The organism is Marinobacterium stanieri (assembly GCF_900155945.1).
In the GTDB taxonomy this organism is placed as follows: Bacteria; Pseudomonadota; Gammaproteobacteria; order Pseudomonadales; family Balneatricaceae; genus Marinobacterium; species Marinobacterium stanieri.
Genome location: NZ_FTMN01000001.1, coordinates 968,255 through 1,023,769, shown reverse-complemented (window position 1 = coordinate 1,023,769; position 55,515 = coordinate 968,255). Strand labels below are relative to the sequence as shown.

Here is a 55,515-nt window from a genome sequence, read left to right as displayed (position 1 = left end):
GACTCGGCCTGGTGGTATTCAGCAGGGGTGAGTAGTGTCAGTTGAGCAGTCATTAGATAGCCTCCATGCAGTCGGCCATGATCTTGGCCACGTTCACGAAGGAGCGGCGGGCGCGTTCGTCGCCGTTGCTGGGGGTGATGGTGGGAATGTACCCACGTTTGATCATGCCGTTCAGGGTGTCTTCGGAGACGCCGATCAGTTCAGCGAAGCGACCGCGATCCATAATCGGAACAAAGGGAAGTGAAGCGGGTATCAGGTTGTGTACGGGGGCGTTCATGGCGTTTTACCTTTATACTGACAATCAATGGCGTTTAATGACTAGCTTTATTAACTAGAACTATCTTCTAGGTCCAATGTTAGGATTGATAGGAGATATGTCAAGAGATAATTTCTAGAAAATGAACATAGACGATCGCATTCGCTGTGTGCTAAACACTTGCGGCAAGACCACAGAAGAGATCGCTGCAGAGACAGGGATCAAGTATTCAAGGTGGACAACAGTTAGGAAGACTGGAGGCAGGGCTAGGGCTGAAGAAGTCGAGGCTTTGTGTTCAGTATTCCCTGAATATGCGCTTTGGATCGCTTCGGGTAATACGTTACCGTCTGCCGGACAAGTGAGCCCTGAAATTGAAGAAATGAGAGAGGCTTACAACGGGTAGGGAAGGGATACGTACTGGCCGAAAGGATTCGCGGCGCCTGGTTCAGCAGTACAGGGAGTAAGCCCGGGCATGGCCATTGAGAAAGTCGCATCTGGCTGGTTGGTCGATATTCGTCCAGCCGGTCGAAACGGTAAACGTTACCGCAAAATCTGCAAAACCAAAGCCGAGGGGCTGCGTTGGGAAGCCTGGATGAAACACCAGCACACCCTGCAACCCGACTGGCAACCGCCGAAACAAGACCACCGCCGATTGTTTGAACTCATTCAAGAATGGTACCGCCTGCATGGGCAGCACCTGAAGGATGGGGAGCGGAGACGGTCCGTTCTGGAAAATATCTGCTCCATGATGGGCAACCCTGTGGCTGCAGAGATACGTGGTGTCGATTTCACGACCTACCGATCAGGCCGGTCCACTGAGGTTACCGCCAATACGCTCAACCATGAGTTGGCATACTTGCGTGCAGTGTTTAACGAACTGATCAGGCTGGATCATTGGGACAAGGAGAATCCGCTGAAGAACGTTCGCCCGCTAAAAGTGGATGAGCGAGAACTGACCTGGCTAAGCAAAGAAGAAATACAGCTACTCCTGGAACAGCTGGCCAATAGGCGTAACCCTGATGCCATCAAAGTGGCCAAGGTATGTTTAGCAACTGGTGCGCGGTGGTCGGAGGCTGAGGGGCTTACTGCAACTCAGGTTAAGAACAATCAAATCACTTACCACCGAACTAAAAGTGGCAAGAACCGAACAGTTCCAATTACAGAAAATCTTTATCGCGAGATCAAAACGAGAAGAAGTGGCCGGCTTTTCGGTAACTGTTACCAGTCGTTTACCAACGCATTGGCAGATTCAGGTATAGAGCTGCCGAAGGGGCAGAGAACCCACGTCCTCCGGCATACATTTGCTAGTCATTTTATGATGAATGGAGGTAACCTACTGACGCTGCAAAAAGTTCTTGGGCATGCCTCCATTCAAATGACAATGAGGTACGCGCATTTGGCACCAGAGCATTTCTTTGATGTTATAAAGCTTAACCCATTCAACCATTATTAACATCAACATCTGCTTTCTCATTAAAACCATCACTTTCAATAACAACTCTGCTGACAATCTCACTGCAAAGTTGATTATAATACTTATGGGCAGTCTCTTTATCTATCTTACCATCTTTTTCGCTTTCTTTTATAAAGTCAAATATTCTTTCTATAGATGGATCAACTTTATCTTTACTAAGGAAGGTTTTTATATTGAAGGAGAAAACGCTAAATGAAATATAATGCAAGTATGTCAATCGAGAGAAATCAAGATATAAGATTGTTTTAAGAGTTGGTGTAAATAGGCCTACTAAGCCCTGAAGTGCTATTCCTAATAGAACCCCGAGTCCTGTTCCAATAGGGTTTTTTACTAAAAGCACATCAAAGACTTTTCGTAATAACAATGTAAGATCGTAATTCAAACTAAGCCCTCCTACCTTCAATTTCATTGACTTTCTCAATAATTTCATCAGGTTCGGGTATTATTTTTTTTGCAACACCTCCATCATGAAAGTCATCTTTATCTGAATGGCTCAGTATAAAGTCTATTATTTCACGTGACTCAAATTCATTATTACCATAGATTCCTTTTTTTACTCTATAGTCGATCAATATGTGATCAAGTTGAATAATTAAAATCATGGAAAAAATAAAAAATGCAGCGTATATATTATAATCTGCAAGATTGAAATGTGATATAAGGCCTAGAAATAAAAATGAAAAAATTAATATCATCTGTAGCAGTCGGTGCTTTTTTATCTTCTCAATCACCATAAGTCCAATAATAGTATTACGATTTTCTTGATTGGATGACACCAGTAACCTTTTGGCAGTTAGATAAAGAAAAAGAGGAGAAGGAATAGGAAAAGGAATGAAACTAATGAATCTGAATATTTTCTCAATTAAACCTGATTTTTCTTTTTTAAGAATTACGTTTTTAAATAAGCTTTCATTAAAACGAAATTTAATTACATGAATTTTTGATTGATCTAAATTATAACTTTTGATTTTTTTTACAACATATTCATCATCTAATATTTTATTAGAATTAGCATGCTTAAAATGAATTCTAGTTTCTGATACTTTTAATTTAATATCATTATTTTTAATTTTCCTATTTTCTATTAAATAGTAAATATAAACGAATGAATAAAGTAATACTATTGCTAAAGAAAAAATCAAAAAAAACATATTAGTCTCCAAGCTAATTTGGACAATGGTAACTAACCATGACTTTGGCTTTTTCACTGCCAGTTGAACGAAGGTTATCCATCCAGAACTGACACTTAGGGTCTGAAAGTTTCTTCATGTACTCTGCACGATCTCGCTTGGCATCAAGCTTTACTTCCCTTGCAATGCGCTCCTGTTCCATTCTCAGGCGAGATTCTTCCAAACGCTGCTGACGGGCCTGGTTTTGTGCTTCGAGGGCTCTACGGCGCTCTACGGCCGCCTGACGGGATTGTTCATTCATTCTCTCCATGCTGCCATGCAAGGCATTGGTAGCTGCTTCAAGCGAACGGACGAATCGGTATTCCTGGTATTTCTGGTAACCAAACCACAGAAGAAAGAGAAGGATGCCACCGGCGGCAACGCCAAGTGCTATTTGAAGCCAGAGAGGAGGAGGATCGACAGGATCGGGAGCGCGTTCGAAAACGATTCGCTCATGAGGTGCTGGACACATAGTACCTCCGTGTTTTGTCCGGTCCGTGAAAAATGTGGACACTTTGTGGACACTTTCGGTACTACTCCATTACCCGAAAGTTCGTAACCCCTTGATTTTAATGGTGGGCCCAGCAGGACTTGAACCTGCGACCAATGGATTATGAGTCCACTGCTCTGACCAACTGAGCTATAGGCCCGGGGAGTGCGCGCCAATGATAGCATGTCCTATCATTGGCGCAATATGATGAAATTAAACGATTATTCGTCGATGAAGGTACGCAGGTGATCGGAGCGGCTCGGGTGACGCAGTTTGCGCAGCGCCTTGGCTTCGATCTGGCGGATACGTTCACGGGTAACATCGAACTGTTTACCCACTTCCTCAAGGGTGTGGTCAGTGTTCATGTCGATACCGAAACGCATGCGCAGTACCTTGGCTTCACGGGCAGTGAGGCCGGACAGGATTTCACGCGTAGACTCACGCAGGCCTTCGCCAGTGGCAGTATCCACCGGTGAGTGCAGGGTGGTGTCTTCGATAAAGTCGCCCAGGCTGGAATCTTCGTCGTCACCGATCGGGGTTTCCATGGAGATCGGCTCTTTGGCGATCTTCAGCACCTTGCGGATCTTGTCTTCCGGCATTTCCATACGCTCGGCCAGCTCTTCCGGAGTCGCTTCGCGGCCCATCTCCTGCAGCATCTGGCGGGAGATACGGTTGAGCTTGTTGATCGTTTCGATCATGTGTACCGGAATACGGATGGTACGGGCCTGGTCCGCAATGGAGCGGGTGATGGCCTGACGAATCCACCAGGTTGCGTAGGTGGAGAACTTGTAACCACGACGGTATTCAAACTTGTCCACAGCCTTCATCAGGCCGATGTTGCCTTCCTGGATCAGATCGAGGAACTGCAGACCGCGGTTGGTGTACTTCTTGGCGATAGAGATAACCAGACGCAGGTTGGCCTCAACCATCTCTTTCTTGGCACGACGAGCGCGTGCTTCACCAATGGACAGGTCGCGGTTGACCTCCTTGATATCAGCCAGGCGTAGGCCGATGTTTTCTTCTACCTGGCGCAGGCGGCGCTGGGCGCGCTGCAGGTCAGGCATGCTGCGTTTGATCGGGGCAGCAAAAGGCTTGTCGCTGTTAACCAGTTCGTCCAGCCATTCCTGGCTGGTTTCGTTGCCCGGGAAGGACTTGATGAACAGCGGGCGCGGCATTTTGGCGCGCTGGGTGCAGATGCGCATGATGGTGCGCTCCTGCTTGCGAATGCTGTCGATACAGTCACGCACACGCTGGACCAGCAGGTCGTAGTAGCGCGGGGACAGCTTGATCGGCGCAAAGGCATTGGCCAGAGACATGGCCGCAAATTCGACTTCGTCGGCAGAACCGCCACGTTCGATGGTCGCATTCAGGTTGTCCAGGGATTCCTGGATCAGACCAAAGCGCTGACGTGCTTCTTCAGGGTCGGGGCCACGCTCCTTCTCTTCGTTGGAGTCGTCGTCACCTTTTTCCTTGTCGTCATCATCGTCCTCGTCGTCTTCATCTTCTTCGATTTCGACGGGGGCTTCGGCTTCCGGTGCAGGGATGTCGGAATCAGGATCGATGTAGCCACTGAAGATATCGCTCAGGCGACCTTCTTCCTGAAGTACGCTGTTGTAAGCGTCCAGGATGATGTCAACGCTGCCCGGGAAGCGGGACAGTGCCATCATGACTTCACGGATGCCTTCTTCGATACGCTTGGCGATATCGATTTCGCCTTCGCGGGTCAGCAGTTCCACGGTACCCATTTCACGCATGTACATGCGGACGGGGTCGGTGGTGCGGCCGGCATCATTCTCGACGGCAGCCAGTGCAGCAACGGCTTCTTCGTCGGCTTCTTCTGCAGAATCGCCGCCGCTCAGCAGCAGATCTTCGGCATCCGGCGCTTCTTCAGAAACGCGAATACCCATGTCGTTGATCATGCGGATGATATCTTCGACCTGATCGGGATCGGCAATATCTTCCGGCAGATGATCGTTAACCTCGGCGTAAGTTAGATAGCCCTGTTCTTTACCTCGGGCGATCAGTTCCTTAAGTCGAGACTGCTGTTGGGATTTATCTGACATAGAGCCCCTGCAACGAATGAAAGCTGATGTGACTGGTGGCGGAAAAGCGAGCGCGACATTATACCGAAAAAGGCTGTCGGCAGCTACAACAATAAGCGCAGCACCTGCGTAAAAAAGTCTATAGCTAGGAGAATAGACCAGAAATCAGGTGCTTGCCGAAGATTTCCTGCATCAGTCAGTTACGCTGATTGATCAACAACTGCTGAAGTGTTTGTTTCTCTTCACTGGTAAGTGGGGACTGTCTGGATTTTTTCAAGAGCTGATCCAGTTGTGCGTCCTCACGGCGCGCCAGGATGCGCTTGAGCGTGTCCTGTAACAGGCTGGCGGCATTGGTGTTACCCAGGATCGGGTCCAGGTGCGAAATTTCGTTCAGCAGCATCAAGTCGGCACGGCGAGCGTCATCGTCCTGCCAGTCCACCAGCAGGGTGCCCAGGGAGCTGCCGGGCGTCTGCTGCAGGTATTCCAGCAGGTGGGTCAGCACGCTGATATTGGGCTCGTCGACCAGCACGAACTCCTCGGCCTTGGGTGCCTGTGTCGCCAGCGAGGGCTGGTGCAGCAGAATCGAAATGGCCTGGTTGACCAGGTGTCGTGACTGCTGACGTGTTGACTGCCGCTGTGGAGTTGGCTCGTAGCTCGGTGCTCTGGGTTCGTCATAGCGTGGCGCCGGTGACGGGGTGTACTGTTCCGGTGGCGGCTGCTCCTGGCTGGGCTGGGTGACCTGGTGCAGGTCGATTACGCTGCCCAGTTGCTCCAGTGACAGGCCGGTGATTTCGCAAATACGGTCCATCATCATCTGCTTCAGCAAGCCCGGCTGCATGGACTGGATAAGGGGCAGGGCGGTGTTGCTGAAGCGGGCACGGCCGTCCATGCTGCTGAGGTCGGCATCTTCGGTTAGTGACTTAAAGAAAAACTCGCTCAGCGGTAGTGCCTGGGTGACGCGTTCGCTGAAGGCGGCTTCACCTTCCTGACGCACCAGAGTATCCGGGTCTTCACCGTCGGGCAGGAACAGGAAGCGTGCTTCCTGGCCATCCTTGATCACTGGCAGCGTGGTGTGCAGTGCCCGCAGTGCGGCGGTGCGGCCAGCCTGGTCGCCGTCAAAGCAGAAGATCACTTCCGGGACTAGTTTGAACAGGCGCTCCAGGTGCTGGGCGGTGGTGGCGGTGCCCAGTGTGGCGACCGACCAGTGGATGCCGTGCTGGGCCAGGCTGACCACGTCCATGTAGCCTTCCACAATCAGCAGGCGGTCCAGGTGGTTGCTGTGCTGGCGGGCCTCGTAGAGGCCGTAGAGCTCGCGGCCCTTGTGGAAGGTCGGGGTTTCCGGCGAGTTCAGGTATTTGGGTTTGTCGTCGCCCAGTACGCGGCCACCAAAGCCGAGCACCCGGCCCCGTACATCGCGGATCGGAAACATGATGCGATCGCGGAAACGGTCGTAGTGACTGGCTTTTTCTTCGTTGTGGATCACCATGCCGGACTGTTCCAGCAGTTCGGTGGCGTTATCCACAGCCGAGAAGTGGTTCATCAGGTTATCCCAGCCGGGCGGGGCATAACCGATACCAAAGGCGGCGGCAATCTGGCCGCTGAGTCCACGCTGCTTGAGATAGTTGACCGCACGCTCGCGTTCCGGGGATTGGCGCAGCTGCTGCTGGAAAAAGGTGTTGGCCTGCTCCAGGGCTTCAAACTGGCGCTTGAGGCGCTGTTCGCGCTGATGGTCGACGGGTCTGCCTTCTTCGCGGGGAACGTCCATGCCGGCGAGCTTGGCCAGCTCTTCAACGGCTTCGGGGAAGTTAAGGCGGTCATATTCCATCAGGAAGCCGAGCGCGTTGCCACCGGCACCGCAACCGAAACAATAATAAAACTGCTTGTCGGGGCTAACCGAGAAGGAGGGGCTCTTTTCCTTGTGGAACGGGCAGAGGCCAGAGTAGTTCTTGCCTGCGCGTTTCAGCTTGACGCGACCATCAATGACATCAACGATGTTGATGCGGGCCAGAAGGTCGTCAATGAAGTGTTGGGGTATTCGACCTGCCATGTTCGCTCCGCGGACAGGTCAGCGTATGCGGACCCTTAGAGTTTCTGCTTCACCAGGCCGGAAATCTTGCCCATGTCGGCTCGACCCTGTACCTGGGGTTTGACGATTGCCATCACTTTGCCCATGTCCTGCATGGAGCTGGCGCCGGATTCGGCGATGGCGTCATCAATAATCTGAGTAATCTCAGCGTCGCTGAGTGGCTGCGGCAGGAAAGTTTTAATCACCTCCAGCTCCTGCTGCTCCTTCTCTGCCAGTTCGGGTCGCTCAGCCGCCTCGTACTGGGTAATGGAGTCTCTTCTCTGTTTGACCATCTTGTCCAGCACGGTCAGGACGCGGGCGTCATCGAGTTCGATACGCTCGTCCACCTCGATACGCTTCAATTCCGCCAGAATCAGGCGAATTGTGCCAAGACGTGCTTTGTCCTTGGCGCGCATGGCATCTTTCATCTGTTCTGTAATGGTTGCTTTCAGATCAGACATGGGATGCTCCTTCGAGTGTGCTTGGTTAGCTTAACAGAGTGTTAAATCAGTACAGACGTACGCGACGAGAAGTTTCACGCTGCAGTTTCTTGGCGTGACGCTTAACGGCAGCAGCTGCTTTACGCTTACGAACAGAAGTCGGCTTTTCGTAGTGCTCACGACGACGAACTTCAGCCAGGATGCCGGCTTTTTCGCAAGAACGCTTGAAACGACGCAGAGCTACGTCGAACGGCTCGTTATCTTTAACTTTAACCTGAGGCATTGAATGCTCCCTTTAGTGGTTGGGGTGAATGTACCTATCGCAATGATAGAGATTAAGGCGGCATATTCTAGTGAAGCCCCCCAGCCATGTAAAGTGATCGAGACTGTATTTTGCGGCCCACAGCAGGGATAATGGCAAGCTGTTCGATCTGCTTTAATTGACGAGGCCGCTATGCGAGTGCTGGGCATTGAAACTTCCTGTGATGAAACCGGTGTGGCGCTGTACGACAGCGAGCGCGGACTGCTGTCCGACGCCCTCTACAGCCAGGTAAAAATGCATGCCGAATACGGTGGTGTGGTGCCCGAGTTGGCCTCACGAGACCATGTGCGCAAACTGCTGCCGCTGATTCGGGAAGTGATGGCCAAGGCGGAGCTGGAACTCAAGGACCTGGACGCGGTGGCCTACACCTCTGGCCCGGGTCTGATCGGTGCCCTGATGGTCGGTGCATCTACCGGGCGCGCACTGGCTCTTGGTTTGGGCGTGCCGGCCATTGCGGTCCACCATATGGAAGGGCATCTGCTGGCGCCGATGCTGGAAGACAACCCGCCTGCTTTCCCGTTCGTGGCGTTGCTGGTATCCGGTGGGCATACCCAGCTGGTCAGTGTTAAGGGCATTGGCCAGTACGAGCTGATGGGCGAGTCACTGGATGATGCGGCCGGTGAAGCCTTCGACAAGGCAGCCAAAATGTTGGGGCTGGATTATCCCGGTGGCCCGCTGATCGCCAAGCTGGCCGAGCAGGGCACGCCGGGCCGCTATCGCTTCCCGCGTCCGATGACCGACCGTCCGGGTCTGGATTTCAGTTTTTCCGGCCTGAAAACCTTCACCCTGAATACCGCCAATGCCGAGCGTGACGAGAACGGTCAAATTGATGCGCAGACCATGGCCGATATCGCCTTTGCGTTTGAAGAAGCAGTGGTGGAAACCCTGGCTATAAAATGTCGCCGTGCCCTGCAGCAGACCGGCATGAAGCAGCTGGTGATTGCCGGCGGTGTCAGCGCCAACAAGCGACTGCGTGAGCGTCTGGATGAGGTGGTTCGCAAGGAGAAGTCGGGTCTGTTCTATGCACGCCCCGAGTTCTGTACCGATAACGGCGCCATGATTGCCTATGCCGGCTGTCAGCGTTTGTTGGCCGGTCAGCAGGCAGATCTGACCATAATAGCACGCCCGCGCTGGCCGATGGACACACTGGAGTCGATCTGATTCTGTGCAGGGATTAAAAGCGGTGCTCGCGCCCGGCCACCAGCTTGCGGATGTTGCTGCTGTGTCTGAGGATCAATATCGCTGAGGTCAGGCTGAAGGTCAGCGTCAATGCCGGTGTGGTCAGATAGCAGAACAGCGGGGTAATGATCGCGGTGGCGATGGACGCCAGTGACGAGATGCGACCAAGCAGGAAAATCAGCCCCCAGAATAACAGCTGACACAGGGCAAGAGGCCAGCTCAGCAGCAGTGTGCAGCCCAGCGTGGTGGCAACGCCCTTGCCGCCGCGCAGGCTGGAGAAGAACGGAAACAGGTGGCCGCACACGGCGGCCAGCATGGCCCAGCCGCGCAGGGTGATGTCGGCCCCGACCAGAATCGCCAGCAGGATGGCGGCCGCGCCCTTGCTGAGGTCGCCCGAAAGCGTAAGGATTGCGGCCTGGCGCCCGCCCAGGCGCATGACATTGGTGGCACCGGGGTTCTTGGATCCGGCCTGGCGCGGGTCCTCAAGGCCCATGGCTTTGCAGACAAGCACCGCACTGGGGATGGACCCCAGCAGGTAGGCAGTCAGCAGCAATATCCAGTCGGACCCTTCGGGCATATTGACGTCCAGTCGTGCGCCGGCCGTGGCTGGCGTGGTAGATTAACAGTCTTGAAACAAGCATATACAAGCTCGGACCGGGCCTCAATCGGTCCCCAGCGGAGGCAGGATGGATATCGTTTATATTCGCGAATTGGAAGTTGAGACCGTCATTGGCATCTATGACTGGGAGCGCGAAGTGCGCCAGACTGTCAGCCTGGATCTGGAAATGGGCACCGATATTCGGGCCGCTGCATCCACAGAAGATATTGAGCAGACGCTCAACTATAAATCCGTCTCCAAGCGCCTGATCAGTTTTATCAGTGAAAGCGAGTTCCTGCTGGTGGAAACCATGGCAGAAGAGATCTCCCAGATCGTCTTGAGTGAATTCGACGTGCCCTGGCTGCGCTTGCGCCTGAGCAAGCCCGGTGCCGTGCGCGGTGCCAAGGATGTGGGTGTTGTGATCGAGCGAGGAGAACGCAGCTGATGCCACATGTCTACCTGAGCCTTGGCAGCAATCGGGACAGGGAGCGCCACATTACGGCAGCACTGGATGCGCTGGCAGACCGGTTCGGCGAGATCGAAATTTCGTCGGTGTATGAAAGCGAAGCCGTGGGGTTTGCCGGCACCAACTTTTATAATCTGGTAGTAGGTATCGACTGCCCTCTGGGATTGGCCGAGCTGTCCGCCTGGTTGAAGCAGGTTGAAGACGATAACGGCCGGGACCGGTCCGGGCCGCGTTTCAGTGGTCGAACGCTGGATATCGATGTTCTGACCTATGGTGATCTGGACCACCCGCAAGAGGGGGTGCAGGTGCCGCGCGACGAGATTACCGAGAACGCGTTTGTGCTCTTGCCGCTGGCTGAGATTGCGCCTGAGCAAAAGCACCCGGTACTGCAGACCTGCTATGCCGAGCTCTGGCAGGCGTATGACCGTGCCCAGAAACTCTGGCCGATCGACTTCAACTGGCGTGGTCGCCAGATCTCACGGGCCTCAACTGAAGATTGAGCGCCCGCCATCGACCGCCAGAATCTGGCCGGTGATGTAGCCGGCCGAGGCCAGGAAGGCAACGGCTTCGGCAATGTCCTCGGGGCGTCCTGTGCGTTGCAGAGGCACCTTGTCGAGAATGGCCTGACGGGCAGCATCGTCCATTTCCGCATCCGCTTCGGGCCAGAGGATGGCACCGGGCGAGACGCCATTTACCCGCACCGCCGGCGCCAGTTCGCGCGCCAGACTCAGCGTCATCATCTTCACGCCAGCCTTGGCAATGGAGTAGATTGGGTAGCCGCCCAGTCCTTTCTCGGCATGTACATCGACCAGGTTCACGATGCTTCCCCCAGAGGCTTCCAGCAAGGTTGCCAGGGCGCTGCTGAGGAAGAAGGGGCCACGCAGGTTGCTGTTGATCAGCTGGTCCCAGTCTGACTGAGCTGCCTGCTGCAAGGGCGTGGGATAAAAGGTGGATGCGTTGTTGACCAGCAGGCTGAGTGGCCCCTGCTGCCGCACGGCTTGCGCCAATTGCTCCACCGCCTGCATATCGTTCAGGTCGGCCTGCAGGCAGATGCAGGAATCGGCTCTTTGTCGGTTCAATTCATCGCGCAGCTGCTCGGCATCAGTGCTGGATTGGCGATAGTGCAGAATCAGGTCGTAGCCCTGTTGGTGCAGGCGGCGTGCGATGCAGGCGCCAATACGGCGTGCAGCACCGGTGATCAGGGCGCGTGGTGCCGTACTCATGCGATCTCTCCATACAGTCGGCAGCAGTCCAGCTGGCGCTGCTGAATCGCCTCACCCAGGGCCTTGCCACTGAAGCCTTCGGCCTGCAGGGCACGGTTATCGATAGCGGCAATACTCTGAAGCAGTGCCTGCGTTTGCTGCGCCAGCCGGTCGATATCGACGTTGGGGTAGAGCCGTTCTATCAGAGGCAGCAGGCGGTTCAGGCGTTCCGGCTGACGCACAAGGCTAAAGCATTTGAGCAGTGCCAGGCGTTGTTCGGCAGTGATCTCTTCCATTCTGGCCAGTTCGTCCAGGCCGGTGCGGCTCTGCAGGGCCAGATCACGAAAGCGGTTGGGAATGCGCCAGTGGCGGCACAAGGCCCGGATGCTCTCCAGAGCGTTGTCCAGCGGCTGAGATTCGGTCAGGCTGAAAGCGAAGAGGGCAAAGCACTGCTCACTGTCGAAATTGGCAGCCTCGGTTAGCATCTGGAAACGGGTAGCGTTGTAACGTTCAGCCCCCGGCATCAGCTTATCCAGTGCGCCGATATGCTGCAGCAGGTTGAAAAAGCAGGCAGGGGATTGGGTACTCAAGGCACGTTCGCACTCCTGCCATACCCGTTCGGGGGTCAGGTGTTCCAGTTCATCACCGGCGCTGATCTCCCGCAGCAAGGTTTCCGTTTCCGGTGCCAGGGTGAAACCCAGGTGGGCAAAGCGGGCGTAAAAACGGGCAACACGCAATACCCTCAGCGGGTCTTCCACAAATGCGGGTGAAACATGGCGCAGCAGGCGTGCTTCCAGGTCGGCTTGTCCGCCGCAAGGATCATGCAGCTCACCGTTCAGGTCTTCGGCGATGGCGTTGATGGTCAGGTCGCGTCGCAGCAGGTCCTGTTCAAGCGTGACATCCGGGCTGGTATGAAAGGTGAAGCCGGTGTAGCCCTTGCCGCTTTTTCGCTCGGTGCGGGCGAGGGCATATTCTTCGGCGGTATCCGGGTGCAGGAATACCGGGAAATCACTGCCGACGGCCCTGTAGCCCAGCCGGCCCATTTCCTCCGGGGTGGCACCGACGACTACCCAGTCGCGGTCCTTGACCTCAAGCCCCAACAGGCGGTCACGCACGGCGCCGCCAACCAGATAGATTTGCATCAGCGTTCGCAACGGTCCGGGCACTGGGCACGCCAGGCCTCAAAACCACCGTCCAGACTGTACACCTCGTCAAAGCCCTGGTGTGCCAAATAGGCGGCTGCCGACTGACTGCTGATACCGTGGTAGCAGCAGACGATCAGCGGGGCATCCATGTCTGCCTCGGCCATATACTCGGGCATGTTGTGGTTGTTCAGGTTATAGGACTGGCTGATGTGCAGTTCCTTGTAGCTGCCCTCGTCGCGAATATCGACAATTTGGGCGCCCTGGTCGATCAGTTCGCAGGCCTGATCAATGTTAATGCAGCGATACTCGGACATGATTAGTCTCCCGCGGTCTTGGTGGGCTGGCAAGCTTGCGTGAAAACACAGGCGTCTTCAAGCCGATAAGCTGTAAGGGTATTGCCCCAGACGCAGCCGCTGTCCAGCGCAACCACTTGATGTTCACGATGAAATCCCAGTGCCGCCCAGTGCCCGAACAGCTGAATACGTTTCAGGGGGGCGCGGCGTGGCTGTCGATACCAGGGGGCAAAGCCTTCGGGTGCCGTCTCGGGCGCGCCGTTGCCCTTGAACTCCAGTCGCCCGGACTCGGTGATAAAACGCATGCGGGTGAAGTAGTTGGTAATGGCTCGCCAGCGGTCCATGCCGGATAGGTCATCTTGCCAGCAGTCGGGTTGATCGCCATACATCTGATGCAGGAAAGCATAGCAGTCAGGCCCTTGCAGTACCTGCTCCAGTTCCGCACTGAGTGCGCGTGCCTGTTTGAGTGACCAGATATGCGGAATGCCTGCATGGGTCATGACATGGCCCAGTGCCTTGTCGTCATGCAGCAGCGGCTGATGTCGAAGCCAATCCAGCAGCTCTTCACGGTCAGGTGCCTGCAGGATGGGCTCCAGGGTGGGGTGCGTTTTGCGATCAACACCGGCGGCCAATGCGAGCAGGTGCAGATCATGATTACCCAGCACCGTGACGGCCTGTTCTCCGAGGCTGTGGACAAATCTGAGGGTTTCCAGCGAGCGCGGGCCCCGGTTGACCAGGTCTCCGGTCAGCCAGAGCCGATCATTCTGATTGAAGCTGATCTGATCCAGTAATTGCAGCAGTTCATCGTAGCAACCCTGAAGGTCGCCAATGACATAGGTGGCCATAGGTTTTCCGAATTCTCAACACGCCACGCATGATAGCGGATTGCAGGTGTCGGTAAAAATCGCCATTTCGGTGAATGTCGAGATAAAAAAAGGCCCCGAGTGGGGCCTGAAGAATACAGGATACCTGCTGCTGTTGAGTATCCCTGATGTACTTTAAGCCATAACCGTGCCAAAACCTGTAAATGTATAAATATCAGTTAGTTATAAATTTAATGCAGCGGTTTTTTGGGGTTTTCTGTGCACTGTTTTGGTGCGGTCCGTGTGGTCTTGTGGTGCATTTTTGTCCCAGGCTTTGGGGTTACAAGTATTAACCAAAACTTAATTTATCACTGCATTAAGTAAGGTTATTGTCTGCGCCTGGCAACTGGAGTAATGTTTTTAAAAAAGCAGTACAAAAAGTGAACTATATGCCACTGGCAAGGGACTGTAATGAAAATCAATGAACCGGTGACACAACAAGAAAAAAACGTCTCGGAGCATGCCAACATACTGTCAACCACCGATCTGAAAGGAGCGGTTACCTACGTCAACCCGGACTTCGTTGCCATCAGCGGATTTGAAACTGAAGAGCTGTTGGGACGCAATCACAACATCGTCCGTCACCCGGATATGCCACCCGCCGCATTTGCCGGTTTGTGGGACAGGGTCAAGTCCGGCCATACCTGGATGGGAGTCGTCAAAAACCGCTGTAAAAATGGCGACCACTATTGGGTGGATGCCTTTGTGATGCCCATCAAGCGGGATGGGCAGACCTGCGAATATCAATCCGTCAGGCGTCGCCCGGAGCGTGACGCAGTGGCGCGGGCCGAGAAAGTCTATCCGCGGCTGATGTCAGGCCGTTCGCCCCTGCCTGCCAACCCCTTGGCCAAAATAGGCCTGACCGGCCGTCTGCTGACATCGGTGCTGGTGCCAGGCCTGGCCGGGCTGGCACTTAACCTGTTTTACCCTGAAGAGAGTCCCATGATCTGGGCTGCCGTGATGGCCTTGATGCTGTCAGGCATGTTGTTGGTGCTTTCACCCTGGCGTCGCCTGGTGGCAGAGTGTCAGCAACAGCTGAACGACCCGGTCGCACGTTATATCTATACCGGTCGACAGGATGATATCGGCCAGATGCGCCTGCTGCTTAAACAATTGAGTTCCGAATGCGATGGTCTGGTGGGGCGCATGGATGATTCGGCCCGGCAACTGAAAGACGATGCCGAAATGCTGAGCGAGGCTGTGAGTCAGTCGCAGACCGGTATGCAGCAGCAGTCGATCGAAATGGAGCAGTCCGCTGCCGCCATCAGCCAAATGTCGGCCTCGGTGCAGGAAGTGGCGACCAATGCTCAGCACAGCTCTCAGGCGGCGGAAGAAGCGGTCAGTGAAGTGGCACATAGCAGGCAAACGGTGGAGGCCACGGCATCAGCTGTACATGACCTGCAGGCACATATTGCCGAGGCCGAGGGGGTTATTGCTCAGGTAAACGGCCACAGTCGCAATATTGCCAATGTACTGGATGTCATCAACGATATTTCAGAACAAACCAATCTGCTCGCGTTGAACGCCGCCATTGAGGCTTCACGGGCAGGGGATGCGGGCCGCGGTTTTGCCGTCGTAGCGGATGAAGTACGTTCACTGTCGTTGAGAACACAAAACTCGACGGGTGAAGTGCGTGCCATGATTGAAGAGCTGCAAACCAGTGCCAGTGATGCCGTGGATACCATCAACCAGGGGCGTGAACGGGCTGACCGTTGCGTCGAGCTCAGTGATGAAACCGAGCATGCGCTGGATAATATTCTGGGCGCCATTCGTCGCATCAGTGATATGAGCGTCCAGACCGCATCGGCGGTCGAGCAGCAAAGTAGTGTTGCAAGTGAAATTGACCGTAGTATTGTCTCTATTCAGACACTTTCTGAACGGAATCTCGGAGCGGTTGAACAAAGCTCCCGGGCGGGGCAGCAAGTTTTGACGGTAGCGACGGAGTTGAATGCGCTGGCGCATCAGTTCTGGTGCCGCAAGTCGGCATAACACGGGTGCAACGGAAGCAGATGAACAGACAACGCCAGTTTCTGGATTTGACCGGTGACTTTATCGCCAGTCTGGATCGGGATTATCGAATCGAATTCATGAACCGCTCCGGGCGGCGCATGCTGGGAGTCGGAATGGACCATGACTTCCATGCCAACCCCATGTATGCGAAAGACTTTCATGATGATGACAACCTGCGCTTGTTGCAGGAAGAAGCCTTTCCGCAAGTGCTTTCCACTGGCTGTTGGAATGGCACTATCCTGTTTCGCTCACTGGATGGAAGCTCCATCCCTGTCAGCCTCCGTGTGCTGGCCCACCTGGATGAAAAGGGCCGTGTTACCGGCCTGACGGGGGTTGGTCAGGACCTGCGGCTGCAACAGGCGCTGCGTACGCAGGAAGCGATGGCAGACCGTATCCTCGACAGCACGATCGAAGGCATTATGGTGACCGATTCCGGTGCGCGTATTCAGCGTGTGAATCCGGCGTTTACTCAGATTACCGGCTACACCGCGGAAGAGGTTCAAGGGCTAACGCCACGCTTCTTGCGCTCCAATCATCATGAGCAGGACTTTTACGAGCAGATGAATGCCACGCTGAGCGAGCATGGGCGCTGGCAGGGTGAGGTCTGGAATCGGCGCAAGTCCGGTGAGGTTTACCTGCAGTGGATGTCGATCAGTGCTCTCAGGGGGCAGGAAGGCCAGGTAACGCACTATGTTTCAGTGCTGCATGACCTGACCGAGATGCGCGCGAAAGAAGCCGAAATTGAACAGCTTGCCTTCACGGACCCGTTAACCGGCGTTGGCAACCGGCATAAACTGATCCAGACCCTCAACCATGAACTGGGTGAAGAGGATACTAAGCCTCTGGCACTCATGTGTGTGGACCTGGGGCAGCTGTCACCCATCAATGATCGTTTTGGCATGCGCGGAGGCGATCAGCTGATCCGCTGCCTCAGTCAACGCTTGCGTGAATTGACCGGCTCGGCCTTGCAGTTGTTCCGTTTGACCGGCGATGAGTTTGTCATATTGCAGCTCAACTCCTCTGATCTAACGGATATCGCCCGTCAGGCCGTGCGCTGTATCCAGCTGCTACAGCAGCCGGTTACGCTGGATGGTGAAATTATTCGGCTGAGCCCGTCGGCCGGCATTGCCCTGGCACCCAAGGATGCCAGTGATGCCGATACGCTGCTGGCCTCGGCGCAGACGGCCATGACAGCCGCCAAGCAGTCCGGTCGTGACAGCTATCGTTTTTATGATGAAGCCATCAGCAGTGCCATGTGGCATCGGTTGATGCTGGAACAGCAGCTGATGCTGGCCACTCAGCCCGATGCAGACCTGGGGCTGAAGCTCTACTTGCAACCAAAAGTTTCCTTGCCTGATGGCCAGATAGCTGGCGCAGAAGTTCTGCTGCGCTGGGAGCATCCGGAAAAGGGCCTGATTTCACCGGCGGAGTTCATCCCGCTGGCCGAAGAAAGCCGGCTTATTGTGGCGCTGGATCGCTGGGTGTTTGCGCGCAGCTGTCGCCTGCTGCAGGAAAGTACAGCCGCCGGGTATCAGCTGCCACGCATCAGCATCAACCTGTCGGCCAAGCAGCTGCAGGAGCCCGACCTGGTTGAATGGTGTGCCAATACCGTTAAGCGCTTTGGTCTGGACCCCGGTTGCATAGAGCTGGAAATCACGGAAACTGCGTTCATCAACCTGGCCGATACCGTGCTTGAGCGGCTTCAGGCCTTGCGTAACACCGGTTTCAGCCTGGCGCTGGATGACTTTGGCACCGGGTATTCCAGTTTGACCTACCTGCGCCGCCTGCCACTGGACGTGGTTAAAATCGATCGCGATTTTGTGGCCGACCTGTGTCAGGACGAGCGTGCTGCTACTCTGCTGCAGGGGGTTATGCAGCTTCTGGATAAGCTCGATTTCTCGGTGGTAGCTGAAGGAATAGAAACTACCGAGCAAAGCGCCTTGCTGCACAGTATCGGCTGTAATGTGGGGCAGGGGTTCCTGTTTCACCGTCCCATGCCGGCCGACGAATTTATTGCGTTGTACTATCACGAAGCTTCTTCGAGCTGCTAGCCTGAGGAGAGAAGTTGGCAACCGTAATGCTGCCAGCCAAGCTGTTTAGTCAACCGAGTGAAGTTAAGTGCAGGTATGCCAACAATGATGAAAAAAATACTGCTGACCGCCACGTTTATGCTTGTTCCTTTCTCCATCGCTCAGGCGGAGATCACTGTCTCAACTGATAACATCGAGATCAGCAAGGACTGCATCAAACTGGAAGGCGAAAACGTGACCGTGAAATCGGATGACTGCCGTTCAGACAAGTTTGACAAGGATAAACACGAAAACCGCAGTATCCATGGTGACAATAACCCTGGTAAAGGGCACGACAAGGACAAGCCGAAAAAGGATAAATAACCCGACAGGGTAGCGGCAGGGCTGAATCCTGGCTGACGATCTTCGCCTTAGGTTTATCTATCTAGGGCTTATCAAGAGCTGAGCCCGACGCGCTACCAGCGCTCGTGACCCGTTGCCCAGAAAGCGAAAAAGCCGATCTCTTTCGAAATCGGCTTTCTCTAAATTTGGTAGCGGGGGCTGGATTTGAACCAACGGCCTTCGCCCGGGGTTACAAAGAGCTGAGCCCGACGCGCTACCAGCTCGTAACCCGTTGCCCAGAAAGCGAAAAAGCCGATCTCTTTCGAAATCGGCTTTCTCTAAATTTGGTAGCGGGGGCTGGATTTGAACCAGCGACCTTCGCCCGGGGTTATGAAGAGCTGAGCCCGACGCGCTACCAGGCTCGTAACCCATTGTCCAGAAAGCGAAAAAGCCGATCTCTTTCGAAATCGGCTTTCTCTGAATTTGGTAGCGGGGGCTGGATTTGAACCAGCGACCTTCGCCCGGGGTTATGAAGAGCTGAGCCCGACGCGCTACCATCGCTCGTAACCCGTTGCCCAGAAAGCGAAAAAGCCGATCTCTTTCGAAATCGGCTTTCTCTAAATTTGGTAGCGGGGGCTGGATTTGAACCAACGACCTTCGCCTGGGGTTATGAAGAGCTGAGCCCGACGCGCTACCAGGCTCGTAACCCATTGCCCAGAAAGCGAAAAAGCCGGCACCTTTCGGTTACCGGCTTTCTCTAAATTTGGTAGCGGGGGCTGGATTTGAACCAACGACCTTCGCCCGGGGTTTATCAAGAGCTGAGCCCGACGCGCTACCAGCGCTCGTAACCCATTGCCTAGAAAGCGAAAAAGCCGGCACCTTTCGGTTACCGGCTTTCTCTAAATTTGGTAGCGGGGGCTGGATTTGAACCAACGACCTTCGGGTTATGAGCCCGACGAGCTACCAGACTGCTCCACCCCGCATCAACTTGAAGCGCGAATACTACGCACCGGCCTTGTCCTTGTCAACGTAATCACAAAAATAAATCCAAATAAGCTGATTCCTTCATCAGCGGAGCTTCGCAGCAAGAGTTGAATCAGACCCAACGACCTTCGCCCGGGGTTTATCGAAAGCTGAGCCCGACGAGCTACCAGGCTCGTAACCCATTGCCGAGAAAGCGAAAAAGCCGGCACCTTTCGGTTACCGGCTTTCTCTGAATTGTGTAGCGGGGGCTGGATTTGACCTAATAGAAGCCGGTTGGATTAAATGCCGAGGGCAGGTCAGGGCTACCTAGAAATGAATCGATATGCCCGAACGGGTCTGCCATGATTTACTTGAGTCCTCGTGATTTTTTTCGTTGTTCCCTGAAGCTGCATGATCGATAGTCACCCCATAGCTCATGCTGGATTTCATCCAAAGTGAGGCACCCTTTTCCCCAAAATATTGCTTCCGTGCCACACTTACCTTCAAATTGGTATGTTGCGCTGGTGTCGCTCGATAGCCTCGATCATGGATTGGGTTAGGGGCAAGTGCGCTTTTTCTCTCGCCCAAACTTCATTGAAGCCTGCAACGGTTTCCTTGGCAATTTCCAACACCCACTTTTCCGGCAACATGGCTTTCGCGGCCAAGTGTGATAACTCATCTAACGTGAAGTCGCTGAACTTTTTACTGCGGCTGACCTTTAGGGCCGCACTATCATCGGGGATATAGGGTACGGTCGAAACAAAGTCATACGCGGGGGCAATCGATGCTGTGTGCTTATCTTTGTATATCACCGACCAATTTTTCAGGTGCATATCCGCATTGCCTATCAGCGTATTGAAGACCAATCGGCGGGTAAATTCGGCAATGTCCTCATCTTGACCTTCTATTCCCAGCACCTGAGCAATGTTACGCATACTGGCTTTTTGATACTTGTCGTGAGGGTATACGCCAAACACCTGGGCAAAGTCCTCAATATGTATGGCACGGCCATCCGCACGATCAAAACGCTTGATCACAAAGGCACTTTCACCAAACTGTCCGATCCCTTCCGGGATATTGGCAATCTGATTAATCGGCAGCAGCTGGGTCTCTGGCACATCCATTCCCAGCATGCGTGCCAATTCCATCATCGAATATTCATTTTCGGGTACAGCTTCGAATCGAGACGACGGCAACTTCACAATCCATGAGCCGCCTTGGCCTGTTGCCGGGATCGTTAAACCACCCTTTGCCTGTTGCACGGCGGAAAATTTCAACTGCACACCCGCTAATGAAAAGCGCATGGGTGCCTTACGTTTAGGATCACCTTGCGTCTCGTTATGATAATTTGGTGGGAGCGCTTCACCATTGGCTGGCTCTACTGTGATTGCACCTGGCAAGTCTTGTCCGAGTGCCCACAATAGAAAAAATTCCCGCGCCGGGTTCACGCCTGCACGCTCTGCCAAGTAGTGGCGCATCCTTTCTTCTGGCAGTAGATTGGAGAAAAACGGAAGCAATCGGGTTTGGGTTGGTTTGAAATCAGTCAGCAAGCCGCCCAGCGAATCTTTAAAGCCAAGCCCTAACACCGGTCGCGATTCATCATTGATGTAGCCATCTGTAAAAGCAAATAGCGTTCTGTCATGACCCACGTTGGTGATCGTGCCGACAGGTTCGCCGTGCAGCAAAACATTCAGAGTGGACACAAGGTTAGTCATCGTCTTCCTCATCTAAAAGGTAGGCTGGCGACACCTGCTCACCTTCAACGTGAGTACCGCTACCGCTACTGCTTCTAATGATCGACTGTATCGCAGGAACAGACTTTTTAGGCGCAACCAATAGCTCCAGGTCGAGCACACGGGCGAGTGCAATCAAACTGGACACGCGTAGATCAACACTCCCTGACTCGATTTTCGAGATATGGCTTTGTGGTACACCCGAGCGCGCGCTCAGCTCCCGTTGGCTCAACCCTTTACGTACCCGTGCTTCGCGAAGGGTCGCCACTATCGGCTCGGTTACATAGCTCATTTTGATATGCCATAACGAATCACTGATGTCATATTATATATATTAGCATATCAAATTGATCTCGGGATCTAGAAATCCTCATTCGACTGGATCAACTGCTGGTCCAGCATGGTGGACATGAACAGGTTGGCGAAGGCCGGTTTTCCTTGCTGGCTCTAGCAAAAGATTTGGTCCTTCTGCCCGCGTACTGAGACAAGGTTCCTTTCCATGCAATGGGCAGTGCGAGAAACAGCGTATCCAATCTGGGAAGGTCGAATCCCTCTCCAATGTACTTATCGGTTGCGACAATGACTTGAACGTCCGAAGGAGTTCCAGGAGAAGAGGAGGGTTACTGTTTCTGAGATTGCTAATGAAACAGGAATTAACAGGATGACCCTATCAAAGATGTTGAATCATCAAGGCAGCAGTACAGTTACAGATAACTTGGATAAGCTCTGCTTCTACTTCAATTTTGAGATTGAAAGCCTTGTCACTCATTTCAAAGATGAGACGGGCGAAGAGTGAGCTTTTGACCTAGTAGTGAGATCGCGATCTGTAAAAAGTGTTTCTTCAGGCTTCTGAAGCTGTTTGTGCACTGTGCCGGTGTAGAAGCCTGAAGTTCATGCTAGTTCCAGAGGAGCAGAAAGGAACTATAGAGAGGGGGCACACTGCGGGCACAGAGCGATTTCAAATAATAAAACGAAAAAAGGCAGACCGGTAAGTACCTGATCTGCCTCTTAAAATTTGGTAGCGGGGGCTGGATTTGAACCAACGACCTTCGCCCGGGGTTTATCAAGAGCTGAGCCCGACGCGCTACCAGGCTCGTAACCCATTGCCCAGAAAGCGAAAAAGCCGATCTCTTTCGAAATCGGCTTTCTCTGAATTTGGTAGCGGGGGCTGGATTTGAACCAACGACCTTCGGGTTATGAGCCCGACGAGCTACCAGACTGCTCCACCCCGCATCAACTTGATGACGCGAATACTACGGATGCGTGAAGCTTATGTCAAGAAGTTATTACGATCGTACGTCTTTTCGTATAGCGCTCGCCTGACACTGGGTGATGAACTGTGACAATAACTTCTGCTCCATCAGGCTTAGACCCTCGAAGTCGGCACACCAGACTTGGCCAACCTTGCGCACCAGTTTCAGGTTGCAATCCATCCTGACGCTGCGTGTGTTCAGGGTGAAGGCGATATGGGCGGCAACAGTGGTATCGACAAGGGGCTGGTGGCTGACAAACGCCATGCCGGTGGCAGAGAGGTTACGCACCTCAATTGCAAGGTCGTCGATATGAACCTGGATAGGGTCCTCGGGTGTTACCTCCAGGCGGTAAGCCCGGCGACCGCTATCCTGCAGGTCGGGTATCGTAATCCTTGGTTTCATGGCTGAGAGGCTCGCTTTTCCAAAACGAATTCAATACGTCGGTTGGCGGCGCGGTTATCCGGGCTGATGTTGGGCATCAGTGGAATCGACGCACCGTAACCGGTGGCAGTAAGGCGTTTGGGGTTAATCCCCGAATCGATCAGGTAGCGCAGTACGGTTGTCGCGCGCACGGCGGAAAGCTCCCAGTTGGAGGGGAATTGCGCCGTTTGAATCGGGATGTCGTCCGTGTGTCCCTGAATCTCCATCTTGTAGCCAGGGTTGACAATGAGTGTCTCAAGCAGGGCGTCCAGCATGGGCAGCATGGCGTAGTTGAAATCCGCCGAGCCCGAGTTGAACAGGGCTGCGCCTTTCACTCGCAGCGACAGTTTGCCATCTTTGGGGGCGCCGATTTCGACTGCATCTTCCATCTGCATCAGCTGGAAGGCACGCTCCAGGTCACTGGTCAGCTGTTGCCACTCCATGGCTGCTATTTCAGATTGAGCGCTGTCCTCGGCATCATTTTTCTCCGCCGGCGTACTTTCCTGAGGTGACTGCATGATGGCATCGTTGATGTCCGAAGGTGTGCCGGGGCTCATTGTTTCCAGAGGGATGATTGAGTCAGGCGCGCCGGACACCGCATTTTGGAAGGCGGTCTTGAACGATTGCATGGCGTCAGCGAAGCGCTCCTTTTCCAGGTTGGACATGGAAAACAGCAGCACGAAAAATACCAGCAGCAGCGTCATCAGGTCGGCATAGGTCATCAGCCACCCGGGGCTACCCTGGTCATCGGTCAATTCTCGGCGGCGACTGCTCATGACTAACCTCGTGGCCCGGCCGGTTTCTGCTGTTTTCCGGCAGCAGCCTTACCTGCATTGCCCTTGGCGCCTCCACCGTCAGCCGCGGTATCCTTTTGCTGCTTGCCGATCTTGACCGGTTTGCGCTGGGCTTCGGGCAGATAGGAGGCCAGCTGCTCATACACGTGCATGTAGTGGTCGTTGGTCAGGATGCTGATGCAACCTTCTCGGATGATTTCCAGATTAGTCACTTCGGCGAGGGTGCGTGCATGCAGCTTGCCGGCAATGGGCAGGAATACTACTGTGGCCAGCAGGGAGCCGTAAAAGGTGGTCAGCAGAGCCACTGCCATGGCGGGGCCGATGGTTTCCGGGTTGGAGAGCTGGCTCAGCATCTGGATCAGGCCGATCAGGGTACCGAGCATGCCGAAGGCCGGAGCGTAGGCACCCATTTTACGGAATACATCCTGCACCGAGTGGTGGCGCGCAATCAGCGAGTCGATTTCGTTCTGCAGAGTGTTGCGGATGACCTGTTCCGACGCGGCTTCCGCCAGCAGGTTGCAGGCGCGCTTGAGCACGTGTGAATCACTTTCCACATCCCCCAGCTTGAGCAGACCATGGCGGTGCGAAACCCGGCTCAGTTCCAGCATGGTGTCGATCATTTCCTGGGGGTTGGTGTTGTCGCGGGTGAACACAATCCAGGCGGCCTTGAAGGCGTTGGTCACATCCTTGAAGTTCACCGTCAGCAGGGTGGCGGCCAGCGTACCGCCGGCGACAATCATCAGGCCGGGTACATTCAGGAAGACATCGGCGTTACCGCCCAGAAAAATGGCACTGATGATCAGGGCAATGCCAGAAATAATACCGAGAAGAGAGGCGAAATCCATCCTGATTCAGTACCCTGTCAGCTTGATATGAGGGACAAGTGTGTCCACGAGCTTGCAGTATAACAACGAGTTGCCATGGCGTCAGACTACTTCATCGGGTTGCCTCAATGGAAGCACCCGGCCTGGGAAGCCTCCATTTTGCCTGATTCAGGACAACCCGAGCTGAGCCAGTATGCCGCCAGCTTCAGCTCGGTGGAGGGCAATACCACTTTTTACGGCTTGCCCGCACAGGAGACCGTGAAGCGCTGGCGCGAGCAGACGCCGGCGCATTTCCGCTTCTGTTTCAAATTTCCGCAATCGATCAGTCATCAGTCTGGCCTGATGCACTGTGAAGAAGAGGTGCGTAAAACCTTTGTGCAGCTGGCTCCGCTGGAGCAGAAGTTGGGCATGCTGTGTCTGCAGCTGCCGGCCCGTTTCGGCCCTGAGCATTTGCCACAGCTTGGACACTTTTTACAGCAGTTGCCGGCGGGATTCCGGTATGCGGTTGAGGTGCGCCATCCTGCCTTTTTTGATGGCGGTGATGCGGAAAAGCAGCTCAATGTGCTGCTGCATACCCTGGGGATAAACCGCATCATGTTTGATACCCGGGCGCTCTTTGCCAACCCGAAAACGGATGCGGTGACCCGTGAAGCGCTGCAGCAGAAACCGCGCCTTCCCCTGCGGGTGCTGGCGACAGGCTCTGCCCCCATGCTGAGGTTTATTACACCGCTGCATTGGCAGGAGGGCACGGACTGGCTACAGCCCTGGATCGGCAAACTGCTGGAATGGATTGAGGCGGGTAAAACACCCTTCGTGTTCATGCATACGCCCAGCAATGCCGAAGCACCGGAGCTGGCCCGTTGGCTGGCACAGCAACTGGAACAGCAGAAACCGGGATTGAAGGGGTTTGATGACTGGGCGGGTCGGCCCCGGATTCAGCAACCGGGGCTGTTTTAAAGCCGCTCTTGTACCCTTTTAGTGCAGAGCGTTCGGCTGTGCCAGAGTGAACGGGGAAATGGGCGCTTCAAATTCCAGCTCATCGGTGGTGGTCATCTGATAGCTGCCTTCCATGCTGCCTACTTCAGTAGCCAGCACGGTGCCGCTGGTGTACTCGTAGCTCTGGCCCGGCTCAATTACCGGTTTCTCGCCAACCACGCCTTCACCCTGTACTTCCTGAACATGCTCGTTGCCGTCGGTGATACGCCATTTGCGGCTGAGCAGTTGCACGCTCTCCGCATTATGGTTGGTGATTTTAATGCGGTAGGAAAAAACGAAGCGGTGTGCTTCCGGCTCGGATTGCTCCGGCAAGTAGGCGGTGGCGACATCGATTTCGATATTGCGGCTGAACTCGGTGCTGTCCATCTGTGCTCGGGTATCCTCTGGGTTGGTCTGTCGGCCAATGCCGGTTATCAAGTCTTGTTGGCAGCGTCTGTTAAAGCGTCGCTGATACGTACAAATTCGGCCAGTGTCAGGCGCTCGGGGCGCAGGCCCGGATCAATATCAAGTGCTTCCAGTGCATCTGCGCTGATCAACTGCTTGAGGTTGTTACGCAGGGTCTTGCGGCGCTGACCGAATGCGGTACGTACTACATGCTGCAACTGGCCCACATCCTTGGCCGGAATCGGTGGTTCGGCATAGGGTACCAGTCTCACGATAGCGGAATCGACCTTGGGTGCGGGCGAAAATGCGCCGGGAGGAACAATAAACAGAGGTTCCACACGGCAATAATACTGCGCCATGATCCCCAGTCGGCCGTAATGGTTGTCGCCTGGGCCAGCGGCCAGGCGGTCCACTACTTCCTTCTGCAGCATGAAGTGCATGTCTTCAATCAGGCCGTTAAAGCTCAGCAGATGGAAGATCAGCGGCGTCGAAATGTTGTAGGGCAGGTTGCCCACGATGCGCAAGGGGCGCTCATCCTGTTTCAGGCCGGCAAAGTCGAACTTCAGGGCATCGGCTTCGTGGATGGTAAAGGTATCGGCATAGCGGAAAAATTGGGTACGCAGCACCGGGATCAGATCACGGTCCAGTTCCACGGCATCCAGGTGTCCGTTGGTCGCATCCAGCAGTTCTTCCGTCAGCGCCCCCAGACCCGGGCCGATTTCGACCAGGTGATGCTTGGGCTGAGGGTTGATGGCGCGGATGATACGGCCGATCACGCCCTGATCGTGCAGAAAGTTCTGACCAAAGCGTTTGCGCGCCTTGTGGCCGGCGGGTTTTTTACTCATGTTCACTGTCCTGCTTGATGGCGGGCCATATCCAGCGCGAACTGGAGGGCGGTGTGCAGACTGCCGACGTCAGCCTGGCCGGTTCCGGCCAGATCCAGCGCGGTGCCGTGATCAACCGAGGTGCGGATAATGGGCAGACCCAGCGTGATATTGGCGGCGCGGCCAAACCCCTTGTATTTCAGAACCGGTAGTCCCTGATCATGATACATGGCCAGAACGGCATCGGCATCACGGAGGTGGTGATCGGTAAACAGGGTGTCGGCCGGCAGTGGTCCGATCAGGTTGGTACCCTGGTCGCGGAACTGCTCCATCACTGGGGTGATGGTATCGATCTCTTCACGTCCCATATGCCCGCCTTCGCCGGCATGGGGGTTGAGGCCTGCAACCAGAATACGGGGCTGCTCAATGCCAAAGGCATGTTTGAGGTCGTGCACCAGCACTGTAATGACCTCTTCCAGCAACGGGCGGGTGATGGCACCGGGTACCGCGCTCAGCGGCAGGTGGGTGGTGGCCAGGGCCACCTTCAGACCCTCTGTGGCCAGCATCATCACAACCTTGCGGCTGGCGGTCATCTCTTCCAGAAATTCGGTATGGCCGCTGAAGGGAATACCGGCATCATTGATGACGCCCTTGTGCACCGGCGCGGTCAGCAGTGCCTGGAAATCACCCGACATGCAGCCAAGGGTGGCCTGGCGCAGGGTTTCCAGCACATAGGAAGCATTGGCTGTTTCGAGCTTGCCGGGGAGGCTTTCTGTTACCAGGTCGACGGGCAGGCAGTAGAGGGCGCCCGGCGGTGCCGGCTGTGCGGGTGAGCTGCTGTTGAACGGCAGAATCTCCAGCGGCAGGCCCAGCAGCTCGGCGCGTTGACGCAGCAGATCCGGATCAGCCACGGCTACCAGCTGACAGGGGTGAGCCTGCTGTGCCAGTTGGGCGCAGAGTTCGGGGCCAATGCCGGCGGGTTCGCCCGGCGTAATCGCTATTCTGGGGCAGCTCACGTTAGATCTTACGCTCGATGTAGGCCTGGGAACGGATTTCGCGCAGCCAGTTGGTCAGCTCTTCACTGAACTTGCGCTGGCGAATGGTATTGCGTGCCTGGGCTTCCAGCATCTCTTCACCCAGATCCTGGGTACGGCGATCCTGCACCTGCAGGATATGCCAGCCAAAACGGGACTCGAAGGGGCGGCTGATTTCACCTTCTGCGGTGGTGTTCATGACCTGCTCGAACTCAGGCACCATCTGGCCGTTTTGCGTCCAGCCCAGTTCGCCTCCCTGGGAGCCGCTGGCGCTGTCATCGCTGTGGCGACGGGCCAGTTCATCAAACGGCTGACCTTCCTGCAGGCGCTGGTAGAGGTCGTTGATCTCGCGGCGGGTTTGGGCCTCGCTGCGGATTTCGTTAGGCGTGAGCAGGATGTGGCGAACCTGTGTCTGTTCGACCAGCTGCACCTTGCCGCCGCGCTTGTCTTCCACTTTCAGCAGGTGGAAACCGCCCGGTGTTTTGATCGGTTTGCTGATTTCACCCGGGCCCAGTTTGGCGATGGCGTCAGCCAATGCGGTTGGCAGCTCGGTTTCCTTGCGCCAACCCAGCTCGCCGCCCTGCAGGGCGTTGGGTGCATTGGACTCGGCAATGGCCAATTCAGCGAAATCGGTGCCGGCATCAAGCTGTTCACTCAGGCGCAGGGCCTTGGCTTCTGCCTTCTGGATCATCTCGGGGCTGGCGCCTTCGGGCAGGGCAACCAGAATATTGCGCAGCTGGAATTCGGCCTGCACCTGCTGCTGGCCCAGCTCGGAATCCAGGAAACTCTGTACTTCCTGGTCAGACACGCTGATGCGTCGGTTGACGCTGCCCTGTTGCACCTGGGTCAGCAGGATTTCACGGCGAATCTGCTCACGGGCCTGGGCATAGTCCTGGCCTTCGGCGATCAGGGCATCACGAAACTGGCTCAGGGTCATGCCGTTCTGTTCCGCAATGCGGTTAATGGCCTGGTTGAGCTGGTTGTCGGACACGCGGATACCCTGGCGTTCGGCAATCTGCACCTGCAGGCTTTCCAGAATGAGGCGGTCCAGTACCTGCTCACGCAGCACATCTTCGGGTGGCAGGCGGGTGTCATTGCCGGCGGCGACCTGCTGGCGAACCTGTGCCGTGCGCTGATCCAGCTCGCTTTGCAATACGATGCCTTCGTTGACCACCGCAGCGATTCGGTCCAGCACTTCTGCGTTGGCCATGCTCAGGGGAGCTGTCATCACCAGCAGGCCCAGCAGGGGGCGTGCAAATTTAGAAAGTGCCATCTTCATCCTCGTCATATCCGGTAACTTCCTTCAGGTATTCACTGCCCTGGTCCTGCCCAAAAGAGCCGAGGCCACGCAGGACAAACTGCAGGAAAACGCCATTGTCTGTTTCGAATGCTTCGCCTGTATCGATGCTGTCCGGGTCAACTACCCAGCGACGGCCAGTCAGGCGTACTTTCCAGCAACAGCTTGAATACTCGATCCCCAGCAGGGTTTCAAGATTCTCGCTGGCATCCAGATCCTGTTGCAAGCGGCCGTAGCCGGTCCACTGGTTATTGATCGGCCAGCGGAAGGCCATGTCCAGCTGCTGGTTACCATCGATCGGCTTCTTGCGGGTGTTGTCACGGTAGCTCAAGTAGAACAGACGACGGTCACCCGGGCGGAAGCTGAGCTTATAGTTCTGTTCCAGCAGGTCGTAGCTGTTGCGATCTATTTCACCGTTGTGGCTCAGGCGCAGGTTGGGCAGCGGTGACCAGCTGGCCAGAGTCGCCAGGTTGGTGCTGTTTTCCCGGCCGGTAATATCGCCCGGGCGCAGTGCCGCGGCATCACGATCACTGAAGTAGTAGGCCTGAGCCGCCGCCAGACGCATCACTTCCTGTCCCTGGCTGGAATACAGCGCGCTGGACAGACCCAGGCTGGCCTGGGAGGTATCTGCGATGCGGTCGTTGCCACTCCAGCCGGTGGTGTGGAACAGGCTGTAGTAGGTGAAATCCAGTTCGCTGGAGTCGAAAATGGGCGCATCGTCCTGATCTTCGGCACTGGCGTGCAGCAGGAACAGGCGAGGCTCCAGTGTCTGTGTATAGGTGCCCTTGTCGGTGTTGTAACCGCGCTCCAGCATCAGGCCGGAATCCAGGCTCACCAGCCCGGCAGCAACACTGGGACGGGCATCGATATCGAAGCTGTCATTTTCCAGGTCATACTGGCTGTACCAGAGACCGGCACTTGGCCGCAGGTAACCCCAGGGACGGTCCAGTGCCAGGCTCAGGCGCGGCTCCAGGTGAATACGGTCACCGGTGGTACGGTCATGGACATCATTGGCGCTTACGCTGGGCGCATAACGGCTGTCCAGGTCGCGGTCGAAGCGTACGAACTCGGCGTCGTAATCCAGGTTGAGCGCGTTTCCAAGGTAGCTTTCCCAGCCTTGCAGGTGCAGCTGCGGCAGGCGCTCGTAGGGTGTGGTACCGCTGATGGTCTGGTAGCTCTGGGTGCTGAAGTACAGGTTCCAGTTGGGCTGGCGGTAGGTCAGGTCCAGGCGCTGGTCCAGGTGGTCATCACGCTGCACTTCAAGACTGGTGCTCAGGTCTTCGTAGTAGTCATCGTCGCTGACGCGAGTGAAGTCCACATGGCTGTAGAGGTTATCCAGCAGTTCACCGTTGTGGTTCAGGCCCAGCACCCAGCGGTCTTCGCCCAGCTTGTCGTCATTGGACATCCAGGCGGTACTGAGGCGGTTGGACGACCAGCTGTTCATGTAGCGCAGTTCGTTCTCAAGCAGCAGGCCGCGCTCACCGATATAACGGGGCGTCAGCGTATCGTCCACATTGGGGGCGATATTGAAATAGTAGGGTACCGACAGATCGATCCCGTTGCTGGCGGAGTAACGGATGCTGGGGTACAGGAAACCGGACTGGCGGCGGTCATCGATGGGGAAAGACAGATAGGGCGTATAGAGAACGGGTACGCCCATTACATCGAGGCTGGCGTGGCGTGCAACGCCGCGGCCGGTTTCCGGATCCAGCACAATGGAGTCGGCCGCCAGCTGCCAGGCGTTGCTGCCCGGTTCACAGTAGGTCAGCGCGCCTTCATCGAGACGTACACGGTTATCGCCAAAACGGGTAATGCGGCTGGCTTGCCCGCGCATGTGTTCTTCATGCATGACGTACTGGGCATTGTGGAAGCGGGTATCACCGCTGAGCATGTCGGCATCTGCCTGTTCACCCAGCAGCAGGAAACCGGGCTCGCGATAGCGTACTTCACCAAACAGGCGGGCCTGGTTGGTTTCGCGGTTGTATTCGCCACGGGTACTGCTGATCATGCGGCCACCACGCTGGATCTGGATGCCACCTTCCAGAGTGGTCAGGCCGTCCAGTGCAGCGCTGGAGTTCAGGGCGTCGATGAGAACCGGCTGTTGGTCCAGCGGACGGTCATCCTGCAGGTAATCCAGTTCGGGCTGGATATAGCGGCCTGTGCAGGCTCCGGTTGTCTCGCCGGCGGCGTAGGGATACCAGTCCAGATAAGCTGCCTGCTCGGGGGCCAAAACGACCGCCTTGCGAGGCGATGGCAAGGGTGCACTTTGCAATACCCGGGATGCCGTTTGCTTACAGGCCCAGCTATCGCCATCCGCGACGCAGTTCCACTCATCTGGCCCGCTGGCATTGAGTTTCAGGTCCGCTTCCTGGGTGCGGCGCTTCTCCGCGATACGGACGCGGGTGCTCTGTTCGTCAGCGACTGTATCAGCAGTTGCCTTTGCTGGTGCTGGTGCAGGTGCAGGCTCGACGGGCGCTTTGGCCGTGTTGGTATCGGGTTCTTCGGGGGGCTCTTTAACCGTTGCAGAGGCCGCAGCTTCGGCAGCGGCTTCCTGCTCTTTCATCGCCGCTTCATTGACGTCGCATTTCCATTCGCCATCGGGGGCCAGGTCACAGCTCCACAAGCGTTCCGTTGTATTCTGGGCGTGCAGGCCTTGGCTGCCCAGGGCTGCAGCAATGGCCAAGCTCAGTTTGAATCCTGCTCGGGTGTCAAAGGGCATTAGAAGAGTCGCTATCCGGTTGCGGCCGGGCCTGTTTCATGGCGGCCCGTAAGTCGAGTACCATATCGAACCACGCATGATAAAGCATTCACAAGTTCAAGTGCTAGAGGATAAAGGCGAATGGGTCAGAGGCTGAAACAGCTTTCACAGTGGGTACAACAGCAGGCCAGCGACCAGGATGTGCCGCTTGACGAAGTGTTGCAGCCGGTATCGGGTGATGCCAGTTTCCGGCGTTATTTCCGTGCCAGCGGCGCAGAGGGCAGCTGGATCGCCGTGGATGCACCGCCCGAACATGAGGACTGTGCGCCCTTCGTGGCCATCGCTCAGGGCTGGCTGGCGCAGGGTGTCCGTGTGCCTCGCGTTATCGCCAGTGATCTGGAAGAGGGATTCATGCTGTTGGAAGACTTTGGTGACCAGTTGTTGTTACCGGAGCTCGACGACAGCAATGTCGAACAGCAATACAGCCGTGCCTTCGAGCTGCTGCGCCAGATTCAGCGTACTACCAACCCGCAGCTGCCTCCCTATGAGCCGGTGATGCTGGCCAATGAAATGGCACTGTTCCCTGAGTGGTTCCTGACCCGTTTTCTCGGGCTGGAATTGAGCGATGAAGAGTTTCGTCTGCAGGGTCTGGTCGGGCGACTGCTGATCGAATCTGCCCTGGGGCAACCGCAGGTAAGCGTGCACCGAGACTATCACTCGCGCAATCTGATGCTGCTCGAAGATGGCGAGCTGGGCACCATCGATTTCCAGGATGCCGTTAAAGGCCCTGTGACCTACGACCTGGTCTCGCTATTGCGTGACTGTTACGTCGATTGGCCGGATGAGCAGGTGCGTTTCTGGGTTGAAGCCTTCCGTCAGCGCTTGCTGAAAGACGGAATTGAGGTGGCCGAGCAGGGGCTGTTCCAGCAGCAGTTTGATCTCATGGGCATGCAGCGTCACATCAAGGTACTGGGTATCTTCAGTCGCCTCTGGTTGCGTGATGGCAAGGAAGGTTACCTGGATGACCTGCCGCGCACCCTGTCATATCTCTACCGAGCATCAGCACGTTATGAAGAGCTGGATACCTTTACCCGCTGGCTGGAAAAACGTGTCATCCCGGCGTTTGAAGCTCATCCACGCTTTGCCGGCCAGTCACTGGAGCACTGGTGGCAGGCATGAAGGCGATGATTCTGGCGGCCGGTCTGGGGACCCGGATGCGGCCGCTGACGCTGGATACGCCCAAGCCACTGTTGAAGGTGGGCGGCAAGTCCCTGATCGAGTATCACATCGAGCGTTTGGTCGCGGCTGGTGTCACTGACCTGGTGATCAATCATGCCTGGCTGGGGCAGCAGATTGAGGAATATCTGGGTACGGGGGAGCGCTATGGAGCCCGAATCCAGTACTCTCCCGAGTCGGAACCGCTTGAAACCGGGGGCGGTATTCGCAAGGCGCTGCCACTGCTGTGTGATCAGGGAGCTGCTCCGTTTATTGTGCTGAACGGTGACCTGTTCAGCACGCACCCGCTGGAGCCCCTGGTCGATCTGCAGCCGCCGCTGGGCGGTGCTCATCTGGTTCTGACTGCCAACCCGCCCTGGCATGCCGAGGGGGATTTTGCGCTGCATAGCGATGGTCTGGTCAAAGAGGATGGTGCTGAAAAGCTGACCTTCTCCGGCATCAGCGTGATGACCCCGGAGCTGTTCGACGGTATTGAAGCGGATGCTTTTGCCCTGGCGCCTCTATTGCGGGAAAAAATGCAGGTGGGTGCTGTTACCGGAAGCCGGCTGCAGGGATACTGGGAAGATGTAGGGACACCGGAGCGCCTGTCGGTGCTGGATGAGCGGCTCAAGGCTGGAGTTATATAAGGAGACACTATGGACTCCCTGTTGGGACAACTTAAGCAATACCGTGGTGGTGCCATTGTCGGCGGTCTGATTGGTCTGCTCTCGGGTGGCCCCATGGGCTTGCTGTTGGGCGGCGCCGTTGGCTTTTTGCTGCAGCGAGGGCTGAGCAAGAAGCTGCAGGCCTATAACCCGCAGCAGCTGTTCTTCCGCGCCACCTTTACGGTGATGGGCAAGATCGCCAAAGCCGATGGCCGTGTTTCCGAGCAGGAAATCCGTTTTGCCCGCGAGGTGATGCAGCGAATGGGCCTTGGCGATGCACGTCGCCGTGAAGCGATCGATTTCTTCTCTGAAGGCAAGGAAGAACATTTTGATGTGGCTGAAGTGCTGCGCCCGCTGGCCTTGATGCTCAGGAATCGCTCGGCGGTGAAGCTGATGTTCGTGGAAATTCAGCTGCAGGCTGCCATGGCGGATGGTGAAATCAGTGCGGCCGAGCAGGCGGTGTTGCAGCAGGTCTTTACACAGCTGCAGTTTACTCAGCAGGAAGTGGAACTGCTGATGTCGAGAATGCGCGCGGAGGAAGCCTTTCGTCAGCATTCCTGGCAGGGGCATGCCAATCCGGGGGCTGATTCAGCCAGCCTGTTGAAGGATGCCTACGGCGTGCTGGGTGTCAGTCCCGATGCCTCTGATGCCGAGGTGAAGAAAACCTGGCGCAAGCTGATGAGCCAGCACCACCCGGACAAGTTGATGTCCAAGGGTGTTCCGGAAGACATGATTCAGCTGGCGAAAGAGAAGACCCAGGAGATCCAGGCGGCTTACGACCGTATCAAGGCATCACGCAACATGCGTTGATCAGACGCTACTGGGGCCCTTGGCCGGCTGTGGCTGAGGGCGTGTTCCCGGGGGCTGTGGCGGTTGCAGCTGGGGAACCTGTGGTGCCTGGCCTTCGGGCTCGGCCTCGTCAGATAGATAAATACGTTCCAGCACTCCGCGTACCTTGCGTGTCATCCAGGGCATATCAGCACTCCAGCCCCTGAATACGCCCGGTAACCGGCTTTGGTGGTAGCGACTGAGCCCTTCGCGCTGTGCCAGCAGGCGGCGCTGGCGGGCATCCGGCTCCGCATCCGGGTAGCCGGGCAGAGGGTGGTAGTAGAGGTCGATCAGGGTACGCTCCTTGAGCTTGATCATCAGCTCTCCCAGGCCCTCGGGCGCTGCAGCCGTCGGGCGAGGGTTGAGTACCGCCAGATCAATATCCTCTCCACGTGCCAGTGCAAACTGCGCCGCCCAGGTCGAGCTGCTGCCAATACCCAACACCAGTTTTTGCTTGCCGCTGCCGCGCTGTACCAGTTCTGCCCAGGCAGCCTGAAAGCGGGCGTTGTAGCGGTCGGGGAAGGGTTGTGCCTGTTCAGGTTGTGCCTCATTTTCCGCAGCCGCATCGGTTGTTTCGGCCGGGGCGGTTGGCGCCGGCGCAGGGGCTGCTGCGCCAGCGTCAGTATCCTCAGTGGCGGTCGCCGGTGCTGTATTCAGGCGTTTGATAACCGGAAGTGTTCTTGTCGGCAGTGATGGGGCGGGTGGCAGCGGCGGCTGCACGATCATCAGGTTCCAACCATGTTCCGGCAGGTAGGCGGCCAGCGCACGAGACTGTTCCAGCCAGGCTTCAGCACTGCCGGTATCGGGCAGCAGCAACAGGTTACCCAGGGCATTGGCCGTCATGGCCGGGCGGAACACCAATGAATAGCGGTCATCGCCGGTATCCAGCTCCAGCAGTTCATAGCTGCTGTCCAGCGCTTCAATCAGCTGATCTTCAAGGCTGGTGACGCCGGCCTGCGCGCGCTCGCCATCCTCCGCCGCAATAAGAGGATGACTGGCTGTGAGCAGGGAGATAAGCAAAGCTGGAATTAGTGTACGCATCAGGCGATTATCGATGCACGGGCTCCGGCTCGCAAGCATTGCTGAATCCGCCGCCTGCCTTGGGTACAATAGCTGCATAATTAACCAGTCAATGAGTTCCCATGGCCGATTTCAAGATTGCTCCCTCCATCCTGTCCGCCGATTTTGCCCGCTTGGGTGAAGAAGTTGAAAACGTCCTCGCGGCCGGTGCCGATATTGTCCACTTCGATGTGATGGACAACCATTACGTGCCCAATCTGACTATCGGTCCGATGGTCTGCAAGGCGCTGCGTGACTACGGCATCGAAGCCCCCATCGATGTACACCTGATGGTGAAGCCGGTCGATCATATGATCAGTGAATTCATCAAGGCGGGAGCGTCCTACATCACCTTCCACCCGGAAGCATCCGAACATATCGACCGTTCGCTGCAGATGATCCGTGACGGTGGCTGCAAATCCGGCCTGGTATTCAACCCTGCGACGCCGCTGCACCATCTGGATCATGTTATGGATAAGGTCGATATGATTCTGCTGATGTCCGTAAACCCCGGTTTCGGTGGTCAGAAATTCATTCCGACCACATTGGACAAGCTGCGCCAGGTACGTGAGCGCATCGATGCCAGCGGTCTGGATATCCGTCTGGAAGTGGATGGTGGTGTTGGCATTGGCAATATTGCTGATATCGCGGCGGCAGGGGCTGATACCTTCGTGGCCGGTTCCGCCATCTTTAACACTGATGATTATGCCGCGACCATCGCCCAGATGCGTGCCGAACTGGCCAAGGCGGCGGGCTGATGCGCAATCTGTTTGATGGCGCGTTGCCACAACGGGTGATGTTTGATCTGGATGGCACGCTTGTCGACAGTGCCCTGGATCTGACGGCTGCTGTGGATAATATGCTGCAGGCCATAGGGCGTGAGCCAGCCGGTGAAGAGCGGGTACGCCAGTGGGTAGGTAATGGTGCCCAGGTACTGGTTAAGCGTGCACTCACCGGTGAAATGCACCCGACTGAAGAATCACTTGAGCCTGAACTGTTCCAGGCGGCCTTTGAGGTATTTCTGGCAGCATATACCCAGAGCAACGGCCGCTACGCCCGGCTCTATCCGGGGGTTGAAGAGCTGTTGATCCACCTGCAGCAGGCGGGGGTGCCCATGGCGGTGGTGACCAACAAGCCGATGGCCTTTACCACTCCCTTGTTGAAGGCGATGAAAATCGAGCAGTACTTCGATCAGGTATTGGGTGGCGACAGTCTGCCGGTGAAAAAACCGGACCCCTTGCCGCTGCTGAGCGTGCTTGAGGCTACAGGCTGTGCGCCTGAGCAGGCCTTGATGCTGGGGGATTCGCGTAACGACGTGGACGCGGCCCGTGCGGCCGGCTGTCCGGTGGTATGTGTCAGTTATGGCTACAACCATGGCGAGCCGGTGGAAAACTGCTCGCCGGATCGGGTTGTGGATAGTTTTGCCGAGCTGATGTGAGTTGCGTCAGTTATGCGTAAAAGGGAGGCCGTCGAGCCTCCCTTTTTTGTGCGCGCCTGTGACTGGCCGGCGGGTGTTAAAGAATCTGAGCCGCCTGCTCAAAGCTCAGTCGATCGCCGCGAGGGTGATGACCGCCTTCAGCGCCGTAGCCCAGATTGACGATAAAGTTTACTTTCCACTGCCCGTCCGGGAAGAAAGTCTTGTTAACCGCTTCGGGGTCGAATCCGCTCATGGCACCGGCATCCAGGCCCAGGGCGCGTGCGGCCAGCATCAGGTAGGCCCCCTGAAGGGAACTGTTACGAAAGGCAGTCGCTTCAGCCAGCGCGTTGTTTTCACGGAACATTGGAGCTGCATCGTACGCCTTGAACTGGGTCTGCAGGTGCTCGTAAAACTCGGTATCCGAGGCAATGATGACCGTAAGAGGAGCCTGTCGGGTTTTCTCGGCATTGCTGTCCATCAGCGCGGGTAACAGCTGCTCTCGCGCTTCGGGGGTACGCAGAAACAGGTAGCGGGCAGGTTGCGTGTTCATGGAGGTCGGCCCCCACTTCAGCAGGTCGTACAGCTGCTCAATGGTCTCTTCTGAGACAGCCTGATCAGTAAACTGGTTATAGCTGTGTGCCTGGAAAAATAGCTGATCAAGTGCGTTCTGGTTCAATGCTGGTTTCACTGAAAGTACTCCTGGCCGCAAGGGGAAACGGCGTTGTTCGATTGAATGTGGACACTTTAGGTGTTTGCTCGCTGTGTAAAAACCGAACCCAGTAAACGCTTTTGATCAAAAAAATTGATCACCTCAGGTTTTTTTGGCTCTCGGGTTCTATCCCTTATGGTTACGCGACCTCAGCGGCGAATCCGTGTACAGGTATTGCTGCACCTGCGAACAAAAAGCAGGCCAAATTCACAACTCTGTGCTAAACGTTACTCAGCCCCCACTGCACATCTGTGTGAGTCTTTGTATACCTGTCCGACCTGCTGACCGGGTCAGAACTGTGCCTGTGCAGCGATTGCTGCTGTGCCTGTCACCACAAGCGAATAGCACGAGGGAGAATATGATCAAACCAGGAATGATGACCTGCCTTTTAGTGGCGCTCTGTGCTGCCGTTCCCGTCCAGGCGGAGCAACGCGCCGGCACGTTTAAAGTGGTGAATGGCACTGTGCATGTTGAACGTGCCGGTGTGAAAGAAGTGGCTCAGATAGGCGGAGCCGTGATGCAGGGGGACAGGGTGGTCACGGCACCTGACAGTTTTGCCGGCATCACCTTGAGAGATAACACCCGTCTTACGGCCTCGCCGGATTCCACCCTGGTAATTGATGCCTTCAGCTTTGATACCACCACTCACAAGGGTCGGCTCAACGCCAGCCTTAAAAAGGGCAGGCTGGCGGTAATATCCGGTCAGCTGGCCAAGGCAAACCCCGAATCGGTGACCTATAACACCGGGACCATGACAATCGGGGTACGCGGTACCGAATTCATTCTTGAAGCAGCCGGGGAGTAAGGGACATGGATGTGCGTTGTAAACAACTGATTGCGTCTGCGCTTGTGTTTGGCTGCCTGAGCTCAGCCCATGCGGGGCAATACTGGACCAGCTCAAATGGGTTGCCGGTACGGGACAATGCAGGGAATTGTGTGGAGCAGGGTGTTCAGGCAAACACCCTGCAGCCGGGCTGCGATGCCATGAATCGTGTCATTCTGTTGCCGGACGCCAGTGGTGAAGTCGGGGCTGTCGTTGTCATGTCAGAGGGGGGCAGCAAGACCCTGAATACGGCCTATGGTGCTGCTTACCAGGGGACTGAGGGGCAGCTGGAGGAAAGTGCCGCCAGTTCAGAAGAGGTCAGCTCCAGGTTCGGCCAGCTGTTGCAGCAACAACCCTTACCCGCTGAAACCTTTACGCTGAGGTTTACTTCAGGTTCTGCCACCGAGCTGACACCGGATTCATTGGCCATGATCCCCCGGTTGTCCGCCAGTCTGGAAGAACGCAAGGCTCCGGAAATCCGGATCGTTGGGCATACCGACCGTGTTGGTTCCCTGTTGGCAAACGACCGCCTGTCGAAGGCGAGGGCGCAGACCGTCGCCAAGGTGCTGAACGAAAAAGGCATTCCCATGGATATGATGGAAGTGACCGGTCGTGGTGAACGGGAACCCGAAGTGGCAACGTCAGACGGGGTCGACGAACCGCGTAACCGCAGGGTCGAGATCAGCATTCGCTAGCCGGCGGCTTGGCTTTTCCGGTAAAGAGGACCTAACCCAGGATGGAAGATGTCAGTCTGACCAATAGCCGATCCGGACTGAGGCAGCTGCTGGGAGTGGCCAGAGGGCGACCGCTGGCCATTATTGTGTTGCTGGTTATCGTGATTGCCGAAACCCTGCATGCCCTGCCAAAGCCCGTGCAGGAACGTTATCCGGCCTGGCTGTCGGAGACGGTTGCGGTACTGCATTCCCCTCTGGAAAGTGCACAGGCCGCACTGTTTGACTCCTATCAGCAGTTTTCACCCCGTGAGCCGCAAAGTCAGCCGGTTACAGTCGTCGCCATTGATGAAAAAAGCCTGCAGAAATTTGGTCAATGGCCCTGGCCGCGGGATGTGTTGGCCAAACTGGTGAATACGCTCGATTTCTATGAACCTGCCGCGATCGGGCTGGATTTCTACATGCCGGAGCCGGATCAAAACTCCATCGAGAAGCTGGCCAGCCGTTTGGCACCGGAGCAAACCTATCTGCTGAAAGAGCTTAATGCCTTGCCCTCAAGTGATTTTCAGCTATCCATGGCCCTGAGCAGTACACGTTCGGTGCTGGGGGCGGCCGGGTTTGGCTTTTCCACCTACACCACAACAGACCAGCTGTTTTCCATACCGGTTAGTACTCAAGGGGCTGATCCGCTGCCGTTTGTGACGAATTATCCACAGGTGCTGGCCAGTCTGCCCGAATTGCAGCAGGCCGCTGCTGGCCAGGCGCTGCTGAGCGTTCCGGGGACGGCAGGACCGGTTAGAAAGCTGGCGCTGATCATGGCCGTAAACGGCGAACTGGTTCCTACGCTGGCGCTGGAAATGCTGCGGGTTGCAACCTATTCGGAAGCCATTGAAGTGACCTCAAGCCGCACCGGTGTGGATGAAGTCAGGGTCGCGGATCTTGCAATAAAGCCTCAGCACAACACGGATGTCTGGTTGCACTATGCCCCGATTGCCACCACGGGTGCGCGTTACCTGTCCGCATCAGATCTGTTCAGCGGTAACTTTGATCCGGTCATGCTGGAGAACAAGCTGGTCCTGATTGGTCTGACAGGGGCCGGCCTGCCCGATATGCGCTTTACGTCACTGGGTGAGCAGGTGCCCGGGGTGGAAATTCATGCCCAGCTGGTTGAATCCCTGTTTGATGGCGCACTTCTCAAGCGGCCTGGCTGGATGCCCTGGGTGGAAATCCTGATGATCGCATCCGCAGGGTTATTGCTGATCTGGTTTGCCCCGCGGCCGGAAAGCTGGGTCGGGGCAGTGCTGAAATTTCATCCTGCCTTGAGTTTTGCTGCTGTTCTTGCCTTTGCCGGTCTGATGATGGGGCTGGGTTATTTTGCCTTCTGGTCCTGGGGCATTCTGTTCTCGGCAACCAGCGTGGTCATTGGCAGTTCGCTGGTACTGGGTATTTTCATCATCAACACCCTGCTGGATAACCTGGGAGAGGCCCAGGCACGACTGGCGCGACTGGTGCAGAACGGGATCGCGCTGGCGCGTGTGCATGACCGCGATGCCCTGCTGGAGATGACGCTGGACGGTGTGGATGAAATTACGCCCTGTGAAGCCTCGGTGATCCTGTTGAAATCGGAAGACAATAAGCTGTCCGCCGTGCATCAGCGAGGGTTGCAAGCGGAATGGGAAGAAGTGATCGACTTGCAAGCGGCCAGTGAGCAGTCGGGTGTTTTAGGACGTGCCTTTACCGCAGCGGGCCTGATTCAATTGAGCCCCGGGGATACTGAGCTGATGACGGCGCGCTGGTCCGGGCTGACCACCCGCTCGGGCAAGTCTGTACGTTCCCTGTTGGTCGTACCCATGCTGCTCTCGGATAAAACGGTGGGGGGCGTCGTCGTGCTGATCAATGCGCTCGACCCCATCAGTGGTGATGTGGTCAATTTTGACCCGAAGAATGAGCACTTCGTTGATGCCCTGGCCACGCAAACGGCGGTGGTGATCGAGAACCAGGATCTGGTCGAAGCTCAGGAAAAAATGCTCGACGCCATGATCAAGATGGTCGCTGGCGCCATTGATGCCAAGAGCCCTTACACGGGCGGCCACTGTGAGCGCGTGCCTGAGTTGGCCATCATGCTGTGCAAGGCTGCCAACCAGACGCGTGAGGGGGCTCTGGCAGATTTTGCCCTGACCACTGAGGATGAATGGCGGGAATTTACCATTGCTGCCTGGTTGCATGACTGCGGCAAGGTGACCACGCCTGAGCATGTGGTGGATAAGGCCACCAAGCTGGAAACCATCTATAACCGCATTCATGAGGTGCGTACCCGCTTTGAAGTCTTGTTGAGAGACGCCCGGATTGAGCGGCTCCAGGCCATCCATGAGCGCGGCGTTGAACCGGAGGAGGCTGACAGGGTTTTTGCCGCACGCAAACAGCAGCTGCTGGACGACTTTGCTTTTCTGGCCAAGTGTAACGAAGGTGGTGAATTTCTCGAGCAGGACAAGATTGACCGCATTCATGCCATTGGCAGCCAGACCTGGACGCGTCATTTCGATAACTCTCTGGGCCTGTCTGAAGATGAGCGCAAACGTCTGGGGAATCAGGAAGAGCAAAGGCTCCCGGTCACTGAGCCCCTGCTGAGTGATCGGCCCGAGCATCTGGTTGAGCGGCCACCGACTGCGGCGCTGGATGAGAAGTTCGGCTTTAAAATGGAGATTCCCGAATACCTCTACAACCACGGCGAGCTGCATAATCTGGTGATCAGCCGCGGGACATTAACTGCCGAAGAGCGCTTCAAAATCAACGAACATATCATCCAGACGATATTTATTCTGGAGCAGATGCCGTTCCCGCCCAATCTGAGCCGGATTCCGGAAATTGCGGGTGGCCATCATGAAACCCTGATCGGCACTGGCTACCCGCGTAAGCTGACCAGGGATGAACTGTCGATTCCGGCCCGGATCATGGCCATTGCCGACATATTTGAAGCGCTGACCGCATCCGATCGTCCTTACAAGAAAGCCAAAACCCTGTCCGAGTCGATCCGAATTCTCAGCTTCTTCAAGAAGGATCAGCATATCGATCCGGACCTGTTTGACCTGTTCCTTACCTCCGGCATCTACAAACAGTATGCGGAGCGCTTCCTCAGCGAAGACCAGATCGACGAGGTGGATATCAGTCAGTATCTGGGGTGATGCGGGCATAAAAAAGCCGGCTCAGGGAGCCGGCTTCAGACGTCTGCAGTCGATAGGGATCAGTCGCAGAGCGCGTCCAGTTTCTGCTTGAGAATACCGGTAACGGCACCCGGGTTGGCCTTGCCGCCGGTGGCTTTCATGACCTTACCCATAAAGAAGCCGATCATCTTGCCGCGCTTGTCCGGCTCGGCCGCCTTGTACTGCTCCACCTGCTTCTCGGAGTTGGCGATCACTTCGTCGACGATCTTCTCGATGGCGCCGGTATCGGTAACCTGTTTCAGGCCCTCGGCCTCGATGATCTCGTCAGCGGTGCCGCCCTTGCTCCACATCAGTTCGAACACCTTCTTGGCGATGTTGCCGGAGATAGTGTTGTCCTTGATGCGAACCAGCAGGCCGCCGAGCTGTTCGGCAGAGACCGGGCTGTCCTTGATATCGGTGTCGTTCTGGTTGAGGAACTTGGCCAGTTCGCCCATTACCCAGTTGGCAGACAGCTTGGTATCACCGGACAGCTTCACCACCTGCTCGTAGTAGTCGGCCTGAGCGCTGTAAGCGGACAGGACGCCAGCGTCATATTCGGACAGGTTGTATTCGCTGATGAAGCGCTCACGACGTGCGTCCGGCAGTTCCGGCAGGGTTTCGCGGATCGCTTCGATGTAGCTGTCATCGATGATGACCGGCAGCAGATCCGGGCAGGGGAAGTAACGGTAGTCGTTGGCTTCTTCCTTGGAGCGCATGCTGCGGGTTTCGTTTTTGTCCGGGTCGTACAGGCGGGTTTCCTGCACGACGGTGCCGCCGTCTTCGATCAGATCGATCTGACGTGCCACTTCGGTATCGATGGCGCGTTCGATGAAGCGGAAGGAGTTGATGTTCTTCAGCTCGGTACGGGTACCCAGCTTCTCCTCGCCCTTCGGACGGATGGAAACGTTACAGTCACAGCGCATGGAGCCTTCGGCCATGTTGCCGTCGCAGATGCCCAGCGTGGTCACAATCGCGTGGATCTTGCGCGCGTAGGCGGCGGCTTCCTTGGAGGAACGCATATCCGGCTCGGATACGATCTCCACCAGAGGGGTGCCGGCACGGTTCAGGTCGATACCGGACATGCCGTGGAAGTCCTCATGCAGGGACTTGCCCGCATCCTCTTCCAAGTGGGCGTGATGCAGGCCAACACGGCGCTGAACACCTTCTTCGGTTTCGATATCAACAAAGCCCGGGCCCACGATCGGTTCGGCCAGCTGAGTGGTCTGGTAGCCCTTGGGCAGGTCCGGGTAGAAGTAGTTTTTACGCTCGAATACAGAGCGCTTGCCGATCTCGGCGTTTACGGCCAGACCGAACATGACGGCCATGCGCAGGGCGTTCTCGTTGAACACCGGCAGGGTGCCCGGCAGGGCCAGGTCAACGGCACAGGCCTGAGTGTTCGGTTCGGCACCGAAAGCGGTGCTGGCGCCGGAGAAAATCTTGGTTTTGGTCGACAGCTGGACGTGAATTTCCAGGCCGATAACAACTTCCCATTCCATGATTACACCTCCACTCCGGCCGGGATCTGTTTATGCCAGTCAGTTGCCTGCTGGAACTGGTGCGCCACGTTGAGCAGCTTGGACTCGGCAAAGTAGTTACCGATGATCTGCAGACCCACCGGCAGGCCGTTGCTCTGGCCGCAGGGTACGGAGATGCCGGGCAGGCCCGCCAGGTTCAGTGACAGTGTGAAGATATCTTCCATATACATGGAGACCGGATCGCTGCTCTTCTCGCCCAGCTTGAACGCAGTCTGCGGCGTAGTCGGGCCCATGATGACATCAACATCGTTAAGCACGTTGACGAAATCCTGCTGGATCATGCGACGGATCTGCTGTGCCTTGTTGTAGTAGGCGTCGTAGTAACCGGCGGAGAGGGCGTAGGTGCCGACCATGATGCGGCGCTTGACCTCGGCTCCAAAGCCTTCACCACGGCTGCGCTTGTACAGGTCTTCCAGGTCGGCCGGGTCTTCACAGCGGTAGCCGTAGCGCACGCCATCAAAACGGGACAGGTTGGAAGAGGCTTCAGCCGGGGCCAGGATGTAGTAGGCCGGGATGCACAGTTCGGTGTTGGGCAGGCTGACCTCTTTCACGGTCGCACCCAGTTTTTCGAATTCGGCGACGGCATTGCGGACCTGCTCGGCAACGCCGGCGTCCAGCGCATCGGAGAAATACTCCTTGGGCAGACCGACCTTCAGACCGGCCAGCGGCTGGTTCAGCTCGGCGGTGTAGTCTTCCATGTCGCGCTCGGCGCTGGTGGAGTCCATGGGGTCGAAACCGGCCATGGCATTCAGGATCATGCCGCAGTCTTCAGCAGTCTGGGCCATGGGGCCGGCCTGATCCAGCGAGGAGGCAAAGGCGATCATGCCGTAACGGGACACGCGACCATAGGTCGGCTTCAGGCCAGTGATGCCGCACAGGGCTGCAGGCTGACGGATGGAGCCACCGGTGTCGGAACCGGTTGCGGCCGGAGTCAGGCGTGCCGCTACAGCCGCAGCAGAACCGCCGGAGGAGCCACCAGGGACACAGTCAGTGTTCCAGGGATTGCGGGCCGGGCCGTAGAAGCTGCTCTCGTTGGAGGAACCCATGGCGAATTCGTCCATGTTCAGCTTGCCCAGCGTCACGGTGCCGGCATTTTTCAGGCGGCTGACGATGGTCGCGTCGTACGGGGATACGAAGTTATCCAGCATTTTGGAAGCGCTGGAGGTGCGCACGCCCTGGGTGCAGAACAGGTCCTTGTGTGCGATCGGCAGACCACAAAGGGCGCCGCCGTTGCCGGCTGCGCGGGCTTCGTCGGCGGCTTTGGCCTGGGCCAGCGCCTGTTCTTCAGTAACAGTGATAAAGGAGTTGTACTGGCTGTCCAGCGCGTTGATACGCTGCAGGTAGGCCTGCGTCAGCTCGGTGCTGCTGTAGTCGCCGCGCTCCAGCCCCTGGGCCAGCTCGGCAAGTGTTTTGTCAAACATGTCAGTGTCCTTGAACCTGAAGGCGGATTATTCGATGACTTTGGGTACCAGGAAGAGACCTTCCTCGGTGGCCGGAGCCACGGCTTGCAGGGCTTCACGCTGGTTGACCTCGGATACTTCGTCAGCGCGCAGACGCTGCACGGCATCCAGAGGGTGTGCCAGGGGTTCAACACCGTCGGTATTGGTGGCCTGCATCTGATCCACCAGGTTCAGGATGCTGTTCAATGAATCGCTATAGCTGTCGATATCGGCCGCATCGATCTGCAGGCGTGCCAGATGAGCTATCTGTTCCACTTCGGATCGGTCCAGTGACATAGGTCCGCTTCTCGCTCTGATCAGTCTGTCCGCTGAAGGCTGGCTGAATGCCACAGGCCCCGCAGCGATTGAATTTGGAAAGGGTGAATGGCGCATAAGATAGCATGTTTGTACCTTGCCCAAAATCCCTGCCGTTGTTAGAGTTGGTTGCTTTTAGGCTTGTCACCACTTCAGCCAATTTCAGGGTATCTACAGTCAGCATGTTCAAGAAAATTCGAGGCATGTTCTCAAGTGATCTTTCCATCGATCTGGGAACAGCCAACACACTGATCTACGTACGTGATCGTGACATCGTCCTGGACGAACCTTCCGTAGTGGCCATTCGTGTCAACGGTAACCAGAAATCTGTTGCCGCCGTAGGTTCCGACGCCAAACGCATGCTGGGCCGTACGCCGGGCAATATTACGGCCATCCGCCCGATGAAAGATGGCGTGATTGCTGACTTCCATGTAACCGAAAAGATGCTGCAGTATTTCATCAGCAAGGTGCATGACAACAGCTTCATGACACCCAGCCCGCGTGTGCTGGTGTGTGTGCCCTGCAAATCCACCCAGGTTGAACGTCGTGCCATCAAGGAATCGGCCATCGGTGCCGGTGCCCGCGAGGTATATCTGATTGAAGAGCCCATGGCGGCTGCAATCGGTGCCGGCCTGCCGGTGGAAGAAGCCAGTGGCTCCATGGTGGTGGATATCGGTGGCGGTACCACCGAGATCGCGGTGATTTCCCTCAACGGTATCGTGTACGCCGAGTCTGTGCGTGTCGGTGGTGACCGCTTCGATGAAGCGATCGTAACCTACGTGCGCCGCAACTACGGCAGCCTGATTGGTGATGCGACAGCCGAGCGTATCAAACAGGAGATCGGCTCTGCCTATCCGTCCAGCGAAGTGCTGGAGATCGATGTGCGAGGTCGTAACCTGGCTGAAGGTATCCCGCGCAGTTTTGCTCTCAACAGCAACGAAATTCTCGAAGCCCTGCAGGAGCCGCTGTCGGCCATCGTGCAGTCGGTGAAAAGCGCGCTGGAACAGTGCCCGCCCGAACTGGCGGCCGATATCGCCGAGCACGGCATCGTGCTGACCGGTGGTGGCGCGCTGCTGCGTAACATTGATCGTCTGGTCAGCGAAGAGACCGGCCTGCCGGTGATCGTTGCAGAAGATCCGCTGACCTGTGTTGCCCGTGGCGGCGGCAAGGCGCTGGAAATGCTGGACAAGCAGTCGTTCGAACTACTGACCTACGAGTAACGGCATGCTGCCCTGGCTGTTTCTGACTGTCTGCGGTCAAGGGTATCGCCTGACAAGCGCTCAGGAGGTGCGGTATTAAACCGATCTTCCGAGGTGGTCGACCGCGTCGTCTGTTCATTTTGCTGTGTCTGCTGGCCATCCTGTTGATGGTGGCAGACCTGCATTGGCCGCGCATGAAGGAAGGCCGTGCCTGGTTGTCACTGGTGACTACCCCTCTGCAGTGGGTGGTGGATATTCCTGCGCGTGTGGCGGACAGCCTCTCCGGTGTAGTGGTCAACCGTGCCAGCCTGGTACGTGAAAACGAAACCCTCAAATCCGAAGCGATGATTCTGGAGCGCAAGGTACAGCAGATGGCTGCCTTGACTGCTGAAAACATCCGTCTGCGTGAACTGCTCAAGGCCGGTGAACGCCTTAACCCGCCCAGTCGCCTGGTGGAGCTGATCGGTGTGAATCCAGATCCCTTCCAGCATCAGGTGATCCTCAATCAGGGCCTGGAAGATCAGGTGTTTGTCGGCCAGCCGGTGCTGGATGCCGGTGGCGTGATGGGGCAGGTGGTGAACCTGTCGCACTACACCAGCCGCGTGATGCTGATCACCGATGCACGCTCTGCGGTCCCGGTTGAGATCAACCGTAACGGCTTTCGGGGCATTGCCCTGGGCAAGGGCACGCTGGGTGAGCTGGAAATGGAGCACATTCCTGATACGGCGGATATCCAGCAGGGCGATCTGCTGGTGACCTCCGGGCTGGGCGGTCGTTTCCCGCGCGGCTATCCGGTTGCCCGTGTGGTTGAGGTGATTCGTGACCCCGGTCGCCCGTTCAAGCTGATCAAGGCTGAACCCACCGCGCGTCTCGACCGCAGTCGATACCTGCTGTTGGTCGATTACCGCTCCGAACTGTCTCAGATCCAGGCGGAGCCTGAGCATGAGTGATGAGTCGCGCGGCGGCGGCATGATCATCTTCGCCACCTTCCTGGTCGGAATGGTGCTGAGCCAGATGCCATTGCCGGACATGCTGGTATGGGCGCGACCTGAATGGGTGGTGCTGATTCTGATCTACTGGGTGATGGCGTTGCCGCACCGTGTGGGGATGGGCAGTGCCTTTGCCATTGGCGTGCTGCTGGATGTGGTGCGTGGCAGTGTACTGGGTCTGAGCGCCCTGTCGCTGACGTTGATCGCTTTCCTGGTGCTGTTGCTCTACAAGCGTTTGCGCATGTTCCCGCTGTGGCAGCAATCCTTCATGGTGCTGGTGCTGGTGGGGATCAACCAGCTGCTGTTCCACTGGATGCAGAGCATGACTGGCACCACCGGAAACTCCCTGCTGTTTCTGCTGCCGTCACTGGTCAGTGCGCTGGTATGGCCCTGGCTGTTTCTGTTATTGCGCGCCACTCGACACACTTTCTATCTGAAATAATGCCTATGTCCACATTGATTCTGGCTTCGGCCTCGCCACGACGACGTGAATTGTTACAGCAGATCGGGGTGAGGTTTGAGTGCCGCCCTGTGGATATTGATGAAACGCCTTTGCCACAGGAAGCGCCGGCTGATTATGTGGCCAGGCTGGCGCTTGAGAAGGCGCGTGCCTGTCAGCAGCTGATGGGGTCTGATGCCGTCTATCTTGGCTCGGATACCACGGTGACTCTGGATAACCATATTCTCGGCAAGCCCGAGAATGAGGACGATGCGGTGCGCATGCTGATGCACCTGTCAGGGCGCCGGCATCAGGTGATGACATCGGTGGCGCTGGTACAGGGTGAGCGAGAAGCGGTCGAGACCGTGATCACCGAGGTGGAGTTTCAGCCACTGAATGAAGATCAATGCCGGGCCTATTGGCATACCGGCGAACCTGCCGACAAGGCAGGTGCCTACGGGATTCAAGGAATGGGTGCCGTATTTGTCAGCCGCATGGAAGGCAGTTACTCTGCAGTAGTCGGGTTACCATTGATGGAAACAGCCCGCCTGCTTGGATCATTTGCAGTACCGATCTGGCATGCCCCCGCAACCTGAGAGAGCAGCAAGAGGAAGAATGGATGGGTGAGGAGATCCTGATCAATTTCACACCGATGGAAACGCGTGTGGCAGTGATCGAAAACGGCATGCCCCAGGAAATCTACGTCGAACGCGCCAAGCGACGGGGGATTGTCGGTAACATTTATCAAGGCAAAGTGGTGCGTGTGCTACCCGGTATGCAGGCAGCATTTGTCGATATTGGTCTCGAACGTGCCGCGTTCATCCATGTGGATGAAGTCATCGATCAGACCATGGCAGCCGAGCAGCGCAGCGCAACCTCCATCGCGCAGGTGCTGCGTGAAGGCCAAAGCCTGTTGGTGCAGGTGACCAAGGACCCGATCGGCACCAAGGGAGCGCGCCTGACCACGCATATCTCTATTCCCTCGCGATATCTCGTCCTGATGCCGGGCAGTAGTCATATCGGTGTATCCCAACGTATCGAAGATGGTGCCGAGCGTGAGCGCTTGCGCGGGCTGATGCAAACGCTGGTACCGGAAGAGAATAATTCACCGGACTGGGGTGTCATCCTGCGTACAGTGGCCGAGGGCGTCACCGAGGTGGAGCTTGAATCGGATCTGCAGTTCCTGCGCCGCCTGTGGGAATCCATTCGTCAGAAAATCAAACAGGTCAAGGCACCGGCGATCGTCTACGAAGACCTGCCGCTCAACATGCGTGCCCTCCGCGATATGGCGCATTCCGGCGTAGAGCGCATTCGTATCGACTCCCGTGAAACCTTCCAGCGTGCCCACAGCTTTGTCAAAGCACTGGTACCCGAGATTGAAAGCAAGCTGGAGTACTACCCCGGCGAACGCCCGATCTTTGACATGTTCAATGTCGAAGAAGAGATGCAGAAGGCACTGGGCCGCAAGGTTGAGTTGAAATCCGGCGGCTATCTGATTTTCGACCAGACCGAAGCCATGACCACCGTGGATGTGAATACGGGGGCCTTTGTCGGCCATCGCAACCTGGAAGAAACCATCTTCAAGACCAACCTGGAAGCGGCTACGGCGATTGGCCGTCAGCTGCGCCTGCGCAATTTGGGCGGCATCATCATTATCGACTTCATCGATATGGAAGATCCCGACCATCAACGTCAGGTGCTGCGTACGCTGGAGCGGGTGCTGGAGAAGGATCATGCCAAGTGCAAGGTCACGGGTGTGTCCGAGCTGGGGCTGGTGGAGATGACGCGCAAGCGTACCCGCGAAAGCCTGGAGCAGGTGCTCTGTGAATCCTGTACCCACTGTCAGGGTCGGGGTTCGCTGAAAACACCGGAAACGGTCTGCTACGAAATATTCCGTGAAATCCTGCGTCAGCACCGTGCCTATGATACCGAAACCTATCTGGTGCTGGCGGCGCAATCCGTGGTGGATCATTTGCTGGATGAGGTCTCGGACCACGTGGCAGAACTGGAGGACTTCATCGGCAAGACGGTACGTTTCCAGGTGGAACCGCTGTACACGCCGGAACAATACGACGTTGTGTTGCGCTGAGTAGGGTTCTGGCAGGATGCGTCGACACCTGAGCCGGGCCTGGTGGGCTTTTCTGCTGCTGCTGTTGCTGTGCGCGCTGCTGCTGACGGGGGTGCGCCTGCTGCTGAACAATGTCGACCATTTCCGGCCACAGATTCAGGACTATCTGGCCCAGCGCCTGGGGATCGAGCTTGAGATCGGGCAGCTGGAGGGGCACTGGAGCCGTGCCTACCCGGTCCTTCAGGTCCGTGACATCCGCATGCGTGCCGGTGCGGACAGCGGACCGGAAGGTTACCTGGCACTGGAGCAGGTAACCCTGGAGTTTGATCCTTTCGGGTCGCTGATGTCCTGGCTGCCCATCTTTCAACGTTTTGAAGTCAGTGGTGTCGTCGGGCGCTGGCACCAGCGTGCCGGCAGCTGGCTGCATCGCCCCGGAGCTTCACCCCAGCAGCCTGACTCAGGCATGTCGGCCAGTGGCTGGCAAACCCTTTCCCGCCTGCTGCTGAGCCAACCCTATGCCCTGATCAAGGATGTAGAGCTGGTACTGATTCCCCAGCAGGGACGCCCTCTGGTGGTATCTCCTGCCGACCTTGAGCTGGAAAACGCACGTCAGGAACACCGCCTCAGTGGCGCGGTGCGGATGCCTCAGCTGGGTGAGCAAACCGAAATCGACTTTATCCTTGAAGCTTCCGACCTCAGTGAAGCAGATCCCCTGGGGGCTCATTATCAAGGCTATCTGGATATTCGCCAATTGGGCCCGCAGCTGGCACAGGTGCTGCAGCCTGAGTGGGGACTGCAGGGCATGCAGCTGGATACCCGTGTCTGGGTCGAGTTCAACCGCCATCAATTGCAGCAAGCCCAGGCCCGTATCGACCTGACTGAGCTGGCGCTGGATAAGCCCTGGCCGTTGCCGCAAACACTTGCTGCCATGCTGAGCCTGCAACCGCAGGCGCGGGGCTATCAGTTGCAGGTCAATGACTTGACCTGGTCCAGTGCCGATAAAGTTGTATCGGTTCCCAAGCTGGTGTTGCACAGCCCTCTGGTGGACAAGGGGCTGCCACAAACATTGGACCTGGGAGTCTCTTCGCTTGATCTGGCGGCGCTGGGACAATGGCTTGCGGCGGCCAGCCCGGATGAAAGCCTGGCCGCGCGGCTGGCAACACAGCTGGCACCGGCGGGTGAGCTGCATAATCTGGTGTTACGCAAGGCCGCTGACCAGCCCTGGTCTGAATTTGAATTGATTGCTGATCTGGACCAGGTACAGGTGGAAGCCTGGCGGGGTGCGCCGGGGCTTCGCGGTGTTTCCGGTCGACTGGAGGCCGGTCTTGGCGGTGGGCGTATCGACCTGTCCAGTGACAACTTTGCCATGCATTTCCCCATGCTGTACCCGGACGGCTGGCATTATCAGCAGGCAAAGGGACGTGTGCGCTGGACGCTGCATGAGACAGGAGTACTGGTAAACAGTGAGCGACTTCAGCTGCAGGACCAGTCTGTGCAAGCGTCCGGGCGTTTCAGTATTGATCTGCCGTTTGACCGGGAAGAGCAGGCCGAGCTGACGCTGATGATCGGCATGACTGACAGCGATGGCCTGCAGGCGCCGGTATATACGCCGGAGCATGAAGTGGGTGCGGGTCTGCACCGCTGGCTTAAACAGGCCATTCAGTCAGGGCGTCTGCGTCAGGGCGGCCTGCTGCTGCGAACGGGAACCCGTAAACTGGCAACCCCAAGACGGCCGGTGGTGCAGTTGTTCTTCGATATTGAAGAGGCAGCGCTGGCCTATCAGCCCGGTTGGCCGGCACTGGAGCAGGCTGATGTGTTCCTGATGGTGCGCGATGGTGGCCTGGTGGTCAATATTGGCCAGGCACGTCTGCTTAATTCCGATGTTACCTCCGGCTGGGCGTATCTGCCTCCGGGCAGCCGCGAGCTCCAGGTTGAAACCCGCTTAAGTGGGCCGGCCGAGGATGTGGATTATCTGCTCAAGAATACCCCGCTGGCGCAACAGTTGGGTGAGGGTATTCAGCCCTGGCAGCTGACGGAAGGTGCAACTACGCTGCGTCTGGGACTCGATATCCCCCTGCGCGAACAGGTGCCGCCCAAGGTCCGAGTGGCTGCCCAACTCGAGGGTGTGCGGCTGGCGTCCGAGCGCATCGGTATTGCCGTGACGGATATTCAGGGGGATGTGCGTTTTTCCAGCGCCAAAGGCTTGAGTGCCGAGGGGCTTAACGGTGTGTTCCTGGAGCAGCCGGTGACGGCTCAGATTGAGGCGATCGGGCCCGGTCAGCAACGTCTGCATTTGCTTGGCCAAACCCCTGTGCCGGCCTTGCAAAGCTGGCTGGAGTGGCCGGCCCTGGCGCTGGCTGAAGGCGACGTCAAATGGCAGGCCGAGCTGGATCTGTGCGCAGAAACCGAGTGTTCCGGGTTACGCCTGACATCAGATCTACAGGGTGTTGAGCTGGCCTTGCCCGGACGGTTGAAAAAATCACCCGAGCAGTTGGCGCCCCTGTCATTGGCCTTTGGTTTGCAGCCGTCTTTCCAGCTGCGTGATGGCCGTATGCAGTTACCGGTGCGCGCTGATGACGAGGCGATGCAGGTGGAGCTGAAGGGCACTGCAGAGGCAGCAGTGGCCGTTAATTTGGCGCACCGCCTGGCGAAGGGGGCGGTACGCATTGCACCGGAAAAGCCGATTGCGGTGGATTTGGAGCACCTGCAGCTGGACCTTGTTCGTGATATACCCGCTTCAGGCGCCTCCTCTGAGCCATCTGAGACAGAGCAGGAAATAGACAAGCAGGGTTACGAGAGCATAAATGCCTCTCAACTTCCGGCCATGGATATCGCGATCAGCCACCTGGATCTGGGCGAAAAACCGCTGGGTGACTGGCGATTCCAGCTGCGTCCACATGAAAAGGGGCTGAGTATCCGGCAGCTGGAAGCGCACCTGGAGCAGGTAATCATGAACGGTGAGCTGCATTGGCGGCAGCACCAGACAGCCCCGGAAACCCTTTTGCAGCTGAACCTGGCGGCGGATGATATTGGCCGCTTGCTGCAACAATGGGGCTACGGGCGTGTGCTGGAAAGCAGTGAGGTCAAGGGGGATCTGGCGCTGAATTGGCCGGGCGCGCCCTGGGCGTTTTCGTTAGCGGATATCAACGGTGAGTTTGAATTCGAGACCGGGCAGGCACGCTTGATCGAAACCGCCGAAACCAGCAACTTCCTGCGCGTGTTTGGCATTTTGAACTTCAACTCGCTGGCGCGGCGATTGCGACTGGATTTCAGCGATCTGCTGCAAAAAGGGGTCAGCTTCGACCGCATCAAGGGGCACTATGTCATCGAGCAGGGCGTCGCCCGTACTGAATCACCTCTGACGCTGGAAGGGCCTTCTGCCAATATGTCGCTTAGCGGTCAGGTGGACTTAGGCACGCGTGAGCTGGATCAGGCGGTCGAGGTTGCGCTTCCGCTCAGCAGTAATGCGCCCTTTGCCGCGATTCTGCTGGGGGCGCCCCAGGTTGCAGGGGCGGCGTTTGTCATCGACAAGCTGATAGGGGACCAGCTGCAGCGCTTTACCAGCCTGCGTTACACCCTGAAAGGGGACTGGAACGACCCCGAGTTCAAGCTGCAGCCCACCCAATCAGCGCCCTGAGCGGGCAGGTTGAGGCTGCCTTAGAGATCGCTCAGTTCGCGCAGGTAGCGGAACAGCTTGCGTGAATGGGTAGGCGGCTGCTCACGGGCGCGCTCACGCTGGGCGTTTCGAACCAGCTGGCGCAGGTGCTGAATATCGGCATCGGGGTGCTGTTCGATAAATTCCTGCAGCGCCTCATTTCCTTCATCAATCAAACGCTCACGCCAGCGTTCCAGCTCGTGGAACAGGTGGTTGTGCAGGGCGCTGGCAGAATCGAAACGATCCACAACGGCACGGATGGCGTCGGCATCGGCGTCACGCATCAGCTTGCCGATATACTGCAGGTGGCGCCGCTTGGCTCCGTTGGCACGAATGCGGCCGTACTCCTCGATGGCAAGGCGCAGGCGGTCATCAATGGGGAGCTTGGCCTGCTGGTCGGGGCGCAGCTCGGTCATGCGCTTGCCCAGCGTTTTCAGCTCTTCCGCATCCCGCTTGATCTGGGATTTACTGGGTTCCAGGTCGTCATGTTCGTCCTGGAAAGTATCGTTTTGGTCACTCATAGTCTGTCCGTCAGGCAAAGAACAGGGTGGCTAGCCCAAGGAAAGCGAAAAAGCCTATCACATCCGTGATGGTCGTCAGCAGTACGCTGCCGGCCAGCGCCGGGTCGATGCCCAGCGATTTCAGAATCATGGGCAGCATTGTACCTGCCATGGCGCCGGCGATCAGGTTTATCACGATCGCCAATGCGATAATCACGCCCACCGTCATGTCCTGGAACCAGACCACGGCTACCGCTGCGACCACCAGCGCCCAGAGCAGGCCGTTAAGCAGCCCCACGACCAGTTCTCGATTGAACAGCCAGCCGATATTGGAGCGTTCCACATGCCCCAGGGCCTGGCCGCGAATCACCAGCGTCAGTGTCTGACTACCGGCGATGCCGCCCATGGATGCTACGATCGGCATCAGTACGGCGAGGGCAACGACCTTGTCGATGGTTTCTTCAAACAGGCCAATCACGGCGGATGCGATAAAGGCCGTGATCAGGTTGATGCCGAGCCAGACTGCACGCCGGCGGGTGGTTTTCATGATGGGGGCGAAGGTATCTTCGTCTTCGTCCAGACCGGCCATGCTCATCAGGGAGTGGTCGGCATCTTCACGGATAACGTCCACCACGTCATCGATGGTGATACGACCCAGCAATTGGCCCTCTTCGTTGGTGACGGGGGCTGAGATCAGGTCGAGCTGTTCGAACAGGCGGGCAACTTCTTCATCCGGCATGTCAGCCGGAATGGCGTCCACGTCGGTGTTCATGATTTCACGCACCAGCACATCAGGGTCGGTGGTGAGCAGGCGTGTCAGCGGCAGTACGCCGATGTAAGAGCCTTTACGGCTGACCACGAACAGTGTGTCGGTGGTCTCGGGGATCTCCTTGTGACGGCGCAGGTAGCGCAGTACCGTTTCGGCGGTAATATCCGGGCGGATGGTTACCGTATCGGTATTCATCAAGCCGCCGGCGGTATCCTCCGGGAACGAGAGCACCTGCTCGACGCGTTCACGGTTCTCCCGGTCCATGATCTTCAACAGCTCTTTCATCACCCGTTCGGGCAGCTGCTGCAGAATGTCCGCCATGTCATCGGTTTCCAGCGATTCGGTAATCGCCAGTACTTCCGAGGCTTCCATGCGGCTCAGGATTTCCGCCTGAGCTTCATCCCCCAGATATTGCAGCACCTCACCTTCCAGATC

53 protein-coding genes, 3 tRNA genes and 1 pseudogene (2 of these 57 only partly in view) are annotated in these 55,515 nt (G+C 56.8%); 23 read left to right on the top strand and 34 right to left on the bottom strand.

The genetic code is table 11. The features are described 5' to 3' along the window. Nucleotides 1-53: the 5' end (the start) of a hypothetical protein gene (locus BW956_RS04775; protein WP_076461218.1), read on the bottom strand. The gene continues 400 nt to the left of window position 1, outside the view; 53 of the gene's 453 nt are visible here — the first part of the coding sequence; its start codon is at nt 51-53; its stop codon lies off the left edge, out of view. Further along, entirely contained in the window at nt 53-277 is a 225-nt protein-coding gene (locus BW956_RS04770; protein ID WP_076461216.1) for a hypothetical protein, read from the bottom strand. Before BW956_RS04770 ends, BW956_RS04775 begins: the two co-directional genes overlap by 1 nt. Nucleotides 278-728: 451 nt before the next feature. On the opposite strand from BW956_RS04770, the gene BW956_RS04760 reads away from it, so the two are divergent. Next, nucleotides 729-1,709 (top strand): phage integrase, encoded by a 981-nt coding sequence (locus BW956_RS04760; protein WP_076461212.1) that lies wholly within the window; start codon nt 729-731, stop codon nt 1,707-1,709. On the opposite strand, the gene BW956_RS04755 is transcribed toward BW956_RS04760, so the two are convergent. The 8 genes from BW956_RS04755 to rpsU all read right to left on the bottom strand — a co-directional run bounded on the left by BW956_RS04755 (nt 1,696) and on the right by rpsU (nt 8,219). Beyond that, nucleotides 1,696-2,139, bottom strand: a complete 444-nt coding sequence (locus BW956_RS04755; protein ID WP_076461210.1) for a hypothetical protein — start codon at nt 2,137-2,139, stop codon at nt 1,696-1,698. The two genes, BW956_RS04760 and BW956_RS04755, sit on opposite strands and share 14 nt — an antisense overlap. Beyond that, complete coding sequence (locus tag BW956_RS04750; protein WP_076461208.1) at nt 2,114-2,881, bottom strand: hypothetical protein; 768 nt, start codon at nt 2,879-2,881, stop codon at nt 2,114-2,116. The genes BW956_RS04755 and BW956_RS04750 overlap by 26 nt, the downstream gene beginning before the upstream one ends. A gap of 13 nt (nt 2,882-2,894) precedes the next feature. After that, nucleotides 2,895-3,371 carry a hypothetical protein gene (locus BW956_RS04745; protein WP_076461206.1) on the bottom strand — a complete coding sequence of 159 codons (477 nt, stop codon included), beginning with the start codon at nt 3,369-3,371 and terminating at the stop codon, nt 2,895-2,897. A 101-nt stretch (nt 3,372-3,472) separates the two neighbouring features. Next, nucleotides 3,473-3,549, bottom strand: a tRNA-Ile gene (locus BW956_RS04740). A 61-nt stretch (nt 3,550-3,610) separates the two neighbouring features. Beyond that, entirely contained in the window at nt 3,611-5,452 is a 1,842-nt protein-coding gene (rpoD, locus tag BW956_RS04735) for an RNA polymerase sigma factor RpoD (protein ID WP_076461204.1), read from the bottom strand. A 175-nt stretch (nt 5,453-5,627) separates the two neighbouring features. Beyond that, nucleotides 5,628-7,478 (bottom strand): DNA primase, encoded by a 1,851-nt coding sequence (gene dnaG, locus BW956_RS04730; protein WP_076461202.1) that lies wholly within the window; start codon nt 7,476-7,478, stop codon nt 5,628-5,630. A 35-nt stretch (nt 7,479-7,513) separates the two neighbouring features. Then, on the bottom strand, nt 7,514-7,957 hold the full coding sequence (locus BW956_RS04725; protein ID WP_010322914.1) for a GatB/YqeY domain-containing protein: 444 nt from the start codon (nt 7,955-7,957) through the stop codon (nt 7,514-7,516). A gap of 46 nt (nt 7,958-8,003) precedes the next feature. After that, entirely contained in the window at nt 8,004-8,219 is a 216-nt protein-coding gene (gene rpsU, locus BW956_RS04720; RefSeq protein ID WP_010322913.1) for a 30S ribosomal protein S21, read from the bottom strand. A 171-nt stretch (nt 8,220-8,390) separates the two neighbouring features. On the opposite strand from rpsU, the gene tsaD reads away from it, so the two are divergent. After that, nucleotides 8,391-9,419, top strand: coding sequence for a tRNA (adenosine(37)-N6)-threonylcarbamoyltransferase complex transferase subunit TsaD (gene tsaD, locus BW956_RS04715; protein ID WP_076461200.1), 1,029 nt, complete (start codon nt 8,391-8,393; stop codon nt 9,417-9,419). Between the two features lie 13 nt (nt 9,420-9,432). On the opposite strand, the gene plsY is transcribed toward tsaD, so the two are convergent. Continuing rightward, nucleotides 9,433-10,014, bottom strand: coding sequence for a glycerol-3-phosphate 1-O-acyltransferase PlsY (gene plsY, locus BW956_RS04710; protein WP_010322911.1), 582 nt, complete (start codon nt 10,012-10,014; stop codon nt 9,433-9,435). 109 nt (nt 10,015-10,123) lie between these two features. On the opposite strand from plsY, the gene folB reads away from it, so the two are divergent. Then, nucleotides 10,124-10,480 carry a dihydroneopterin aldolase gene (gene folB / locus BW956_RS04705; protein ID WP_076461198.1) on the top strand — a complete coding sequence of 119 codons (357 nt, stop codon included), beginning with the start codon at nt 10,124-10,126 and terminating at the stop codon, nt 10,478-10,480. Then, complete coding sequence (folK, locus tag BW956_RS04700) at nt 10,480-11,001, top strand: 2-amino-4-hydroxy-6-hydroxymethyldihydropteridine diphosphokinase (protein ID WP_076461197.1); 522 nt, start codon at nt 10,480-10,482, stop codon at nt 10,999-11,001. The genes folB and folK overlap by 1 nt, the downstream gene beginning before the upstream one ends. Here the strand turns inward: folK and BW956_RS04695 are convergent. Genes BW956_RS04695 through BW956_RS04680 form a run of 4 tightly spaced genes read right to left on the bottom strand, consistent with a single transcriptional unit; the run spans nt 10,987 to nt 13,986 of the window. Next, nucleotides 10,987-11,724, bottom strand: a complete 738-nt coding sequence (locus tag BW956_RS04695; RefSeq protein ID WP_076461195.1) for a pteridine reductase — start codon at nt 11,722-11,724, stop codon at nt 10,987-10,989. The two genes, folK and BW956_RS04695, sit on opposite strands and share 15 nt — an antisense overlap. Next, complete coding sequence (locus tag BW956_RS22720) at nt 11,721-12,845, bottom strand: tRNA nucleotidyltransferase/poly(A) polymerase-related protein (RefSeq protein WP_076461193.1); 1,125 nt, start codon at nt 12,843-12,845, stop codon at nt 11,721-11,723. The genes BW956_RS04695 and BW956_RS22720 overlap by 4 nt, the downstream gene beginning before the upstream one ends. Beyond that, complete coding sequence (glpE, locus tag BW956_RS04685; protein ID WP_076461191.1) at nt 12,845-13,162, bottom strand: thiosulfate sulfurtransferase GlpE; 318 nt, start codon at nt 13,160-13,162, stop codon at nt 12,845-12,847. The genes BW956_RS22720 and glpE overlap by 1 nt, the downstream gene beginning before the upstream one ends. A gap of 2 nt (nt 13,163-13,164) precedes the next feature. Beyond that, nucleotides 13,165-13,986 carry a symmetrical bis(5'-nucleosyl)-tetraphosphatase gene (locus tag BW956_RS04680; RefSeq protein WP_076461189.1) on the bottom strand — a complete coding sequence of 274 codons (822 nt, stop codon included), beginning with the start codon at nt 13,984-13,986 and terminating at the stop codon, nt 13,165-13,167. A gap of 429 nt (nt 13,987-14,415) precedes the next feature. Here BW956_RS04680 and BW956_RS04675 point away from each other — a divergent pair, with 429 nt between their 5' ends. The 3 genes from BW956_RS04675 to BW956_RS04665 all read left to right on the top strand — a co-directional run bounded on the left by BW956_RS04675 (nt 14,416) and on the right by BW956_RS04665 (nt 18,407). Beyond that, nucleotides 14,416-15,993: a methyl-accepting chemotaxis protein gene (locus BW956_RS04675; protein WP_076461187.1), complete on the top strand. Its 1,578-nt coding sequence runs from the start codon at nt 14,416-14,418 to the stop codon at nt 15,991-15,993. Between the two features lie 20 nt (nt 15,994-16,013). Continuing rightward, a complete protein-coding gene (locus BW956_RS04670; RefSeq protein WP_076461185.1) occupies nt 16,014-18,065 on the top strand; it encodes a putative bifunctional diguanylate cyclase/phosphodiesterase in 2,052 nt (683 codons plus the stop codon). An 84-nt stretch (nt 18,066-18,149) separates the two neighbouring features. After that, on the top strand, nt 18,150-18,407 hold the full coding sequence (locus BW956_RS04665; protein WP_083702928.1) for a CG2 omega domain protein: 258 nt from the start codon (nt 18,150-18,152) through the stop codon (nt 18,405-18,407). An 864-nt stretch (nt 18,408-19,271) separates the two neighbouring features. Here the strand turns inward: BW956_RS04665 and BW956_RS04655 are convergent. The 3 genes from BW956_RS04655 to BW956_RS04645 all read right to left on the bottom strand — a co-directional run bounded on the left by BW956_RS04655 (nt 19,272) and on the right by BW956_RS04645 (nt 21,353). Beyond that, nucleotides 19,272-19,348, bottom strand: a tRNA-Met gene (locus BW956_RS04655). Between the two features lie 483 nt (nt 19,349-19,831). Further along, a complete protein-coding gene (locus tag BW956_RS04650) occupies nt 19,832-21,043 on the bottom strand; it encodes a type II toxin-antitoxin system HipA family toxin (protein ID WP_076461183.1) in 1,212 nt (403 codons plus the stop codon). Then, nucleotides 21,036-21,353 carry a helix-turn-helix domain-containing protein gene (locus tag BW956_RS04645; RefSeq protein ID WP_076461181.1) on the bottom strand — a complete coding sequence of 106 codons (318 nt, stop codon included), beginning with the start codon at nt 21,351-21,353 and terminating at the stop codon, nt 21,036-21,038. Before BW956_RS04645 ends, BW956_RS04650 begins: the two co-directional genes overlap by 8 nt. A 327-nt stretch (nt 21,354-21,680) precedes the next feature. Between BW956_RS04645 and BW956_RS22860 the strand changes: the two are divergent. Beyond that, a pseudogene (locus tag BW956_RS22860) lies at nt 21,681-21,857 on the top strand (helix-turn-helix domain-containing protein); the annotation flags it as partial. Between the two features lie 360 nt (nt 21,858-22,217). On the opposite strand, the gene BW956_RS04635 reads toward BW956_RS22860, so the two are convergent. The 4 genes from BW956_RS04635 to BW956_RS04620 all read right to left on the bottom strand — a co-directional run bounded on the left by BW956_RS04635 (nt 22,218) and on the right by BW956_RS04620 (nt 24,373). Next, nucleotides 22,218-22,294: transfer RNA gene (locus BW956_RS04635), tRNA-Met, on the bottom strand. A 53-nt stretch (nt 22,295-22,347) separates the two neighbouring features. Continuing rightward, nucleotides 22,348-22,716 carry a PilZ domain-containing protein gene (locus BW956_RS04630; RefSeq protein WP_010322899.1) on the bottom strand — a complete coding sequence of 123 codons (369 nt, stop codon included), beginning with the start codon at nt 22,714-22,716 and terminating at the stop codon, nt 22,348-22,350. Further along, complete coding sequence (locus BW956_RS04625) at nt 22,713-23,510, bottom strand: flagellar motor protein MotB (RefSeq protein WP_076461177.1); 798 nt, start codon at nt 23,508-23,510, stop codon at nt 22,713-22,715. Before BW956_RS04625 ends, BW956_RS04630 begins: the two co-directional genes overlap by 4 nt. Nucleotides 23,511-23,512: 2 nt before the next feature. Then, on the bottom strand, nt 23,513-24,373 hold the full coding sequence (locus tag BW956_RS04620) for a motility protein A (protein ID WP_076461175.1): 861 nt from the start codon (nt 24,371-24,373) through the stop codon (nt 23,513-23,515). 75 nt (nt 24,374-24,448) lie between these two features. Here BW956_RS04620 and BW956_RS04615 point away from each other — a divergent pair, with 75 nt between their 5' ends. Beyond that, nucleotides 24,449-25,309: a DUF72 domain-containing protein gene (locus BW956_RS04615; RefSeq protein ID WP_076461173.1), complete on the top strand. Its 861-nt coding sequence runs from the start codon at nt 24,449-24,451 to the stop codon at nt 25,307-25,309. Nucleotides 25,310-25,327: 18 nt separating this feature from the next. Here the strand turns inward: BW956_RS04615 and apaG are convergent, their stop codons facing one another. The 5 genes from apaG to BW956_RS04590 are packed head-to-tail and all read right to left on the bottom strand — an operon-like array spanning nt 25,328 to nt 31,606. Then, nucleotides 25,328-25,714 carry a Co2+/Mg2+ efflux protein ApaG gene (gene apaG, locus BW956_RS04610; protein ID WP_010322895.1) on the bottom strand — a complete coding sequence of 129 codons (387 nt, stop codon included), beginning with the start codon at nt 25,712-25,714 and terminating at the stop codon, nt 25,328-25,330. Nucleotides 25,715-25,761: 47 nt separating this feature from the next. Continuing rightward, nucleotides 25,762-26,577, bottom strand: coding sequence for a 16S rRNA (adenine(1518)-N(6)/adenine(1519)-N(6))-dimethyltransferase RsmA (gene rsmA, locus BW956_RS04605; protein ID WP_010322894.1), 816 nt, complete (start codon nt 26,575-26,577; stop codon nt 25,762-25,764). Nucleotides 26,578-26,579: 2 nt separating this feature from the next. Continuing rightward, nucleotides 26,580-27,572 (bottom strand): 4-hydroxythreonine-4-phosphate dehydrogenase PdxA, encoded by a 993-nt coding sequence (gene pdxA, locus BW956_RS04600; protein WP_076461171.1) that lies wholly within the window; start codon nt 27,570-27,572, stop codon nt 26,580-26,582. Between the two features lies 1 nt (nt 27,573). Next, nucleotides 27,574-28,863 carry a peptidylprolyl isomerase gene (locus BW956_RS04595; RefSeq protein ID WP_010322892.1) on the bottom strand — a complete coding sequence of 430 codons (1,290 nt, stop codon included), beginning with the start codon at nt 28,861-28,863 and terminating at the stop codon, nt 27,574-27,576. Next, nucleotides 28,850-31,606: an LPS-assembly protein LptD gene (locus BW956_RS04590; protein WP_076461170.1), complete on the bottom strand. Its 2,757-nt coding sequence runs from the start codon at nt 31,604-31,606 to the stop codon at nt 28,850-28,852. Before BW956_RS04590 ends, BW956_RS04595 begins: the two co-directional genes overlap by 14 nt. 120 nt (nt 31,607-31,726) lie before the next feature. On the opposite strand from BW956_RS04590, the gene BW956_RS04585 reads away from it, so the two are divergent. Genes BW956_RS04585 through djlA form a run of 3 tightly spaced genes read left to right on the top strand, consistent with a single transcriptional unit; the run spans nt 31,727 to nt 34,275 of the window. Further along, nucleotides 31,727-32,764: an aminoglycoside phosphotransferase family protein gene (locus BW956_RS04585; protein ID WP_076461168.1), complete on the top strand. Its 1,038-nt coding sequence runs from the start codon at nt 31,727-31,729 to the stop codon at nt 32,762-32,764. Next, nucleotides 32,761-33,447, top strand: a complete 687-nt coding sequence (gene murU, locus BW956_RS04580) for an N-acetylmuramate alpha-1-phosphate uridylyltransferase MurU (protein WP_076461167.1) — start codon at nt 32,761-32,763, stop codon at nt 33,445-33,447. The genes BW956_RS04585 and murU overlap by 4 nt, the downstream gene beginning before the upstream one ends. A 9-nt stretch (nt 33,448-33,456) precedes the next feature. Next, nucleotides 33,457-34,275 carry a co-chaperone DjlA gene (gene djlA, locus BW956_RS04575; protein WP_076461165.1) on the top strand — a complete coding sequence of 273 codons (819 nt, stop codon included), beginning with the start codon at nt 33,457-33,459 and terminating at the stop codon, nt 34,273-34,275. On the opposite strand, the gene BW956_RS04570 is transcribed toward djlA, so the two are convergent. After that, on the bottom strand, nt 34,276-35,334 hold the full coding sequence (locus BW956_RS04570; protein WP_076461163.1) for a DUF3530 family protein: 1,059 nt from the start codon (nt 35,332-35,334) through the stop codon (nt 34,276-34,278). A 101-nt stretch (nt 35,335-35,435) separates the two neighbouring features. Between BW956_RS04570 and rpe the strand changes: the two genes are divergently transcribed. Beyond that, the gene (gene rpe, locus BW956_RS04565) at nt 35,436-36,110 is read left to right on the top strand and encodes a ribulose-phosphate 3-epimerase (RefSeq protein ID WP_076461162.1); all 675 of its coding nucleotides are present in this window, start codon (nt 35,436-35,438) and stop codon (nt 36,108-36,110) included. After that, entirely contained in the window at nt 36,110-36,790 is a 681-nt protein-coding gene (locus BW956_RS04560) for a phosphoglycolate phosphatase (protein ID WP_076461160.1), read from the top strand. Before rpe ends, BW956_RS04560 begins: the two co-directional genes overlap by 1 nt. Before the next feature lie 76 nt (nt 36,791-36,866). Here the strand turns inward: BW956_RS04560 and BW956_RS04555 are convergent, their stop codons facing one another. Then, nucleotides 36,867-37,457 carry a malonic semialdehyde reductase gene (locus BW956_RS04555; protein WP_076461158.1) on the bottom strand — a complete coding sequence of 197 codons (591 nt, stop codon included), beginning with the start codon at nt 37,455-37,457 and terminating at the stop codon, nt 36,867-36,869. A gap of 379 nt (nt 37,458-37,836) precedes the next feature. Between BW956_RS04555 and BW956_RS04550 the strand changes: the two genes are divergently transcribed. The 3 genes from BW956_RS04550 to BW956_RS04540 are packed head-to-tail and all read left to right on the top strand — an operon-like array spanning nt 37,837 to nt 42,154. Then, the gene (locus BW956_RS04550) at nt 37,837-38,283 is read left to right on the top strand and encodes a FecR family protein (protein WP_076461156.1); all 447 of its coding nucleotides are present in this window, start codon (nt 37,837-37,839) and stop codon (nt 38,281-38,283) included. 5 nt (nt 38,284-38,288) lie between these two features. After that, nucleotides 38,289-38,996: an OmpA family protein gene (locus BW956_RS04545; protein ID WP_083702926.1), complete on the top strand. Its 708-nt coding sequence runs from the start codon at nt 38,289-38,291 to the stop codon at nt 38,994-38,996. A 41-nt stretch (nt 38,997-39,037) separates the two neighbouring features. Then, nucleotides 39,038-42,154 (top strand): CHASE2 domain-containing protein, encoded by a 3,117-nt coding sequence (locus BW956_RS04540; RefSeq protein WP_076461154.1) that lies wholly within the window; start codon nt 39,038-39,040, stop codon nt 42,152-42,154. Between the two features lie 59 nt (nt 42,155-42,213). Here BW956_RS04540 and gatB read toward each other — a convergent pair whose 3' ends face one another. Genes gatB through gatC form a run of 3 tightly spaced genes read right to left on the bottom strand, consistent with a single transcriptional unit; the run spans nt 42,214 to nt 45,443 of the window. Then, entirely contained in the window at nt 42,214-43,668 is a 1,455-nt protein-coding gene (gatB, locus tag BW956_RS04535) for an Asp-tRNA(Asn)/Glu-tRNA(Gln) amidotransferase subunit GatB (RefSeq protein ID WP_076461152.1), read from the bottom strand. A gap of 2 nt (nt 43,669-43,670) precedes the next feature. Next, entirely contained in the window at nt 43,671-45,128 is a 1,458-nt protein-coding gene (gene gatA / locus BW956_RS04530; RefSeq protein WP_076461150.1) for an Asp-tRNA(Asn)/Glu-tRNA(Gln) amidotransferase subunit GatA, read from the bottom strand. Nucleotides 45,129-45,155: 27 nt separating this feature from the next. Further along, entirely contained in the window at nt 45,156-45,443 is a 288-nt protein-coding gene (gatC, locus tag BW956_RS04525) for an Asp-tRNA(Asn)/Glu-tRNA(Gln) amidotransferase subunit GatC (protein ID WP_010322878.1), read from the bottom strand. Between the two features lie 200 nt (nt 45,444-45,643). On the opposite strand from gatC, the gene BW956_RS04520 reads away from it, so the two are divergent. The 6 genes from BW956_RS04520 (at nt 45,644) to BW956_RS04495 (ending at nt 53,793) form a co-directional block, all read left to right on the top strand. After that, complete coding sequence (locus BW956_RS04520) at nt 45,644-46,681, top strand: rod shape-determining protein (protein ID WP_010322877.1); 1,038 nt, start codon at nt 45,644-45,646, stop codon at nt 46,679-46,681. Nucleotides 46,682-46,800: 119 nt separating this feature from the next. Beyond that, the gene (mreC, locus tag BW956_RS04515) at nt 46,801-47,610 is read left to right on the top strand and encodes a rod shape-determining protein MreC (RefSeq protein WP_010322876.1); all 810 of its coding nucleotides are present in this window, start codon (nt 46,801-46,803) and stop codon (nt 47,608-47,610) included. Further along, a complete protein-coding gene (mreD, locus tag BW956_RS04510; RefSeq protein ID WP_010322875.1) occupies nt 47,603-48,091 on the top strand; it encodes a rod shape-determining protein MreD in 489 nt (162 codons plus the stop codon). Before mreC ends, mreD begins: the two co-directional genes overlap by 8 nt. 5 nt (nt 48,092-48,096) lie before the next feature. Then, complete coding sequence (locus tag BW956_RS04505) at nt 48,097-48,684, top strand: Maf family protein (RefSeq protein WP_029511055.1); 588 nt, start codon at nt 48,097-48,099, stop codon at nt 48,682-48,684. Between the two features lie 23 nt (nt 48,685-48,707). Continuing rightward, entirely contained in the window at nt 48,708-50,177 is a 1,470-nt protein-coding gene (rng, locus tag BW956_RS04500; RefSeq protein ID WP_010322873.1) for a ribonuclease G, read from the top strand. Between the two features lie 16 nt (nt 50,178-50,193). Next, nucleotides 50,194-53,793, top strand: coding sequence for a YhdP family phospholipid transporter (locus tag BW956_RS04495; RefSeq protein WP_076461146.1), 3,600 nt, complete (start codon nt 50,194-50,196; stop codon nt 53,791-53,793). 20 nt (nt 53,794-53,813) lie between these two features. Here the strand turns inward: BW956_RS04495 and yjgA are convergent, their stop codons facing one another. Beyond that, nucleotides 53,814-54,332, bottom strand: coding sequence for a ribosome biogenesis factor YjgA (gene yjgA / locus BW956_RS04490; RefSeq protein ID WP_010322871.1), 519 nt, complete (start codon nt 54,330-54,332; stop codon nt 53,814-53,816). Nucleotides 54,333-54,342: 10 nt separating this feature from the next. Beyond that, nucleotides 54,343-55,515, bottom strand: partial view of a magnesium transporter gene (mgtE, locus tag BW956_RS04485; protein WP_010322870.1) — the 3' portion only. Its footprint extends 177 nt past the window's final position; only the last 1,173 of its 1,350 coding nucleotides appear in the window; its start codon lies beyond the right edge, outside the window — the gene reads right to left on this strand; its stop codon occupies nt 54,343-54,345.

Excerpts from the sequence above, each read along its gene's own strand:
- BW956_RS04675 (WP_076461187.1), top strand. The coding sequence starts at position 14,416 with ATGAAAATCAATGAACCGGTGACACAACAAGAAAAAAACGTCTCGGAG.
- folB (WP_076461198.1), top strand. The coding sequence starts at position 10,124 with ATGGATATCGTTTATATTCGCGAATTGGAAGTTGAGACCGTCATTGGC.
- BW956_RS04540 (WP_076461154.1), top strand. The coding sequence starts at position 39,038 with ATGGAAGATGTCAGTCTGACCAATAGCCGATCCGGACTGAGGCAGCTG.
- BW956_RS04560 (WP_076461160.1), top strand. The coding sequence starts at position 36,110 with ATGCGCAATCTGTTTGATGGCGCGTTGCCACAACGGGTGATGTTTGAT.
- BW956_RS04505 (WP_029511055.1), top strand. The coding sequence starts at position 48,097 with ATGTCCACATTGATTCTGGCTTCGGCCTCGCCACGACGACGTGAATTG.
- rsmA (WP_010322894.1), bottom strand. The coding sequence starts at position 26,577 with ATGAGTAAAAAACCCGCCGGCCACAAGGCGCGCAAACGCTTTGGTCAG.
- BW956_RS04650 (WP_076461183.1), bottom strand. The coding sequence starts at position 21,043 with ATGACTAACCTTGTGTCCACTCTGAATGTTTTGCTGCACGGCGAACCT.
- plsY (WP_010322911.1), bottom strand. The coding sequence starts at position 10,014 with ATGCCCGAAGGGTCCGACTGGATATTGCTGCTGACTGCCTACCTGCTG.
- BW956_RS04745 (WP_076461206.1), bottom strand. The coding sequence starts at position 3,371 with ATGTGTCCAGCACCTCATGAGCGAATCGTTTTCGAACGCGCTCCCGAT.
- BW956_RS04545 (WP_083702926.1), top strand. The coding sequence starts at position 38,289 with ATGGATGTGCGTTGTAAACAACTGATTGCGTCTGCGCTTGTGTTTGGC.
- BW956_RS04725 (WP_010322914.1), bottom strand. The coding sequence starts at position 7,957 with ATGTCTGATCTGAAAGCAACCATTACAGAACAGATGAAAGATGCCATG.
- mreD (WP_010322875.1), top strand. The coding sequence starts at position 47,603 with ATGAGTGATGAGTCGCGCGGCGGCGGCATGATCATCTTCGCCACCTTC.
- yjgA (WP_010322871.1), bottom strand. The coding sequence starts at position 54,332 with ATGAGTGACCAAAACGATACTTTCCAGGACGAACATGACGACCTGGAA.
- BW956_RS04550 (WP_076461156.1), top strand. The coding sequence starts at position 37,837 with ATGATCAAACCAGGAATGATGACCTGCCTTTTAGTGGCGCTCTGTGCT.
- BW956_RS04695 (WP_076461195.1), bottom strand. The coding sequence starts at position 11,724 with ATGAGTACGGCACCACGCGCCCTGATCACCGGTGCTGCACGCCGTATT.
- glpE (WP_076461191.1), bottom strand. The coding sequence starts at position 13,162 with ATGTCCGAGTATCGCTGCATTAACATTGATCAGGCCTGCGAACTGATC.
- BW956_RS04520 (WP_010322877.1), top strand. The coding sequence starts at position 45,644 with ATGTTCAAGAAAATTCGAGGCATGTTCTCAAGTGATCTTTCCATCGAT.
- apaG (WP_010322895.1), bottom strand. The coding sequence starts at position 25,714 with ATGGACAGCACCGAGTTCAGCCGCAATATCGAAATCGATGTCGCCACC.
- BW956_RS04590 (WP_076461170.1), bottom strand. The coding sequence starts at position 31,606 with ATGCCCTTTGACACCCGAGCAGGATTCAAACTGAGCTTGGCCATTGCT.
- BW956_RS22720 (WP_076461193.1), bottom strand. The coding sequence starts at position 12,845 with ATGCAAATCTATCTGGTTGGCGGCGCCGTGCGTGACCGCCTGTTGGGG.
- BW956_RS04680 (WP_076461189.1), bottom strand. The coding sequence starts at position 13,986 with ATGGCCACCTATGTCATTGGCGACCTTCAGGGTTGCTACGATGAACTG.
- gatB (WP_076461152.1), bottom strand. The coding sequence starts at position 43,668 with ATGGAATGGGAAGTTGTTATCGGCCTGGAAATTCACGTCCAGCTGTCG.
- djlA (WP_076461165.1), top strand. The coding sequence starts at position 33,457 with ATGGACTCCCTGTTGGGACAACTTAAGCAATACCGTGGTGGTGCCATT.
- rng (WP_010322873.1), top strand. The coding sequence starts at position 48,708 with ATGGGTGAGGAGATCCTGATCAATTTCACACCGATGGAAACGCGTGTG.
- BW956_RS04570 (WP_076461163.1), bottom strand. The coding sequence starts at position 35,334 with ATGCGTACACTAATTCCAGCTTTGCTTATCTCCCTGCTCACAGCCAGT.
- gatA (WP_076461150.1), bottom strand. The coding sequence starts at position 45,128 with ATGTTTGACAAAACACTTGCCGAGCTGGCCCAGGGGCTGGAGCGCGGC.
- BW956_RS04770 (WP_076461216.1), bottom strand. The coding sequence starts at position 277 with ATGAACGCCCCCGTACACAACCTGATACCCGCTTCACTTCCCTTTGTT.
- BW956_RS04595 (WP_010322892.1), bottom strand. The coding sequence starts at position 28,863 with ATGGCACTTTCTAAATTTGCACGCCCCCTGCTGGGCCTGCTGGTGATG.
- rpoD (WP_076461204.1), bottom strand. The coding sequence starts at position 5,452 with ATGTCAGATAAATCCCAACAGCAGTCTCGACTTAAGGAACTGATCGCC.
- BW956_RS04495 (WP_076461146.1), top strand. The coding sequence starts at position 50,194 with ATGCGTCGACACCTGAGCCGGGCCTGGTGGGCTTTTCTGCTGCTGCTG.
- tsaD (WP_076461200.1), top strand. The coding sequence starts at position 8,391 with ATGCGAGTGCTGGGCATTGAAACTTCCTGTGATGAAACCGGTGTGGCG.
- BW956_RS04760 (WP_076461212.1), top strand. The coding sequence starts at position 729 with ATGGCCATTGAGAAAGTCGCATCTGGCTGGTTGGTCGATATTCGTCCA.
- murU (WP_076461167.1), top strand. The coding sequence starts at position 32,761 with ATGAAGGCGATGATTCTGGCGGCCGGTCTGGGGACCCGGATGCGGCCG.
- BW956_RS04755 (WP_076461210.1), bottom strand. The coding sequence starts at position 2,139 with ATGAAATTGAAGGTAGGAGGGCTTAGTTTGAATTACGATCTTACATTG.
- gatC (WP_010322878.1), bottom strand. The coding sequence starts at position 45,443 with ATGTCACTGGACCGATCCGAAGTGGAACAGATAGCTCATCTGGCACGC.
- BW956_RS04620 (WP_076461175.1), bottom strand. The coding sequence starts at position 24,373 with ATGGATTTCGCCTCTCTTCTCGGTATTATTTCTGGCATTGCCCTGATC.
- BW956_RS04625 (WP_076461177.1), bottom strand. The coding sequence starts at position 23,510 with ATGAGCAGTCGCCGCCGAGAATTGACCGATGACCAGGGTAGCCCCGGG.
- BW956_RS04670 (WP_076461185.1), top strand. The coding sequence starts at position 16,014 with ATGAACAGACAACGCCAGTTTCTGGATTTGACCGGTGACTTTATCGCC.
- BW956_RS04750 (WP_076461208.1), bottom strand. The coding sequence starts at position 2,881 with ATGTTTTTTTTGATTTTTTCTTTAGCAATAGTATTACTTTATTCATTC.
- rpe (WP_076461162.1), top strand. The coding sequence starts at position 35,436 with ATGGCCGATTTCAAGATTGCTCCCTCCATCCTGTCCGCCGATTTTGCC.
- BW956_RS04630 (WP_010322899.1), bottom strand. The coding sequence starts at position 22,716 with ATGAAACCAAGGATTACGATACCCGACCTGCAGGATAGCGGTCGCCGG.
- BW956_RS04665 (WP_083702928.1), top strand. The coding sequence starts at position 18,150 with ATGATGAAAAAAATACTGCTGACCGCCACGTTTATGCTTGTTCCTTTC.
- BW956_RS04645 (WP_076461181.1), bottom strand. The coding sequence starts at position 21,353 with ATGAGCTATGTAACCGAGCCGATAGTGGCGACCCTTCGCGAAGCACGG.
- dnaG (WP_076461202.1), bottom strand. The coding sequence starts at position 7,478 with ATGGCAGGTCGAATACCCCAACACTTCATTGACGACCTTCTGGCCCGC.
- folK (WP_076461197.1), top strand. The coding sequence starts at position 10,480 with ATGCCACATGTCTACCTGAGCCTTGGCAGCAATCGGGACAGGGAGCGC.
- BW956_RS04615 (WP_076461173.1), top strand. The coding sequence starts at position 24,449 with ATGGCGTCAGACTACTTCATCGGGTTGCCTCAATGGAAGCACCCGGCC.
- rpsU (WP_010322913.1), bottom strand. The coding sequence starts at position 8,219 with ATGCCTCAGGTTAAAGTTAAAGATAACGAGCCGTTCGACGTAGCTCTG.
- BW956_RS04585 (WP_076461168.1), top strand. The coding sequence starts at position 31,727 with ATGGGTCAGAGGCTGAAACAGCTTTCACAGTGGGTACAACAGCAGGCC.